The sequence below is a fragment of the Jatrophihabitans sp. sgz311053 genome, from assembly GCF_056135305.1.
Window position 1 is genome coordinate 1,811,503 of record NZ_JBWAXP010000002.1, and the last position, 56,879, is coordinate 1,868,381.

Annotated in this window: 49 protein-coding genes and 2 pseudogenes (2 of these 51 only partly in view); 26 read left to right on the forward strand and 25 right to left on the reverse strand. The window is 70.9% G+C overall.

Annotated features, from left to right (window positions below; translation table 11 throughout):
- The 5 genes from AC0NZQ_RS17485 to AC0NZQ_RS17505 form a co-directional block, all read left to right on the forward strand.
- Positions 1 to 1,143, forward strand: the 3' portion of a protein-coding gene (locus tag AC0NZQ_RS17485; protein ID WP_474531274.1) for a citrate synthase. It extends 150 nt beyond the left edge of the window; the window shows 1,143 of its 1,293 coding nt (coding positions 151–1,293); the start codon falls outside the window, past its left edge; it ends in the stop codon at positions 1,141 to 1,143.
- 52 nt (positions 1,144 to 1,195) lie between these two features.
- Positions 1,196 to 2,389, forward strand: a complete 1,194-nt coding sequence (locus AC0NZQ_RS17490) for a homogentisate 1,2-dioxygenase domain-containing protein (protein ID WP_474531275.1) — start codon at positions 1,196 to 1,198, stop codon at positions 2,387 to 2,389.
- A gap of 4 nt (positions 2,390 to 2,393) precedes the next feature.
- Entirely contained in the window at positions 2,394 to 2,960 is a 567-nt protein-coding gene (locus tag AC0NZQ_RS17495; RefSeq protein WP_474531276.1) for an RNA polymerase sigma factor, read from the forward strand.
- Positions 2,961 to 2,962: 2 nt separating this feature from the next.
- Positions 2,963 to 3,718 carry a hypothetical protein gene (locus AC0NZQ_RS17500; RefSeq protein ID WP_474531277.1) on the forward strand — a complete coding sequence of 252 codons (756 nt, stop codon included), beginning with the start codon at positions 2,963 to 2,965 and terminating at the stop codon, positions 3,716 to 3,718.
- A gap of 90 nt (positions 3,719 to 3,808) precedes the next feature.
- Positions 3,809 to 4,546, forward strand: coding sequence for a M50 family metallopeptidase (locus AC0NZQ_RS17505; protein WP_474531278.1), 738 nt, complete (start codon positions 3,809 to 3,811; stop codon positions 4,544 to 4,546).
- 2 nt (positions 4,547 to 4,548) lie between these two features.
- Here AC0NZQ_RS17505 and AC0NZQ_RS17510 read toward each other — a convergent pair whose 3' ends face one another.
- The 4 genes and pseudogenes from AC0NZQ_RS17510 to AC0NZQ_RS17525 form a co-directional block, all read right to left on the reverse strand.
- Entirely contained in the window at positions 4,549 to 5,361 is an 813-nt protein-coding gene (locus AC0NZQ_RS17510; protein ID WP_474531279.1) for a DUF1295 domain-containing protein, read from the reverse strand.
- On the reverse strand, positions 5,358 to 6,680 hold the full coding sequence (locus AC0NZQ_RS17515) for a class I SAM-dependent methyltransferase (protein ID WP_474531441.1): 1,323 nt from the start codon (positions 6,678 to 6,680) through the stop codon (positions 5,358 to 5,360). Before AC0NZQ_RS17515 ends, AC0NZQ_RS17510 begins: the two co-directional genes overlap by 4 nt.
- Before the next feature lie 48 nt (positions 6,681 to 6,728).
- Positions 6,729 to 7,442 (reverse strand): annotated as a pseudogene (locus tag AC0NZQ_RS17520) (DUF1365 domain-containing protein); the annotation flags it as partial.
- Positions 7,439 to 8,698, reverse strand: a complete 1,260-nt coding sequence (locus AC0NZQ_RS17525; RefSeq protein WP_474531280.1) for an NAD(P)/FAD-dependent oxidoreductase — start codon at positions 8,696 to 8,698, stop codon at positions 7,439 to 7,441. The pseudogene AC0NZQ_RS17520 and the gene AC0NZQ_RS17525, both read right to left, overlap by 4 nt.
- A 200-nt stretch (positions 8,699 to 8,898) precedes the next feature.
- On the opposite strand from AC0NZQ_RS17525, the gene AC0NZQ_RS17530 reads away from it, so the two are divergent.
- From AC0NZQ_RS17530 to AC0NZQ_RS17540, 3 genes are read left to right on the forward strand one after another with little or no spacing between them, the layout of a single operon-like run.
- The gene (locus AC0NZQ_RS17530) at positions 8,899 to 9,708 is read left to right on the forward strand and encodes a thioesterase family protein (RefSeq protein WP_474531281.1); all 810 of its coding nucleotides are present in this window, start codon (positions 8,899 to 8,901) and stop codon (positions 9,706 to 9,708) included.
- Between the two features lie 13 nt (positions 9,709 to 9,721).
- Positions 9,722 to 10,237, forward strand: a complete 516-nt coding sequence (locus AC0NZQ_RS17535; protein WP_474531282.1) for a DUF4395 domain-containing protein — start codon at positions 9,722 to 9,724, stop codon at positions 10,235 to 10,237.
- Between the two features lie 30 nt (positions 10,238 to 10,267).
- Complete coding sequence (locus AC0NZQ_RS17540) at positions 10,268 to 11,053, forward strand: CPBP family intramembrane glutamic endopeptidase (protein WP_474531284.1); 786 nt, start codon at positions 10,268 to 10,270, stop codon at positions 11,051 to 11,053.
- Positions 11,054 to 11,123: 70 nt separating this feature from the next.
- On the opposite strand, the gene AC0NZQ_RS17545 is transcribed toward AC0NZQ_RS17540, so the two are convergent.
- A complete protein-coding gene (locus tag AC0NZQ_RS17545) occupies positions 11,124 to 12,521 on the reverse strand; it encodes a cation:dicarboxylate symporter family transporter (RefSeq protein WP_474531285.1) in 1,398 nt (465 codons plus the stop codon).
- Between the two features lie 248 nt (positions 12,522 to 12,769).
- On the opposite strand from AC0NZQ_RS17545, the gene AC0NZQ_RS17550 reads away from it, so the two are divergent.
- From AC0NZQ_RS17550 to AC0NZQ_RS17575, 6 genes are all read left to right on the forward strand, one after another.
- Positions 12,770 to 14,893, forward strand: a complete 2,124-nt coding sequence (locus AC0NZQ_RS17550) for a glycosyltransferase (RefSeq protein WP_474531286.1) — start codon at positions 12,770 to 12,772, stop codon at positions 14,891 to 14,893.
- The gene (locus tag AC0NZQ_RS17555) at positions 14,835 to 16,004 is read left to right on the forward strand and encodes a hypothetical protein (RefSeq protein ID WP_474531287.1); all 1,170 of its coding nucleotides are present in this window, start codon (positions 14,835 to 14,837) and stop codon (positions 16,002 to 16,004) included. The genes AC0NZQ_RS17550 and AC0NZQ_RS17555 overlap by 59 nt, the downstream gene beginning before the upstream one ends.
- Before the next feature lie 52 nt (positions 16,005 to 16,056).
- Positions 16,057 to 17,670 carry a sensor histidine kinase gene (locus AC0NZQ_RS17560; protein WP_474531288.1) on the forward strand — a complete coding sequence of 538 codons (1,614 nt, stop codon included), beginning with the start codon at positions 16,057 to 16,059 and terminating at the stop codon, positions 17,668 to 17,670.
- Positions 17,667 to 18,377 (forward strand): response regulator, encoded by a 711-nt coding sequence (locus AC0NZQ_RS17565; RefSeq protein WP_474531289.1) that lies wholly within the window; start codon positions 17,667 to 17,669, stop codon positions 18,375 to 18,377. Before AC0NZQ_RS17560 ends, AC0NZQ_RS17565 begins: the two co-directional genes overlap by 4 nt.
- A 65-nt stretch (positions 18,378 to 18,442) precedes the next feature.
- On the forward strand, positions 18,443 to 19,627 hold the full coding sequence (locus tag AC0NZQ_RS17570) for a C40 family peptidase (RefSeq protein WP_474531290.1): 1,185 nt from the start codon (positions 18,443 to 18,445) through the stop codon (positions 19,625 to 19,627).
- Positions 19,628 to 19,659: 32 nt separating this feature from the next.
- A complete protein-coding gene (locus AC0NZQ_RS17575) occupies positions 19,660 to 20,922 on the forward strand; it encodes a GNAT family N-acetyltransferase (RefSeq protein WP_474531291.1) in 1,263 nt (420 codons plus the stop codon).
- Positions 20,923 to 21,116: 194 nt separating this feature from the next.
- On the opposite strand, the gene AC0NZQ_RS17580 is transcribed toward AC0NZQ_RS17575, so the two are convergent.
- Genes AC0NZQ_RS17580 through AC0NZQ_RS17590 form a run of 3 tightly spaced genes read right to left on the reverse strand, consistent with a single transcriptional unit; the run spans position 21,117 to position 23,740 of the window.
- Positions 21,117 to 22,406 carry an SPFH domain-containing protein gene (locus AC0NZQ_RS17580; protein ID WP_474531292.1) on the reverse strand — a complete coding sequence of 430 codons (1,290 nt, stop codon included), beginning with the start codon at positions 22,404 to 22,406 and terminating at the stop codon, positions 21,117 to 21,119.
- Between the two features lies 1 nt (position 22,407).
- Positions 22,408 to 22,878, reverse strand: coding sequence for an NfeD family protein (locus AC0NZQ_RS17585; protein ID WP_474531293.1), 471 nt, complete (start codon positions 22,876 to 22,878; stop codon positions 22,408 to 22,410).
- 22 nt (positions 22,879 to 22,900) lie between these two features.
- Entirely contained in the window at positions 22,901 to 23,740 is an 840-nt protein-coding gene (locus AC0NZQ_RS17590) for a DUF3097 domain-containing protein (RefSeq protein ID WP_474531294.1), read from the reverse strand.
- A gap of 64 nt (positions 23,741 to 23,804) precedes the next feature.
- On the opposite strand from AC0NZQ_RS17590, the gene AC0NZQ_RS17595 reads away from it, so the two are divergent.
- Entirely contained in the window at positions 23,805 to 24,569 is a 765-nt protein-coding gene (locus AC0NZQ_RS17595; RefSeq protein ID WP_474531295.1) for a hypothetical protein, read from the forward strand.
- A gap of 95 nt (positions 24,570 to 24,664) precedes the next feature.
- Positions 24,665 to 25,687, forward strand: a complete 1,023-nt coding sequence (locus AC0NZQ_RS17600; protein WP_474531296.1) for an alpha/beta fold hydrolase — start codon at positions 24,665 to 24,667, stop codon at positions 25,685 to 25,687.
- Here AC0NZQ_RS17600 and AC0NZQ_RS17605 read toward each other — a convergent pair.
- Genes AC0NZQ_RS17605 through fabG form a run of 4 tightly spaced genes read right to left on the reverse strand, consistent with a single transcriptional unit; the run spans position 25,665 to position 29,095 of the window.
- Positions 25,665 to 26,504 carry a phosphotransferase gene (locus AC0NZQ_RS17605; protein ID WP_474531297.1) on the reverse strand — a complete coding sequence of 280 codons (840 nt, stop codon included), beginning with the start codon at positions 26,502 to 26,504 and terminating at the stop codon, positions 25,665 to 25,667. The two genes, AC0NZQ_RS17600 and AC0NZQ_RS17605, sit on opposite strands and share 23 nt — an antisense overlap.
- Positions 26,505 to 26,509: 5 nt before the next feature.
- Entirely contained in the window at positions 26,510 to 27,541 is a 1,032-nt protein-coding gene (locus AC0NZQ_RS17610) for a ferrochelatase (protein WP_474531442.1), read from the reverse strand.
- Between the two features lie 55 nt (positions 27,542 to 27,596).
- Complete coding sequence (gene fabI, locus AC0NZQ_RS17615; RefSeq protein WP_474531298.1) at positions 27,597 to 28,364, reverse strand: enoyl-ACP reductase FabI; 768 nt, start codon at positions 28,362 to 28,364, stop codon at positions 27,597 to 27,599.
- 23 nt (positions 28,365 to 28,387) lie between these two features.
- On the reverse strand, positions 28,388 to 29,095 hold the full coding sequence (gene fabG / locus AC0NZQ_RS17620; RefSeq protein WP_474531299.1) for a 3-oxoacyl-ACP reductase FabG: 708 nt from the start codon (positions 29,093 to 29,095) through the stop codon (positions 28,388 to 28,390).
- Between the two features lie 57 nt (positions 29,096 to 29,152).
- On the opposite strand from fabG, the gene AC0NZQ_RS17625 reads away from it, so the two are divergent.
- Positions 29,153 to 30,109, forward strand: a complete 957-nt coding sequence (locus AC0NZQ_RS17625) for a quinone oxidoreductase family protein (RefSeq protein ID WP_474531300.1) — start codon at positions 29,153 to 29,155, stop codon at positions 30,107 to 30,109.
- Between the two features lie 4 nt (positions 30,110 to 30,113).
- Here the strand turns inward: AC0NZQ_RS17625 and AC0NZQ_RS17630 are convergent, their stop codons facing one another.
- The 3 genes from AC0NZQ_RS17630 to AC0NZQ_RS17640 are packed head-to-tail and all read right to left on the reverse strand — an operon-like array spanning position 30,114 to position 33,156.
- Positions 30,114 to 31,067 (reverse strand): VWA domain-containing protein, encoded by a 954-nt coding sequence (locus tag AC0NZQ_RS17630; protein WP_474531301.1) that lies wholly within the window; start codon positions 31,065 to 31,067, stop codon positions 30,114 to 30,116.
- Entirely contained in the window at positions 31,067 to 32,092 is a 1,026-nt protein-coding gene (locus AC0NZQ_RS17635) for a DUF58 domain-containing protein (RefSeq protein ID WP_474531302.1), read from the reverse strand. The genes AC0NZQ_RS17630 and AC0NZQ_RS17635 overlap by 1 nt, the downstream gene beginning before the upstream one ends.
- The gene (locus AC0NZQ_RS17640) at positions 32,089 to 33,156 is read right to left on the reverse strand and encodes an AAA family ATPase (protein WP_474531443.1); all 1,068 of its coding nucleotides are present in this window, start codon (positions 33,154 to 33,156) and stop codon (positions 32,089 to 32,091) included. The genes AC0NZQ_RS17635 and AC0NZQ_RS17640 overlap by 4 nt, the downstream gene beginning before the upstream one ends.
- A 240-nt stretch (positions 33,157 to 33,396) precedes the next feature.
- Between AC0NZQ_RS17640 and AC0NZQ_RS17645 the strand changes: the two genes are divergently transcribed.
- Positions 33,397 to 33,621 (forward strand): hypothetical protein, encoded by a 225-nt coding sequence (locus AC0NZQ_RS17645; protein ID WP_474531303.1) that lies wholly within the window; start codon positions 33,397 to 33,399, stop codon positions 33,619 to 33,621.
- Between the two features lie 73 nt (positions 33,622 to 33,694).
- On the opposite strand, the gene AC0NZQ_RS17650 is transcribed toward AC0NZQ_RS17645, so the two are convergent.
- The 4 genes from AC0NZQ_RS17650 to AC0NZQ_RS17665 all read right to left on the reverse strand — a co-directional run bounded on the left by AC0NZQ_RS17650 (position 33,695) and on the right by AC0NZQ_RS17665 (position 39,207).
- A complete protein-coding gene (locus AC0NZQ_RS17650) occupies positions 33,695 to 35,122 on the reverse strand; it encodes a hypothetical protein (RefSeq protein ID WP_474531304.1) in 1,428 nt (475 codons plus the stop codon).
- A 139-nt stretch (positions 35,123 to 35,261) separates the two neighbouring features.
- Positions 35,262 to 36,299 carry a GTP 3',8-cyclase MoaA gene (gene moaA / locus AC0NZQ_RS17655; protein ID WP_474531305.1) on the reverse strand — a complete coding sequence of 346 codons (1,038 nt, stop codon included), beginning with the start codon at positions 36,297 to 36,299 and terminating at the stop codon, positions 35,262 to 35,264.
- 100 nt (positions 36,300 to 36,399) lie between these two features.
- Entirely contained in the window at positions 36,400 to 37,884 is a 1,485-nt protein-coding gene (locus AC0NZQ_RS17660; RefSeq protein ID WP_474531306.1) for a C40 family peptidase, read from the reverse strand.
- Between the two features lie 276 nt (positions 37,885 to 38,160).
- Positions 38,161 to 39,207: a phosphatase PAP2 family protein gene (locus tag AC0NZQ_RS17665; protein WP_474531307.1), complete on the reverse strand. Its 1,047-nt coding sequence runs from the start codon at positions 39,205 to 39,207 to the stop codon at positions 38,161 to 38,163.
- A 121-nt stretch (positions 39,208 to 39,328) separates the two neighbouring features.
- Between AC0NZQ_RS17665 and AC0NZQ_RS17670 the strand changes: the two genes are divergently transcribed.
- The 5 genes from AC0NZQ_RS17670 to AC0NZQ_RS17690 all read left to right on the forward strand — a co-directional run bounded on the left by AC0NZQ_RS17670 (position 39,329) and on the right by AC0NZQ_RS17690 (position 47,109).
- On the forward strand, positions 39,329 to 42,100 hold the full coding sequence (locus tag AC0NZQ_RS17670; protein ID WP_474531308.1) for an aconitate hydratase: 2,772 nt from the start codon (positions 39,329 to 39,331) through the stop codon (positions 42,098 to 42,100).
- A gap of 331 nt (positions 42,101 to 42,431) precedes the next feature.
- Positions 42,432 to 43,601: a sugar ABC transporter substrate-binding protein gene (locus tag AC0NZQ_RS17675; protein ID WP_474531309.1), complete on the forward strand. Its 1,170-nt coding sequence runs from the start codon at positions 42,432 to 42,434 to the stop codon at positions 43,599 to 43,601.
- Between the two features lie 99 nt (positions 43,602 to 43,700).
- Positions 43,701 to 44,483 (forward strand): ATP-binding cassette domain-containing protein, encoded by a 783-nt coding sequence (locus AC0NZQ_RS17680; protein WP_474531310.1) that lies wholly within the window; start codon positions 43,701 to 43,703, stop codon positions 44,481 to 44,483.
- On the forward strand, positions 44,480 to 45,859 hold the full coding sequence (locus AC0NZQ_RS17685) for a sugar ABC transporter permease (protein ID WP_474531311.1): 1,380 nt from the start codon (positions 44,480 to 44,482) through the stop codon (positions 45,857 to 45,859). Before AC0NZQ_RS17680 ends, AC0NZQ_RS17685 begins: the two co-directional genes overlap by 4 nt.
- 32 nt (positions 45,860 to 45,891) lie before the next feature.
- Positions 45,892 to 47,109: an ROK family protein gene (locus tag AC0NZQ_RS17690; RefSeq protein ID WP_474531312.1), complete on the forward strand. Its 1,218-nt coding sequence runs from the start codon at positions 45,892 to 45,894 to the stop codon at positions 47,107 to 47,109.
- A gap of 42 nt (positions 47,110 to 47,151) precedes the next feature.
- On the opposite strand, the gene AC0NZQ_RS17695 is transcribed toward AC0NZQ_RS17690, so the two are convergent.
- The 4 genes and pseudogenes from AC0NZQ_RS17695 to AC0NZQ_RS17710 all read right to left on the reverse strand — a co-directional run bounded on the left by AC0NZQ_RS17695 (position 47,152) and on the right by AC0NZQ_RS17710 (position 52,164).
- The gene (locus AC0NZQ_RS17695) at positions 47,152 to 49,014 is read right to left on the reverse strand and encodes an ABC transporter ATP-binding protein (protein ID WP_474531444.1); all 1,863 of its coding nucleotides are present in this window, start codon (positions 49,012 to 49,014) and stop codon (positions 47,152 to 47,154) included.
- A 42-nt stretch (positions 49,015 to 49,056) separates the two neighbouring features.
- On the reverse strand, positions 49,057 to 49,833 hold the full coding sequence (locus AC0NZQ_RS17700) for an enoyl-CoA hydratase/isomerase family protein (RefSeq protein WP_474531313.1): 777 nt from the start codon (positions 49,831 to 49,833) through the stop codon (positions 49,057 to 49,059).
- 245 nt (positions 49,834 to 50,078) lie between these two features.
- Positions 50,079 to 50,294: pseudogene (locus AC0NZQ_RS17705) on the reverse strand (helix-turn-helix domain-containing protein); the annotation flags it as partial.
- A 250-nt stretch (positions 50,295 to 50,544) separates the two neighbouring features.
- Positions 50,545 to 52,164: an ABC-F family ATP-binding cassette domain-containing protein gene (locus tag AC0NZQ_RS17710; protein WP_474531314.1), complete on the reverse strand. Its 1,620-nt coding sequence runs from the start codon at positions 52,162 to 52,164 to the stop codon at positions 50,545 to 50,547.
- A 125-nt stretch (positions 52,165 to 52,289) separates the two neighbouring features.
- Between AC0NZQ_RS17710 and ypfJ the strand changes: the two genes are divergently transcribed.
- On the forward strand, positions 52,290 to 53,276 hold the full coding sequence (ypfJ, locus tag AC0NZQ_RS17715; protein WP_474531315.1) for a KPN_02809 family neutral zinc metallopeptidase: 987 nt from the start codon (positions 52,290 to 52,292) through the stop codon (positions 53,274 to 53,276).
- Between the two features lie 64 nt (positions 53,277 to 53,340).
- Here ypfJ and AC0NZQ_RS17720 read toward each other — a convergent pair whose 3' ends face one another.
- A complete protein-coding gene (locus AC0NZQ_RS17720; RefSeq protein ID WP_474531316.1) occupies positions 53,341 to 54,300 on the reverse strand; it encodes a GlxA family transcriptional regulator in 960 nt (319 codons plus the stop codon).
- A 120-nt stretch (positions 54,301 to 54,420) separates the two neighbouring features.
- Between AC0NZQ_RS17720 and AC0NZQ_RS17725 the strand changes: the two genes are divergently transcribed.
- On the forward strand, positions 54,421 to 55,662 hold the full coding sequence (locus AC0NZQ_RS17725; protein ID WP_474531445.1) for an MFS transporter: 1,242 nt from the start codon (positions 54,421 to 54,423) through the stop codon (positions 55,660 to 55,662).
- A 39-nt stretch (positions 55,663 to 55,701) separates the two neighbouring features.
- The gene (locus tag AC0NZQ_RS17730) at positions 55,702 to 56,577 is read left to right on the forward strand and encodes a class I SAM-dependent methyltransferase (protein ID WP_474531317.1); all 876 of its coding nucleotides are present in this window, start codon (positions 55,702 to 55,704) and stop codon (positions 56,575 to 56,577) included.
- A gap of 3 nt (positions 56,578 to 56,580) precedes the next feature.
- Here the strand turns inward: AC0NZQ_RS17730 and AC0NZQ_RS17735 are convergent, their stop codons facing one another.
- A protein-coding gene (locus AC0NZQ_RS17735) for a DUF3817 domain-containing protein (protein ID WP_474531318.1) crosses the window boundary here: on the reverse strand, positions 56,581 to 56,879 show its 3' portion. The gene runs 10 nt beyond the window's last position; the window shows 299 of its 309 coding nt (coding positions 11–309); its start codon lies off the right edge, out of view; its stop codon occupies positions 56,581 to 56,583.

A 56,879-nucleotide genomic window follows, 5' to 3' on the forward strand; every position in this document is an offset into this window, starting at 1 on the left:
ACGGCATCCTGTGCCTCCGAGATCACCTACATCGACGGCGACGCCGGCATCCTGCGCTATCGCGGCTACCCCATCGACCAGCTCGCCGAGCAGTCGACCTTCCTCGAGACGAGCTACCTGCTCATCCACGGCGAGCTGCCGACGACCGAGCAGCTCGCCGAGTTCGAGAACAACATCCGGCGGCACACGCTGCTGCACGAGGACCTGAAGAACTTCTTCGACGGCTTCCCCAGCGACGCGCACCCGATGCCGGTGCTCTCCTCGGCCGTCTCGGCGCTGTCGACCTTCTACCAGGACTCGCTGGATCCCTTCGACAAGGGCGATGTCGAGCTCTCCACCTACCGGCTGCTGGCCAAGCTGCCGACGATCGCCGCCTACGCCTACAAGAAGAGCGTCGGGCAGCCGTTCCTCTACCCCGACAACTCGCTGGGGCTGGTGGAGAATTTCCTGCGCATGACCTTCGGCTTCCCGGCCGAGCCCTACGAGGTCGACCCGGTGCTGGCCAAGGCGCTGGACCGGCTCTTCATCCTGCACGCCGACCACGAGCAGAACTGCTCCACCTCGACGGTGCGGCTCGTCGGCTCCTCGCAGGCCAACCTCTTCGCTTCGGTGTCGGCCGGTATCAACGCGCTCTTCGGCCCGCTGCACGGTGGCGCGAACCAGTCCGTGCTGGAGATGCTGGAGAAGATCAAGGCCGACGGGGGTGACGTCGCCGAGTTCGTCCGCAAGGTCAAGAACAAGGAGGACGGCGTCAAGCTGATGGGCTTCGGCCACCGGGTCTACAAGAACTACGACCCGCGCGCCGCCATCGTGAAGAAGTCCGCCGACGAGGTGCTCTCCGCGCTGGGCAAGCGTGACGACCTGCTCGACATCGCCATGGAGCTCGAGGGCCACGCGCTGGCCGACGACTACTTCGTGGAGCGCAAGCTCTACCCGAACGTGGACTTCTACACCGGCCTCATCTACCGGGCCATGGGTTTCCCGACGCGCATGTTCACCGTGCTCTTCGCCATCGGCCGGCTGCCGGGGTGGATCGCGCAGTGGCAGGAGATGATCAACGACTCCACCACCCGCATCGGCCGGCCGCGCCAGCTCTACACCGGCGCCGCCGAGCGCGAGTACGTCCCTGCCGAGAAGCGCTGACCACTCGTGTCAAGCTGAGGGCGGCACCGTCGCCAACCCTCCGGGAGCAGTCATGGCCTACTACCAGCAGCGCGGCTCGATTCCGCCGAAGCGGCACACCCAGCACCGGGACGCCGACGGCCGGCTGCTGTACGAGGAGCTGATGGGCGAGGAGGGTTTCTCGTCGGACTCCTCGCTGCTTTACCACCAGTACATCCCGTCGGCCATCACCGAGGCGCGGGTGTGGTCCCTGCCGGACCTGACGACCACCCCGAACGCGCCGCTGGTGCCGCGGCACCTGCGGTTGCACGAGCTCTTCGACGCGCCGGGCGACCTGGTCCTCGACCGGCGTCTCGTCCTGGGCAACGACGACGTCCGCATCTCCTACGTCCTGGGTCAGGGCGCGACGCCGTTCTACCGCAACGCCGTCGGCGACGAGTGCCTCTACATCGAGGCCGGGCAGGGGCTGTGCCAGACCGTCTTCGGCCCGGTCCCGTTCCGGGCCGGCGACTACATCGTCATGCCACGGGGAACGACGCACCGCTTCGTCCCGGACGGGCCCGTCCGCGCGTACGTGGTCGAGGCCAACTCGCACATCACCCCCGCACGCCGCTACCTGTCCCGCTTCGGTCAGCTGCTCGAGCACGCGCCGTTCTGCGAACGCGATCTGCACGGCCCCGGCGAGATCGGCACCCATCCCGCCGAGCCGACGGAGGTCTACGTCAAGCATCGCGGTGACGGGCCCTCGGGGTTGGCGGGCTCGATCCACGTGCTGCCGCACCACCCCTTCGACGTCGTCGGCTGGGACGGCTGCCTGTACCCGTACACCTTCAACGTCGAGGACTTCATGCCGATCACCGGCAAGGTGCACCAGCCGCCGCCGGTGCACCAGGTCTTCGAGGGCGCCAACTTCGTCATCTGCAACTTCGTGCCGCGCAAAGTGGACTACCACCCGCTGGCCATCCCGGTGCCCTACTACCACGCCAACGTCGACAGCGACGAGGTCATGTTCTACTGCGGCGGCGACTACGAGGCGCGGAAGGGCTCGGGCATAGGGCAGGGCTCCATCAGCCTCCACCCCGGCGGCCACTCCCACGGCCCGCAACCGGGCGCCTACGAGCGCTCCATCGGCGTCCAGCAGGTCGACGAGCTCGCGGTCATGGTCGACACCTTCCGTCCGCTGCGCCTCGGTGAGGGCGGCCGGGCCGCCGACGACGGCCGCTATGCCTGGTCCTGGAGCCACGGGGCATCCGGCGCCGGGGAGTGAAACCATGAGTGGCCCGGGGCGCGAACAGTCCGGTATGGAAGCAGCGCTGGCCGATATCGGTGAGCGGCTCAACCGTGGCGAACCGCAGGCCCTCGAGGACGCGTATCGCACCCTCGGGCCGCTGGTCATGTCCTACCTGGGGCGTTACGTGCCCCAGCCGGACATCGAGGACGTCATGCAGCGCGTCTTCTACGAGCTGTGGCGGGTGCACGACCGCTTCGACCCGGACCAGTCGCTGCGGGCCTGGACGCTGGCCATCGCGCGGAAGCGGGCGATCGACCACCTCCGCAAGCGGCGCGACGTCGTGGTCGACATGGCCTCCATGCGGGAGGTCACCGGCGACGACGGCCGCGAGACCGCCGAACGGCTGGTCTGGGCCGACGAGGTCCGCTCCGCACTGGACCTGCTGCCCGAGCTGCAGCGCGAGGTCATCGAGCTCGCCTACTTCGAGGGTTACACCCAATCAGAGATCTCGACCGCCCTGGACATCCCCCTCGGTACCGTGAAGACGCGGACCGCGCGGGGACTGCAGCGGCTGGCCGGACTACTCGAGAACACCCGGGGGCGGTGACCATGTCACGACACATCTCCGACGAGCTGCCCCTGCTGCTGACCGGCGACGCGACCCGTGACGTCGTGATGGAGGCGGCGTCACACCTTCGCGTCTGCGAGGACTGCCAGCAGGAGCTGGTCTCCGCGGTCATCGCGCACGCCTCGCTGACCTCCGCCCATCGCTTCGCCCCGGAGATCGTGGCCGTCGACCACGACGAGGCCGAGCCCGAACCCGTCGAGCCGAGGGCGCTGCCGGACCTGAGTCACCTCTTCGCCGAGGCCCGGGCCGAGTCCGCGCCGGCGGTTCCGGGCGTCCCGTCCGGAGCGCCTTCCACCGAGGCGACGGCCGACGACGAGCTCGGCCGGCGACGGATGCGGCGCCGGCTCGTGGCGGTCGCAGCGGCGGCCGCCGTGGTCGTCGGCGGTGGCGTCTCCTACGCCGTCCTCGGCGATGACGGCGGCGGTGGCGTGCCGACCCGGACCGTGGCCCTCGACGGCATCAGCGACGACACCGACGGTCACGTCAAGCTCGTCGGCGACAACCGGATGATCGTGGACGCCACCGCGCTGCCGAAGCTCAGTCCTGATCACCAGTACGAGGTGTGGCTCACCGACGAGAACCACCGCCAGCCGGTGGGGTACCTCCGTGACGGTGTCGCCGAGATCTCGGTGCCCAGCACGGTCATGGACAAGTACAAGGGCATCGCGGTCAGCGTCCAGCGCAACGGCCAGACCGCGTTCAGCGGCCAGGTCGTCCTCAACGGCACCTACGGCTGACGCGGCTGAGCCGGCCGGCGGCTGGCGCTACCGGTCACAGCCGGTGAAGGCCCGTCCGCGGACCACAGCCGCGCTGATCAGACTGGGTCCGTGGCCTTCGACAGCGACATCTCCCGCGTCTGGGACAGCATCACGGCGGTGCAGCCCGCACCCTCGGGTCGGGTCGTCGTCGCCACCGCGGTCGTCGCCGCACTACTGGTGGGCTGGCGCCCGCTCTGGCGGCGCTCCCGACATCTGGTGACCATCACCCACGAAGCTGCCCATGGGCTGGCGGCGCTGCTGTCGGGACGGCGGCTACAGGGCATCCGGCTCCACTCCGACACCTCCGGGCTGACGGTGAGCCGGGGCCGGCGGACCGGACCCGGCATGATCGCGACGGCCGCTGCGGGTTACCCGGGGCCGGCCCTGCTGGGCCTGGTGGCGGCCTGGCTGCTCCACCTCGGTCACGCAGTGGCGCTGCTCTGGCTCGTCCTGCTGCTGCTGGCGCTGCTGCTCGTCCAGATCCGCAACTGGTTCGGACTCTGGTCCGTACTCGTCGCCACCGCCGCGGTCTTCGCGGTGTCGTGGTGGGCCTCGCCGGCGCTGCAGTCGGCCTTCGCCTACACCGGCACGTGGTTCCTCCTCTTCGCCGCGCCGCGACCGGTGATCGAGCTGCAGGCACAGCGGCGCCGTCGCGGCGGCAGCAGTTCCGACGCCGACATGCTGGGCCGCCTGACCAGGACGCCCGGCGGGCTGTGGGTCGCCTTCTTCCTGCTCGTCACGGTGGGGGTCCTGATCGCCGGGGCACTGCTCATCACCGGCTACCGGTTGCCCACCAGCGGCGGCTGAAGTCAGCTGGTGACGGCCCGCTTCACCTTCGGCGGCAGCGGGAAGAACATCGAGGTCTTGGCCGCGTACTCGTCCCAGCCGTCGCGCTTGCTCATGCTCTTCTCCAGGATGCGCGCACCGGAGCCGACGGTCAGCAGCAGCGTCATGATGATGGGCGCGTAGATCGTGACGACACCGGGCAGGGTGTCGGCCGCGACGAGGAAGATGCCCCACCAGACGCAGGCGTCGCCGAAGTAGTTGGGGTGGCGGGTGTAGCGCCAGAGCCCGACGTCGATCAGCTTGCCCTTGTTCTCGGGGTTGGCCTTGAAACGCTCCATCTGCATGTCGCCGACCGACTCGAAGAAGAGCCCGACGGTCCAGACGACGACGCCGACCCAGGCCAGCCAGCCGACGCTTCCGCCGGAGAAGCCGCCGACCATGATCGGCGAGGCGATGACCAGCGCCAGCACGCCCTGCAGCAGGTAGATGCTGCGGATGGCGTAGAGGTCGCCGTTGCCGGGTTTCTTGTCCAGCAGCTCCTTGTAGCGCGGGTCCTCGGGCTTGCCCACCGACCGGCGGCCGATGTGGATCGCGAGCCGCAGCCCCCAGACCACCGGCAGGACGAGCAGCAGCCAGCGGCGCACCGGATCGGCGGCGCCGCCATCGAGGGCGAAGACGACGATCGCCACGGTGACGAAGAGCAGTCCCCAGGTGGTGTCGATGACGCTGTGCTTGCCGGCGATCTTGGAGGCGACGAAGGTGGCGATCAGCACCAGCAGCACGGCCAGCGCCGACCACCCGACGGTGCCCCAGAAGGCGCCGGTGGAGAAGGTCATGCCCAGGTGCTACCCACGCCATGGTGCTCGATAGCCCACGGACGCATGAGCGGCATGCCGCTCACACCGTCCGCCGAGGTCTTGACGGCGAGGAACTGGTCCACACCCATCCGCCCCTCGTCGAAGGCGAGCATGCCGCCCACGAGGTAGAGCCGCCAGACGCGCGCGACCTCCTCGTTCTGCAGCGCGACGAACTGGTCGTAGTGGGCGTCGAAGGTGTCGATCCAGTGCTGGACGGTGGTGACGTAGTGCTCGCGCATCGCTTCCACGTCGCGGACCTCGAAACCGCCCTTGACCAGGTGCCGGGTGGTCTGCCAGATCTCGCGCATGTGCATGTCCGGGGCGATGTAGCTCTCGATGAAGGCACCGCCGCCGGGGGCAGTACCCTCCTGCCGCGACATCTGCTGCAGCACGACCCGGCCGCCCGGCTTGAGGGCGCGATGCATGATGCCGACGTACTCGGCGTAGTTGCCCTCGCCGACGTGCTCGCCCATCTCGATCGAGCTGACGGCGTCGAAGGCCGCGACATCGCCCGGCTGCTCGCCGAACTCGCGGTAGTCCTGCAGCCGCACCTCGACCCGGTCGGCCAGACCGCGCTCGGCGATGCGCTTGGTGATGAAGTCGCGCTGCTGCGCCGAGAGGGTGATGCCGACGCAGGAGACGTCGTAGTGCTCGGCGGCGTGCAGGATCATCGAACCCCAGCCGCAGCCGATGTCGAGCAGCCGCTTGCCGGGGGCGAGGTCGAGCTTGCGGCAGACGAGGTCCAACTTGGCCGTCTGCGCGTCGTGCAGCGACTGACCCTCGTGGGTGAAGTACGCCGACGAGTAGGCCATGTGCTCGTCGAGCAGCAGCTCGTAGAAGTCGTTGGAGAGGTCGTAGTGGTGCGAGATCGCGGCCCGGTCGCGCAGCCGACTGTGCAGCCGACCGCGCAGGCGCGCCTCTGACAGCGGGGGCTTCGGCGGCAGGCCGAGGGCGCCGAGCTTGGCCACGGAACCCGCGGCGGTGAGCTTGCCACCGAGTGAGAGTTCGACCCCGGTGGTGGGACGGGAGCGGGCCAGTGTCCAGGCGCGCCGGAAGCCGTCGGCCAGGGCCCGGGTGTCGCCCTCGACGTCGATGTCGCCGGTCACGTAGGCGCGAGCCAGCCCCAGCTCCCCCGGCGCCCAGAGCAGCCGACGCAGCGCGCGGCGGGACCGGATGACGAGCACCGGTCCGTCCGCGGGGCCGGCCTCGCTGCCGTCCCAGGCGCGGATGCGGACGGGCAGGTCGAGCCCGACGGTCTCCTTGAGCAGGCTCTCGAGCTTGGTGGCGACGGTCGACATGGGTGCCTCACGGTTCGGGGTCGGGTCGGACGGGTGCGACGGGCGCGGTTGGATGGGCAGGCCCTTGCGCCACAGCCGGATGCCGTGGGCAGTGATGAGGGCGCGGACGAGCCAGGTCTCGAAGGGGCGGCGCAGTGCGGTGGCGAGCACGGCGCGGCGGGTGGCCGGCCGCCGCACGCCGCGCACCGAGGCGGTGAACGGACGCCCGTCCGGCCGGTGCAGGGTGATCGTCAGCGAGAGGCTGTCGCCGGGCTCCGGCAGGCTCATCCGGTAGCTGCCGTCGACCGGGTAGAAGGGTGAGACGTAGAACTGCTTCTCGGTGTCGACCCGTCCGGCGTCGTCGGTGCGCAGCAGGTAGCGATGGCGCTGCGCGTAGGTGTTGTGGACCTCTGCGACGACGGCGACCAGCTCGTCGGCGGCGTCATGGCACCAGTACAGCGTCAGCGGATTGAAGACGTAACCGAGGCTGCGGGCGTTGGTGAGCATGGTGATCCGGCCGCCGCCGAGCCGGATGTCGTGCTCGGCGAGGAATTCGTCGAGATTCGCGCGAATGCTCGTCTCCGGGTCACCGACATGGTCTCGGGACCGGAAGCTCGCCAGCGGACCGTGCGACGGCAGCTCGTCGACGTCGACGTACCAGAGGTAGGAGGAGTGACGCACGTCGTGGCGGACCGGCTCACTGCGGACGTGGACGATGTCGACGTCGTAGATCGCCGGCGTATCGCGCTCGGACCGGGCGCTCGCCGCGCTCGAGCCCCTCACCAAGTGACACCCAGGGACTCGGCGGCGTGGACGCCGGAGCGGCAGCCGTCCTCGTGGAAACCCCAGCCGTGGTACGCCCCGGCGAAGGCCAGGGTGCCGTCGTTCAGCTCAGGGAGCCGGTGTCGCGCGGCGACGCTGGTGTTGGTGTAGACGGGGTGCTCGTAGTCCATCCGCGCCACCACCGCGGACGGGTCGACGAGATGCTCGGCGTTGAGCGACACCACGTAGGTCTGCGGCGCCTCGAAGCGCTGCAACCGGTTCATGTTGTAGCTGACCTGCACCTGCGTCGGCGTGGTGCCGCAGGAAGGCATGGCGTAGTTCCACGACGCCTCGGCACGTCGTGCCGTCGGCAGCACCGACGTGTCGGTATGCAGCAGCGTCGGGTTCGAGGTGTAACCGATCGCCCCCAGCAGCTCCCGCTCCGCCGCGGTGGGTTCGGCCAGCATGGCCAGCGCCTGGTGCGGGTGGCTCGCGATCACCGCGGCGTCGAACGACTCGGCCGTGTCGCCGTCGTCGCGGACGGTGACGCCGCTGCCCGTCCGACTGATCGCCCGGATGGGCGTGGCCGTCTGCACCGCGGTCAGGCTCTTCGCGGCCCGCTCGACGTAGCGGGCCGAGCCGCCGGTCACCGTGTACCACGTCGGGCTGCCCTTCACCGAGAGCATTCCGTGGTTGTCCAGAAAGGAGAAGAGGTACTTGGCCGGGTAGTCACCGGCCTGCGTCGGCGCGGTGGACCAGACCGCCGCGATGAGCGGGGTCATGAAGTGCGCGTCGAAGTACTCCGAGAACCCGCCGGCGGCGAGGAACTCGCGGACGGTCAGCTGCTCGTCGGTACCGGCGAGGACGCCCTGCGCCAGCCGGTGGAACCGCTTCACCTCGCCGAGCATCCGCAGGTACCTCGGTCGCGCCACGGTGCGGACACCGGGCAGCAGGCCGGAGAGGCCGCGTCCGCCCGCGTACTCCAGCCCGCAGCCGGCGCAGGAGATCGACATGCTCATGTCGGACTCCTGCGTCTGGACACCGAGCTCGGCGAAGAGCCGCAGCAGGTGCGGGTACGTCCGGTGGTTGTGGACGATGAAGCCGGTGTCCACGCTGCGCAGCACGCCGTCGGCACCCACCACGTCGTGCGTGTCGGCGTGGCCGCCCAGGCGGCTGTCGGCCTCGTAGAGCGTGACGTCGTGCTCACGTTGCAGGACGTACGCGGCGGTCAGTCCCGCGACTCCGCTACCGACGACGGCGATTTTGCGTCGTGTCACGCGTGTGCCTCCCGAGGCCTCGGCGATCGGAGGGTAGTTCACCACTCCATCAACCGTTCGTCGTCCCGAGCCCCGGCGGTTCCCTCAGCCCGGGGCGGGCATGACGAAGGGGCGGCGGCACGGGAGGGATGTGCCGCTCGCCCCTTCTTCGACCACTGTAGGGCATGAAAGTCCCCCGCGCTGCAACTAGGTTCTTCGGCGTGTCCGATTCCTACTTCGAACTCACCTCGCAGACCCCCGACGCGCTCGTCGTCCGACCCACCGAGCACACCGTCGGACCCTGGTCGGCCGACCTGCAGCACGGCGGGCCGCCCTCCTCACTCGCGGTCGCCGTCGCCGATCGCGCGGTACGAAATGTCACCGGTCGCACCGATCTGGTGCCTCGCAGAGTGGCCGTGGACTTCGTCGGGGCGGTGCCGGTGGCACCCCTGCAGGTGCGGGCGCGGCTGCTGCGCACCGCTCGCTCGGCGGCGCTGGCCGAGGTCACCGTGGCCGCCGACGATCGGGAATGCCTCTCGACCCGGGTCTGGTTCGTCCGTGACACGGACACAACGGGTCTGGTCACGCCGACACCAGAACCACCGGAGGTCCCCAGCGCCGACGCCGACGGGGGTGGTGAGCTCGGTCTCGACTTCGGCTACGGCCGCAGCATCGACTGGCGTTACCTGTCGGGCTCGATCACCACCGCCGGACCGGCAGCGGTGTGGGCCCGCGCGCGGTTGCCGCTGCTTCCGGAGTGGGAGCAGACCGACCTGGGACGGGTCGCCCTGATCGCGGACTCGGCGAGCGGGGTGTCGGCCGAGCTGGACTGGAACGCGTGGTCGTTCGTCAACGTGGACCTCGATATCCACCTCTCCGGCCCGCTGCGCGGCGAGTGGATCCTGCTGGACGCGGTGACCCTGGTCGGGCCGCAGGGCTCAGCGCTGGCCCGATCGACCATCTCCGACGACGTGGGCATCGTCGGCGCCGGACTGCAGACACTCGTCGTCGCCCGATTGCCTACCCGTTGAGTAGGGTTGACCCGTGAGCATCCTCGGCTTCCCCAACCCCGTCAACGAGAAGGCGGCCCGCACCGTCGCCGGGGTCGTGGCAATCACCGCGCTCGCGACCGTGGTCCTGGGGACGGCCCTAGACCAGCGGTGGCTGTGGCTCAGCGTGGTGATCGCCTACGGCTTCCTCGCGCGGGTCCTGACGGGGCCGACCTTGAGCCCACTCGGCCGCGTCGCGATGACGGTGATCGCACCCCGGCTCGGCGAGCCCAAGCTGGTGCCGGGGCCGCCCAAGCGCTTCGCCCAGGGCATGGGTGCCACCATGACCGTCGCGGCCGTGGTCGCCCTGGCCGTCGGGGCCCCGACGGTCACCGTGGTGCTGCTGCTCGCCGTTGTCGTGGCCGCCACGCTCGAGAGCGTCTTCGCGCTCTGCCTGGGCTGCGTGGTCTTCGGCGCGCTGATGCGGGTCGGGCTGATCCCGGCCGAGACCTGCGAGGCCTGCGCCGACATCTGGGCCCGCCCCGGCGCCGGCTCGCGGGCCGCCGCCTGACCCACAGCCGGGCGTCGGCAGACTGACGCGGTGGAGCTGAGCAAGCAGCAGGCGCGCGCCGAGGCGCCGCGCTATGGCCTGGAACTGATCGCCGTGCTGGCGGTCTCCTTCGGCGGCAGCGGGCTGTCGGCCCTGCTGAGCTTCATCCGGGCACAGGTCGTCATCCAGCGCGGGTTCGGCTTCAGCAAGGTCGCCACGGGGCCGATTCAGAAGGGCACCGACACCGTCGGGTACCAGTGGCTCGACATCGCTGACCAGGTCGTCAACCTGGTCACCGGGCTCGCGCCCGTTCTGCTGGTGCTCGTGCTGCTGGCCCGCTCCCCCGGCGGCCGCGGCTTCGGCATCGGGCTGGACCGCTTCCGGCTGCGCGAGCTGGCACAGGGGCTCGGCTTCGCGGCGCTCATCGGCATCCCCGGCCTGGGACTGGTCTACGTAGCGCGGGAACTGGGCCTGAATGCGCAGATCGTCGTCACCAGCTTCCCCGACGTCTGGTACCGGATCCCGACTCTGCTGCTGCAGGCGGCGCAGCAGGGCATCAGCGAGGAGATCGTGGTCTGCGCCTACGTGCTGACCCGGCTCCGTCAGCTGGGCTGGTCGGACAGCCGGGCGCTCGCCGTCGGTGCGGTGCTGCGCGGCTCGTACCACCTGTACCAGGGATTCGGCGGCTTCGTCGGCAACCTCGTCATGGGCGCGATCTTCGGCTGGTGGTTCCAGCGGAGACGGCGGGTGTGGCCCCTGGTCGTCGCACACGGTGTCATCGACGCCGTCAGCTTCGTCGGCTACGTCTATCTCAAGGATCACGTCAGCTGGATCTGATCGGCCCGCAACCAGACGATGGCGGCCCGACTCAGGTCGAGTCGGGCCGCCGCCGGTGAGGTCGGATCGGTCAGGCGGGTGTCAGCGTCTTCCGCTCGGCCGGAGCCGGCTCCGGTGTCGCCGTCGGCTGCGATGCCGCGCCGTGCGGGTCCTCGACCAGGGCCTCGTCGAAGGGCAGTTCACCGGCGAGCACCCGGCGCATCCGGTCCCGGTCGACCTGGTCGGTCCACGAGCCGATGAGGACGGTGGCGACCGCGTTGCCGGCGAAGTTGGTCACCGCGCGGGCCTCGGACATGAAGCGGTCGATGCCGACGATGAGGCCGACGCCGTCCACCAGGTCGGGTCGGTGGGCCTGCAGTCCGCCGGCCAGCGTCGCCAGCCCGGCGCCGGTGACGCCGGCAGCACCCTTGGAGGCGATGATCATGAAGAGCAGCAGCGAGATCTGCTCGCCGATGGCCAGCGGGGAGCCGACAGCCTGCGCCACAAAGAGCGAGGACATCGTGAGGTAGATGGCCGTACCGTCGAGGTTGAAGGAGTAGCCGGTGGGGACGACGATGCCGACGACCGGCTTCTCGACGCCCAGGTGCTCCATCTTGGCGATGAGGCGCGGCAGGGCGGTCTCGGAGGAGGAGGTCGAGACGATGAGCAGGAACTCCCGGGCGAGGTAGCGCAGCAGGCCGAGGATGCTCACCCCGGTCGCGAACCGCAGCAGTGCGCCGAGAACACCGAAGACGAAGACGAAGCAGGTGGCGTAGAAGGCGAACATGATGAGCGCGAGGCTGGTCAGCGCGTCCACGCCGGTCGCCCCGATGACCGCGGCGATGGCGCCGAAGGCACCGACAGGCGCAGCCCACATGATCATCGCCAGCACCTTGAAGACCACCCGCTGGATCGAGGCGACCCCGCGCAGCACCGGCTCCCCCGCGTCCCCGAGGGACTGCAGCGCGAAGCCGACGAGCAGCGCCACCACCAGCGTCTGCAGCACCTGACCCGAGGTGAGCGACGAGATCAGCGTGTCCGGGATCATCTCGTGCAGGAAGTCGACGAGGCCGCCGGTGCTCCCCTTCTTGGCCGCCTCGCCGGCCGCCTTCGCCCCCGCCGCGGTGAGGGTCAGGCCGCTGCCCGGGTTGACCAGGTTGCCGACGACCAGGCCGATGGCGAGCGCGACGGTGGACATGCCGATGAAGTAGCCCAGCGCCAGGCCACCGACCTTGCCGACCTGGGCCGCCTTGCGGACCGAGCCGATGCCCAAGACGATCGTGCAGAAGATGACCGGGCTGATCATCATCTTCACCAGCGAGACGAAGCCCTCGCCGAGCGGCTTGAGCTCGACGGCGAAGGTGGGAGCCGCGAAGCCGACCACGATGCCGGCGACCACCGCGGCGATGACCGCCAGGTAGAGCCAGTGCGTGCGGTCCCGGCGCGCGGGCCGGACGGCCCTGCCCCGGTCACGGTTGATGATCGACATCTCTGCTCCTCGTCGTCGAGATGTGGCCTGCGCCACGTCGTGATGAGCAGACGATGCGCCGCGCCGTGAGCTGCGTCACGGTTGTGTTCATAGAGTTCGTACCGCGACGGCACATTGCGTGACGCGTGGGCCGGTTCTGGCGGTCATCGCGCGTCGTCGGGCTCAGGTTCGGGACGAACTGGACGATGTCGAGGTAGTCGGGACCGCGCCGCAGTCAGTGGCGCGCCGACCAGCTCGGGGGCCTGCCGATGACCGCCGCACCACCTCGCGTCTCGATCGACGCCGTGACCGATCCCGCCGACGCGCCGCTCACCGAGCCGGTTGTCGTCGAGCCGGTCGTCGAGCCGGTCGTCGAGTCGGCTTTGACCGAGCCAGCTGTCGAGCCGGCTCTCGTCGAGGCCGCTCTCACCGAGACCGCTCTCACCGAGACCGCGCTCACCGAGGCGCCCTCGGCGCAGATCGCACCGGACCCCGCTCCCACCGAGCCCGCCGGTGTCCGCCCCGCCACGGAGCTGCTGCTCGGCAACCTGCTCGTCGACATGGGTCTGGTGACCGCGACCCAGCGCGACGAGGCCCTGGAGGTCCAGACCCGGACCGGCTCCCAGCTCGGCGCCATCCTCGTCGCCTCCGGTGTGCTGCGCCCGCGCGATCTCTTCGGCGTCCTCGCCCTGACCTGGCAGACCGGCCTGGCCGGCACCCCCACGATGCCGCTGCTGCCCGACGAGTTCGGGCACCTGGACGTCGACCGGCTCGTCAGCGAGGGCTGGGTCCCCGGCGGTCGGGACGCGCGGGGCAAGCTGGTCATCCACACCTCCCGACGCCCCGACGAGGCCCTCGCCGCCCGGGTCGCTGCCGTGGTGGACGAGCCGTTCCGCTTCGCCATCGACAGTGACCGCTACGTCTCCCGCTCGACGCTGCAGACCTTCAGCAGCCAGATCGTCTCCCGGGCCACGCTGGGCCTCTGGCAGCGTGACCCGTCGGCCTCGGCGCGGACGGTGCTGGACCGTCGGCAGCGGCTCCTCGGCGCGGTGCTCCTCGTCGGCCTCGTGGTCGCCGCCGTCCTCTTCCCGCACCAGACCCTGGCGACGCTCTCGCTGCTGCTCGCGACCGGCTTCCTCGCCGGCATCGCCTGCAAGTTCGTGCTCTGCATGATGGGGGCCCGGCGCGAGCACGACCGGCCCATCACCCGCGAGGACATCGACGCGCTGCGTGATCAGGATCTGCCGCGCTACACCGTCCTCGTCCCGTGCTACCGGGAGCAGAACATCGTCCACCAGCTCGTCGACAACCTCGGCGAGCTGAACTATCCCCCGGAGAAGCTCGAGATCCTGCTGCTGCTGGAGGCCGACGACCAGGAGACGATCGACGCCGCATACGCCAGCAACCCGCCGGCCAACATCACCATCGTGGTGGCCCCCGACGGGCAGCCGAAGACCAAGCCGCGGGCCTGCAACGTCGGCCTGACACTGGCCACCGGCGAGTTCCTGGTGATCTACGACGCCGAGGACCGCCCCGAGCCAGACCAGCTCAAGCAGGCCGTCATCGCTTTTGCCCGCGCCCGCCGCGGCACGGTCTGCATCCAGGCAGCGCTGAACTACTTCAACCCGGACGAGAACCTGCTGACCCGCATGTTCACGCTCGAGTACTCGTTCTGGTTCGACTACATGCTGCCCGGCCTGGACGCCGGCCGGCTGCCCATCCCGCTCGGCGGCACCTCCAACCATTTCCGGGTCTCGACGCTCCGCGAGCTCGGTGGCTGGGATCCCTTCAACGTCACCGAGGACGCCGACCTGGGGATCCGGGCCAGCGCCCGGGGCTACCGCGTCGGGGTGATCGACTCGACGACCTTCGAAGAGGCGAACAACGCCTACGGCAACTGGCTGCGGCAGCGCTCGCGCTGGATCAAGGGCTACATGCAGACCACTCTGGTGCACCTGCGGCACCCGTGGCAGCTGGTGCAGACGGCCGGTCTGGTGCAGACCCTCACCTTCCTGCTGCTGATCGGCGGCACCGCGCTCTCGTTCCTGGCCGTGCTGCCGCTGTACACGCTCTTCCTGGTGACGCTCTTCGTCTCGCCCGCCGCGATGTCGGAGTACCTGCCCGGCTGGGTGCTCTGGTTCAGCCTGGTCAACCTGCTGCTGGGCAACGGGCTGATGATCTGGGTGTCGATGATGGGCGCCTTCCGCAGGGAACGGCACTGGCTCGTGCCGTGGAGCCTGCTCAACCCGGCCTACTGGGTCATGCACTCACTCGCCGCCTACAAGGCGCTCTGGCAACTGATGTTCAAGCCCCACTACTGGGAGAAGACCGACCATGGCCTCAGCACTGTCGACAGCCACGCCGACCCTGCCGAGGTCGGCCAGCGACGCTGACCCCGCGCCGGCCACCGTCGCGGGCCGCCGTGATCGACTCCCCGTCCACTGGGACCGCTGGGCCACCCGGCTCGGCTACGCCCTGCCGCTGGTCGTCCTCAATGTGATGATCGCCGGTCGCGGCTTCGTCGGCCCCGCCGACGCCGAACTGCTGCGCCGGGCGCGGAACATCCACTGGGGATCACCGAACCTCTCCTTCGTGGCCGAGGTCTACCCGCCCCTGCCGTCCGCGCTGGCCCGGCTCTTCCCGTCCATCACCGCGCTCGCGATCTTCGGCGCGCTGGCCGGCGGCGCCGTGCTGGAGGCGGTGCACCGCCGGGTCCGGGCCGCCGGCGTCGGCCGGGCGCCGACGCTGCTGCTCGTGGCGCTGCTCGCGGGAACCCCGTGGTTCGCCTTCACTGCCGCCGCCGACCTCGCCGCCATGCTGACGGTGATGTTCCTGGCCATCGCGCTGGACGGCTTCGCACGCTTCGTCCTGCGGGCCGAGACCGAGGGCGGTTTCCGGGCGGGTCTGGCCCTCGGCCTCGCCGCCCTCTGCCACCCGGCCGCGATCATCGCCGCGGTCGCCTTCGCGCTGGCGGCGCCGATGATCGCCCGACGCCGCTTCCGTGGCCGCCGCGGCGCGGTACGGGCCACTGCCGCCGTGCTGCTCTTCCCGACGGTGGCCGGGCTGCTGGGGTGGACCTTCCTGTGCTGGCGCTTCGCCGGCTCGCCGCTGGCCTGGCTGCACACCGGCGCGCCACGCTTCTTCCATCCGGGCTCGCTCGCCGACATGGCCGAGCGGGTTCGCACCGGAGTTCTCGTGCCGCTGGCGGTGACACCCCTCTTCGCCGTCACCGTGTTCCTCGCGGCGCGACGCCACCCGCTCGGCGGCGCGGGGCGCCTGCTCCCCGTCGTCGCGCTCGCCGCCGCCGCGGCACTCGGCGTCGGCCTGCCCGACGGTGCCGCGGCCGTCATGCTCGGTGTCTGCGCCCTCGGCAGCCTCATCCGCCCCATCCGGCGGCCCGCGCTGGTCCTGCTGCTCGGTGTCGGCCTGCTCGGCCTGGTGCTGCGCTGGACCCTGTCGGGGTCCTCGACGTTCCTGCTCTGGGAGCAGGCGCTCTCCCGCTGAGACGCGCTGCGCGGACAGTGCCGCACGGCCGGCCGGCTGCCAGACTGGCGCGATGCGGATGGGTCGGCTGCGGCGAGGGAGCATCGCCCGGCAGCTCTTCGCGCTGCAGGCCCTGCTGCTGACCGTTGTCTTGGTGGCGGTCGCCGTCGCCGCTGTCGTGGTCGGCAACCGGCGAGCTACCGACGACGCCCGGAGCAGGGTGCTGGGCATCGCCGACACGGTGGCGGCGAACCCCGTGGTGCCCCGGGCCGTCGCCGCCGGCGACCCGACCGCCGTGCTGCAGCCCTACGCCGAAGGCGTCCGCCGCGCGACCGGCGTGGACTTCGTCGTCGTGATGTCGCCGCAGGGGATCCGCTTCACCCACCCCGACACCGCGCTGATCGGTCGTCGTTTCGTCGGCACCATCGCACCGGCCGCAGCCGGACGCGAGTTCACCGAGACCTCCACCGGCAGCCTCGGACCGTCTGTCCGGGCCGTGACGCCGGTTCGGTCGCGGGGCCGGATCGTCGCCCTGGTAGCCGTCGGCATCACCACCGACTCCATCCGGGAACGAGCGCTGCGCCAGCTGCCGTACGTCCTCGGCGCGCTCTGCGTACTGCTCGCCGTCGCCCTCGCCGGCGCGGCCCTGGTGGGACGCCGGCTGCGCCGGCTCACCGGTGGGGTGGACGCCGACACCATGGCCGGCATGCTGGCCACCCACAGCGCCGTGCTGGAGTCGCTGCACGAGGGGTTGCTGGTCACCGACGGACGCGGCCGGATCACCGTCGTCAACGACGAGGCCGGCCGGCTGCTCGGGCTGGCGGACCCGGCCGGTTTGCGTGGGCGGCCGGTGAGCGAGCTGCCGGTGCCCGAGCCGCTGCGCGAGGTCCTCGCCGATCCCCGCCCGGTCCGTGGCGAGCTGTACCTCACCGGTGAACGCGTGCTGGTGCTGGACCGTGGTCCGGCTCGCTGGCGTGAGCAGCATTTCGGCACCGTCGTGACGCTGCGTGACCGTACCGAGCTCGAAGCCCTCACCGGCGAGCTCGACGCCAACCGCTCGCTGGCCGAGTCGCTGCACGCGCAGACCCACGAGGCGGCCAACCGCCTGCACACCATGATCGTGCTGATGGAGACCGGCCGGACCGAGGACGCGGTCCGGTTCGGAACCGAGCAGCTGGCCCTGTCGCAGCGCCTCACCGACCGGACCATGGCCGCCGTCGACGAGCCGGTGCTCGCCGCACTGCTGCTGGGCAAGGTGGCCGCGGGCGCCGAACGCGGCGTCGACGTGGAGGTCGAGATCGACGGCACCCCGCCGTGGGAGGCCTTCGGCGCCACGGACCTCACCACCGTGGTGGGCAACCTGCTCGACAACGCGATCGACGCGAGCGTCGAGGCCCGCGGCAGCGCAGCCCGTCGCGGCCGGGTCCTGCTCCGCGCAGGGATGGCCGAACCGGAGCCGGTGCTCGTCGTCGAGGTCAGCGATGACGGTCCCGGCCTGCCGCCGCAGACCGTGGACCGCGCCTTCACCCGGGGCTGGTCGACCAAGCTCGCGGCCACCGACGCCGGCCGCGGCCTCGGCCTGGCGCTGGTGAACCAGGTCGTCCGCCGGCTCGGCGGCGAGGTCGTCGTCGAGACCTCCGAGTTCGGCGGCGCCCGGCTCGTCGTCCGGCTCCCGGTGCCGTCGTGAGCGCGCCGCTGCGCGTCCTCGTCGTGGACGACGAGCGCCTTATCGCCGAGGCCCACGCCGAGTTCGTGAGCCGTGTCGCCGGCTTCGAGGTGGTCGGCGTCGCGCATGACGGCGCGGACGCGCTGCGACGGCTGCGGCGGGCCCACGAGCAGGGCGCCGGGGTGGACCTGGTGCTGCTCGACTTCAACCTCCCCGACATCCACGGCCTGGACGTCTGCCGCTCGCTGCGTGCCGCTGGCACGCCCGTGGACGTCATCGCCGTCACCTCGACGCGCGACCTCGCGGCGGTCCGCTCGGCGGTGTCGCTGGGCATGGTGAGCTACCTGCTCAAGCCGTTCACCTTCGCCGCACTGCGCGACAAGCTGGAGCGCTACGCCGACTACCGGGGCCGGCTCGGCATCGAGACCGACGATGCCGGCGCCGCCGCGCAGAGCGAGATCGACGGTGCCTTCGCCGCCCTGCGCAGCTTCGACCGCACCGCGCTCCCGGCGGGGCTCACCACCGCGACCCTGGACCGGGTCGTCGCGGTGGTCCGTGCCGCCGGACCCCACTCGGCCGGTGAGGTCGCCACTGCGCTCGGCATCTCCCGCGTCACGGCGAGGCGCTATCTGGAGCACCTGGCCGACACCAACGTCCTGGGACGCGGCCAGCGGCACCGCGGCGCCGGCCGTCCCGAGATCGACTATCGCTGGATCGCGTCGACCTGATCGTTTAGTCTCTGTGAAGTCATTGGCGCAGAACGTAGCCGGTGCCCCACGAGAGTTGGCCAGCCATGCGACCGTCCCTCCCCTCGCGCCTCACCGCGTCGAGCCTCGCCCTCGCGCTCGCGGTGCCCGTGGCGGCGGTCCTGGCCACGGCCACCGTCGCCACGGTTGCCGCCGCCCCTGCCGGCGCCGCCACCGTCGGGCGTGACCCGATCGGTGCGGCGACGGCCGCGGTGAGCGGCGACACCGTCACCTGGAGCGGGTGGGCGCTGGATCTCGACTCCCCCCGCAGCCGCACCTCGGTGATCGCCCTGGTCGACGGGGACGAGAAGGCCGCGACACCGACGACCCTCCCCGACGCCGCAGTGACGAAGCGGTATCGCGCCCACGCCACGCCGGGCTACCGGCTGTCGGTCACCGTGCCGGCCGACGGCCTGCGCCACACGACCTGTCTCGCCGCCCGCAACCTCGGCCGGGGTCTGCCCACGGTGCTCCGCTGCCGCGACGTCGGTGCCGGACTCCCCGCGATCGCCTCGCACGACCCGTTCGGGGAGGCGCGTGCGGTCCGCAGCGGCGCAACCGTGACCTTCACCGGGCGGGCCACCGACCCCGACTACCGCGCCCGCCGGCTGCAGGTGGCGCTGTGGCTCGACGGCCGCCGTGTCGCCACCGCGCTCACCCGCAAGCAGGGCGCGGTGAGCACCGGGGTGGGCCCCAGCTCGTACTACCGCGTCGCGGCACGAGCGGCGACGGGCCGGGCGCACACCGCCTGCCTGCGCGTCACCGACGTCGGCTACGGCAGCACCGTCACCCTCGGCTGCAAGCGGTTCGAGCTCAAGAGCCACCGCCGCGATGCGCTGACCGCGACCGAGACCCGCCGCATGCAGGCCGTGGTGGCACTGGCGCGCAAGCAGTTCGGCAAGCCCTACGTCTGGGCGGCCGAGGGCCCGAAGTCCTTCGACTGCTCGGGGCTGGTGATGTGGACCTACCGCAAGAACCGGATGAGCACGCCCCGGGTCGCGCAGGACCAGTTCGCCGCCGCTCACCTCATCCCGGCCTCGCGTGTGCGGCCCGGCGACCTCGTCTTCTACTACGACGCGAAGGGCTACGTCCACCACGTCGGCATCTACGTCTCGCCCGGCATGACGATCGCCGCCATGTCGCCGCGGTTGGGCATCGGTTGGCAGCCGGTGTCGCAGACGCCGGGCTGGGACGGCTCCGGCGTCAGCTACGGCTCGTTCACCCACACCTGATCGCGGTTGCGGGGACTGGCAGGCTCACGGGCGTGCCCGGACCCGAGATCGTCAACCCGGTACCTGTCGACGCGCTGCCCGGCTGGATGGCCTCGCTGCGCACCGCCCTGCTCGGCAACCCGGCCTCGGCCGAGGCCGACGCTCGGGTGCACAACCGGCGCCGAACCTGGCGGCCGGAGCGCGTCTGGGGCGTTCGTGATCGCGGCGCCTGGGTGGGATCGCTGGCCACCGAGGCGCGGAGTCTCACCGTCCCGGCTGCCCACGGCGGCACCGAGGTCGTCGCCGTCGATGCGCTCACCGGGGTGAGCGTCGCCGCCACCCACCGGCGGCGGGGGTTGCTCCGGTCCATGCTGGACGACTCGCTGCGCGCCGCCCGCGACCGCGGTGACGCGCTGTCAGTGCTCATCGCCGCCGAGTGGCCGATCTACGGCCGCTTCGGCTACGCACCGGCGACCGTCGGGGCGCGCTACCGCTATCACCCGCGCCGTCCGGGGGCGGCACCGGCCGGCGGTCCGGCCCGAGGCGTACGGCCGCTGTCGGCCGCGGAGGCGCCGGCTGTCGCCGCGGACGTCTTCGACCGGGCCCGTCGTCGCCACGCCGGCCAGATGGACCGCAACGACCCGTGGTGGCCCCGGCAGTTCGGCGCGGACGGCTTCCGGGTGCCGACCGAGCAGCCCTCGGGGTGGTACGTCCACGAGGACGACGCGGGGGTCGCCGACGGCCTCGTCGGCTGGCACGCCACCCGCAGCCTCGATCTCGACGGCACCGAAGGGGCGGTGACCGTGGAGCTGTTGGCGGCCGCGAGCGACGAGGCCTACCGCGAGCTCTGGGCGTACCTGGCCGGGATCGATCTCGCCGGCGAGATCACCCTCGACCAGCGACCGGTCGACGAGCCGGCCCGCTGGCTGCTCGGCGACGGGCGGGCGCTGCAGCAGTACGCGGCCGTCGACGAGCTCTGGGTGCGGCTGCTGGACGTCCCCGCTGCGCTCTCGGCACGCGGCTACTCCGGCGACGGCGACCTCGTCCTGGAGGTCGTCGACAGCGACGGCGCCGGCTACGGCGCAGGACGGGTGCGGCTCCGGGTCGAGGGCGGGGTGGCGTCCTGCACGGCGACGAGCGACAGCGCCGATCTGCGCGTCTCGCAGCGCGCCCTCGCCTCGGCCTACCTCGGCGGGCACCGGCTGCGGACGCTGGCCGTCGCCGGTGGCGTCGTGGAACTCTCGGCCGACGCACTGACCCGCGCCGACCTGCTCTTCGCCACGCCCACGGCACCCTGGAACTCGACGCACTTCTGAGTCCCCGCCGCGCCCCGGTTGGCCCCACTCTGGCGCGGCTGCGCCCCGGTTGGCCCCACTCTCGCGCGGTTGGCCCCACCCTGGCGCGGTGGACCGGCACCGATCACCGCGCCCGCATGGGGCCAACCACCACCTCAGCGCGGCGCCCGCGTGGGATCAGCCACCTCAGACGCGCCCGCATGGGGCCAACCACCTCAGCCGGGTGGCTGCGCCGGGTACTGCGTCGGGGGCGGGAAGCCGTCGTCGTCCACGGGCGGCGCGAGCGGCGACGGTGTCTGCGGCGGTTCCGACGACGGTGCGGGCTGCGGCGGCATCGGGACGGCGCCGGCGAGGGCGTCGTCAGAACCCTCGTAGCTGACGGGCTCCGGGGCGAGACCTGCCCGCGCGGCAAGCGAGGCCGGGTCGGTGTCGGAGGCGCGCAGATTCTTCGCCTCGGGCTGCTCGGCGGCCGGCGGCAGGTTCGAATCGAACCAGTCCGACGTGTCGAGCTCCTCCCCCGTCGCGGCACCCTCGGTGCCGGTCTGCGCAAGCCAGGACGGCGTACCGTCGCCGTCACCGCCGGTCATCTTGGCCAGCCCGTCGAGTGCCTTGCTGAACTCGCTCGGGACGATCCACATCTTGTTCGCGTCGCCGTTGGCGATCTGCGGCAGCGTCTGCAGGTACTGGTAGGCCAACAGCGCCGGGTCAGGCTTGGCCCGGTGGATCGCGTTGAAGGTCGTCTCCACCGCCTTCGCCTCACCCTGAGCGGCCAGGTACAGCGCGGCCCGCTCACCTTCGGCTTTGAGGATCCGGGACTGTCGATCGGCCTCGGCGGCGAGGATTGCGGCCTGCTTGCGACCCTCAGCGTCGAGGATGGCCGCCGCCTTCTGGCCCTCGGCGGTCTTGATCGCGGACTCCCGCTGGCCCTCGGCGGTGAGGATGAGTGCCCGCTTGTTGCGATCGGCACGCATCTGCTGCTCCATGGCGTCCTGGATGGACGGCGGCGGGTCGATCGCCTTGATCTCGACCCGGGCGACCCGGATGCCCCACGGCCCGGTGGCCTCGTCCAGCACGCCACGCAGCTGTCCGTTGATCGAGTCGCGGCTGGTCAGCGCCTGCTCCAGGTTCAGCGAGCCGATGACGTTGCGCAGCGTGGTGACGGTCAGCTGCTCGACCGCTTGGATGTAGTTGGCGATCTCGTACGTCGCCGCCCGCGGGTCGGTCACCTGGTAGTAGATGACGGTGTCCACGCCGACGGTGAGGTTGTCCGACGTGATCACCGGCTGCGGCGGGAAGCTGACCGTCTGCTCGCGCATGTCGATCAACGGCCGCATCCGGTCGACGAAGGGCACCAGCAGGGTGAGGCCGGCGTCCTGCGTGCGGGTGTAGCGACCCAGCCGCTCGATCACCCCAGCTCGGGCCTGCGGCACGATGCGCACCGAGCGCGCCGCGACGAGCAACATGATCGCCAGGACGACGATCAGTGCGATGACTCCACCTGGCATGTCAGTTCCCTCCACTCGGGTTGGTTCCCGTGATCTCGGCCGGGTCCTGCTCGGCCACGACATAGGCGGTGGCGCCGCTGATGCGGACCACCCGGACGTCCACCCCGGCGGCGATGGGGACGTCGTCGAAGGCACGCGCCGTCCACTCGGTGCCGTTGAGCCGGACGAGTCCGGTCCGGGCGTCGACCGTCTGCAGCGCGACCGCACGCTGACCGATGAGGGCGCTCGTCCCGGTCGCCGTCTCCCCCGGCGGCGTCAGATGACGTCGCGCCACCGGGCGGAGTCCACCCAGTAACACCGCGGTGACCGCGATGGCGAAGACGAACTGCAGCCACACCGCGCCGCCCAGTGCGGCGGTGATCGCGCCGGCCCCAGCACCGCCGGCGAACATCACCAGCACAAAAGCGAGCGAGGTCGTCTCGGCGACGGCGAGGACACCGGCGGCGATCAGCCAGAGCAACCAGGCGGGCATGACCCCATCCTGGCACCGTCCCCTAATCGCCCGCTGTCACGAAGTCGATCAACTCTTCCACAGCTCTCAGCAGCGGAACCTCGACATCGGCGAAGCTGTCGACACTGGCCAGCACCCGACGCCACATCTCACGGGGATCGGAGACTCCCAGCGCCGTGCAGATGCCGGTTTTCCAATCAGTGCCGCGCGGCACCACCGGCCACTCCCGGATACCGAGGGCAGTCGGCTTCACGGCCTGCCAGACGTCAACGTACGGGTGCCCCGTGACCAACACGTTCGGATCGCGGACGGCGGTCACGATGCGCGTCTCCTTGCTGCCTGCCACAAGGTGGTCGACGAGCACCCCCACCCGCCGCGTCGGCGAGGGACCGAAGTCGCGCAGATGGGCGGCGAGGTCGTCGATGCCGCCGAGCGGTTCGACAACGATGCCTTCGATGCGCAGGTCGTCACCCCAGATCCGCTCGACCAGGGCGGCGTCGTGGACGCCCTCGACCCAGATCCGGCTGGCGCGGGCCGTCCGGGCGGTGGCGCCCTCGACGGCGTACGAGCCCGAAGCCGTCTTGCGGCGGACCGGCGCCGTCGCGCGAACGCTCGGGCGGACGAGGGTGACCGGCCGGCCGTCGAGCAGGAAGGCGGCCGGCAGCATCGCGAAGGTCCGCCGGGCGCCGTGCCGGTCCTCCAGCGTCACGACGTCGCGCTTCTCCCCGGCGTCGACTGCTCGCCCCACCCCGACGACGGCACCGCAGAAGCGGCCGTCGGCGGTCTCGACGACGAGGTCGGTCTCGGCCTCGACCTGCGGGACGGAGCGGCGTCGGCTGCTCGCGGCACCACCCGCCAGGACGTCTGCGTAGCGATCGGACACGGCTTCGGACCCTACGTCGGCCACCACCGGCGCCGGTGGAAGCGCGGCCGTAAGCTGGGGACCCGTGTCCGATCTGCGATCCGGCCGGCTGGCCGTGTGGGGCCGCGCGTTCCTCTCCGGTGACGCCGCCCCGGACGACGTCCTCGATGCCGTGGCCGGCGACGACGCGCCCCACACCGTCACGGCTGCGCCCGACGGTGGTCCCGATCTCGACGCCGTCGTCGGGTTCGGGGCGCTGCTCGACCTGCTCGCCGCTTTCCGCCGCGAGTCCGCGCCACCCCGGCTGGTGCTGCCGGCGGCCGGTGACGTCCGCGGGCTGCCCGGCCCGGCCCCGTTCCGTGCGGCGGCGTTGGACGCCGGCGAGGCGGTGGTCTGCGGCAGACTCGGGGTCGTCCCCGAGGTCGTCTCCTACGCTCCCTCCAGCGCTCCGACCGACGTGACCTGGTGGATCTACCGGGTGGAGCCGGCGGCACCGGACCAGCAGCAGCTCAGCGAGGCGCAGTACGACCTGGCGACGGCGATCCGCGAGTCGGCCAGCGCGCTGGCCGCCGCCGAGGTCGGCCGCTGGCGCGACGAGCTCTCCACCTCGCTGTCGGACGCCCGGCGCGCCGGCGAGCGGCTCGTCCTCCCCGCGGGGTACCCGTCCCGCGCGGTGGCCCTGCTGGCGCAGGCCGAACGGCTCCAGGCCGTCCTGGACCTCGCCGCCGAGGACCCCGTCGGTGGCGCCGTGGACCAGCACGGCGTCGGGGTCCGGACGGCAGCCCTCCGGCCCCTGGCCCTGGCCGTCCGGAGGGCACGGCTGAGCGCCTACAACGCCACCGCGGACTGAGCCGGCCCGACACGGCGCAACCCGGCGGGACATCCGACACCGGACGACCCGGGCGTGAAACACCGACGAAGCACGACGGGGTCACCATGCTGCGCATGGCGAGGCTGCGGCAGGTGAACGGCTACGAGCAGGCGACCCCGGTCGTGCGGATCGAGTCCCGTGTCATCCACGGTTACCGGCGGGTGTTCCGCGTCGCCGGCGAACCCGGCAACGGACCGCCGCTGCTGCTCATCCACGGCATCGGCGACAGCTCCGCGACCTGGCGCACCGTCATCGCCGACCTGGCCCGCCAGCACCTCGTGATCGCCCCTGATCTGCTCGGCCACGGACAGTCGGCCAAGCCCCGGGCGGACTACTCCGTGGCGGCCTACGCCAACGGCATGCGTGACCTGCTCGGCGTCCTCGGCATCGACGAGGTGACGTTGGTCGGGCACTCGCTGGGCGGGGGCGTCGCGATGCAGTTCGCCTACCAGTTCCCCGAGAAGACCCAGCGCATGGTGCTGGTCGCCAGCGGTGGCGCAGGGACGGGCGTCTCCCCGCTGCTGCGAGGTGCGACCCTGCCCGGTGCGCAGGCCGCGCTGTCGGCGCTGCGACTGCCCGGCTCCCGGATGGCCGTCAACGCCGCCGTCGCACTGCTGGGGCGGCTCGACTCCGGGCTCGGGCTGGACGCCGTCGACCTGCGGCGCGTCATCTACTCGCTGCCGGACGCCACCGCGCGGGCGGCCTTCATCCGCACGCTTCGCGCCGTCGTCGACTGGCGCGGACAGGTCGTCACCATGCTCGATCGCTGCTACCTGGCCAAGGCCGTGCCGACGCTGCTCATCTGGGGCGCCCGCGACAGCGTGCTGCCGATCGGTCACGCCTACCAGGCGCACGCGGCGATGCCCGGCAGCCGGCTCGAGGTCTTCGACGACGCCGGGCACTTCCCGTTCCGCACCGACCCGCGCCGCTTCGTGGCGGTCGTCGAGGACTTCCTGGCCGCCACCAAACCCTCACCGTGGGGCGTCGAGGACTGGCGCGAGCTGTTGCGCGAGGGACGGCCGGGTGCCGTCGACCGCACCGAGGCGCCGGGCTATCGCGAGCAGCTCAAGGAGGTCAGCGAGCGGTCGGCGACGTGACCTCGAGGAACGCCCCGAGGTCCTCGCGGATGCGCTCGAACCAGGCGAGTCGGCGGGTGATGACGTCGCCGATCCCCTCGTCCCACATTCGCCGCCAACCGCCGCCGAGCGTGTCGGCATTCCACTTCATGATCGCGTAGGAGCCCCCGAAGCGGCAGGCGCACGCTTCGAGCAGGGTGGCGACGTCGACGCGATCGCGGCCGTAGGCGTCGTACATCGCGCGGAAGCGCGCAAAGGTCTCCGTCCCGTCGTACACCGGTGCGCGGTCGATCGGATCGCTCAGCGGCACCCAGTGCATCGCAGTGTTGACCAGGTCGACCGAGCGGGTGGTCCACGACGAGAGATCGAAGTCGACCAGGCCCCACGCCCGGCCGTCGCGGAAGACGGTGTTCTGCGGCGTGACGTCCCGCTGGCTGACCAGTCGCGGCTCACCGGCCGGGAAACGCGGCTGGGGCCGGCCGTCCGTCACCGGCTCGGCGGGCAGGACGAAACCTTCACTGGCGTCGTGCAGGCGCCGGAGCAGCCTCGCCACGCCGGGGAGCACCTCGTCGGCCGCCGCCCAGGGCTCGACGGGGTCGCCGGGGACCGTCCCCTCCAGGAATGTCAGGACATCCCGGCCACGGCTGTCGCGGCCCAGCCAGCGGGGCACGCCCGCCAGTCCCTTGGCCTCCAGGTGCGCGAGGTAGGCCGCGACCGTCTCGCTCGTCGGCTGCCGCGGCCGGCGGACGGTCTCACCGATCCGGACGACACCCTCGGTGACGTCGCCCCGCGGCAGCTCGACCTCGGGGCCGTCGGGAAAGCTGCCGGCCGCCGCCACGGGTGTCAGCCGCGTCGTCGCGGAGCGGGACAGCAGCCGATGGGGCAGTCCACGCCGCAGACGCCGAGGTCACCGAGGAACTTCGGCTGGGTACCGCGGAGCCGCTCCTCGACGAGGTCGACGACGCACGACACGAACTCGGGATGCACGCCGGCCGTCCTGGCCCGGCGGAACTCCATGCCGAGCTCGGCGGCGGTCTCGGCCGCCTCGGTGTCGAGGTCCCAGCGCACCTCGACGTGATCGGAGACGAAGCCGGTGGGGGCGACGACGACGGCTTTGGTGCCCGCGTCGGCGAGCGCCCGCAGGTGGTCGTTGACGTCCGGTTCGAGCCACGGCACCTGAGGCGGACCCGAGCGCGACTGCCACACCAGATCGAACTCCGCGCCCGGACCGCGCAGCTGCTCGGCGACCAGTCGTGCCGTCTCGCGCTGCTCGTTCTCGTACAGCCCATCGGCCTGCGGGCCGGAGGCGTCGTTCATCGACATCGGGATCGAGTGGGCGGTGAAGACGAGTCGCGCGGTGTCCCGGTGCTCTGCCGGAAGGTCGTCCAGTGCGGCCCGCACCCCGTCGGCGTTGGCCGCCACGAAGCCGGGATGGTCGAAGAAGTGCCGCAGCTTTACCAGCACCGGTGCCCCCTCGCCGCTGACCCGCCGGGCCTGGTCCAGGTCGTCGCGGTACTGCCGGCACCCCGAGTAGGACGAGGTCGCGCTGGTCGCGAAGACGACGGCGCGCCGGACGCCGTCGTCCCGCATCTGGCGGACCGCGTCGGCGACGTAGGGCTTCCAGTTCCGGTTGCCCCAGTAGATCGGCAGCTCGATCCCCCGCTCGGCGAGGGCGGGGCCGAGGGCGTCGATCAGGGCGCGGTTCTGCTCGTTGATGGGCGAGACGCCGTGGAAGTGCTGGTAGTGCTCGGCGACCTCGGCCAGCCGCTCGTCCGGGATGCCGCGGCCGCGCGTGACATTGCGCAGGAACGGCATGACGTCGTCCGGACCCTCCGGCCCGCCGAAGGAGAGCAGCAGCAGCGCGTCGTACTGCAGACCCGACGCGATGTCGTTGTCGGTATCGCCGCCGGTGTCGACGCTCGCGGTCACCTCAGACGCCCATCGCATGGAAGCCGCCGTCGACGTGGACGATCTCCCCCGTCGTCGCGGGGAACCAGTCCGAGAGCATGGCCGCCGCGGTCCGCGCCACCGGCTCGCTGTCGGTGTTGTTCCACCCCAGCGGGGCCCGGCCGTCCCAAGCGTCCTCGAATGCCGAAAAACCGGGGATGCTCTTGGCCGCCATGGTCCGCAACGGCCCGGCGGAGATCAGGTTGACCCGGATGTTCTTCGGGCCGAGCTCGCGGGCGAGGTAGCGCGAGGCCGACTCCAGGCCGGCCTTGGCGATGCCCATCCAGTTGTAGGCCGGCCAGGCGACGGTGGCGTCGAAGGTCAGGCCGAGCACCGAGCCACCCTGCTCACCGAAGAGCGGCAGGCAGGCCACGGTGAGCGACTTCAGCGAGAAGGCCGAGACCTGCACGGCCGTCGCGACATCGGCCCACGGCGTGCCGAGGAAGTCGTCGCCCAGGGCGGACGGCGGCGCGAACCCGATCGAGTGGACGACGCCGTCGAGCCCGTCCACGTGCTCACGGAGCCGGTCGGCCAACGAGTCGAGCTGGGCGTCGTCGGAGACATCGAGCTCCACTACCGGGGGCGGCTCGGGCAGCCGCTGGGCCACCCGCTCCACCAGCGACATCCGGCCGTAGCCGGTGAGCACGACCTGCGCACCCTCCTGCTGCGCGAGCCGGGCGATCGCGAAGGCGATGGACGAGTCGGTGATGACACCGGTGATGAGCAGGCGCTTGCCGTCGAGCAGTCCCATGCTTTTCTCCTAACCGAAGGTCACTACAGGCCCATGCCGACGCCGCCGTCGACGGGCAGGACGGCGCCCGTGACGTAACCGGCGGCGTCCGAGGCGAGATAGAGCGCGGCGGCGGCGATGTCGTCGACCGACCCGTAGCGGGCGAGGGGGACGCCGGCCAGCACTTCGGCGCGACGCTGCTCGGTCATGGCCGCGGTCATGTCGGTGTCGATGAAACCGGGGGCGATGACGTTGCTGGTGACCGAACGGCTGCCGAGCTCGCGCGCGATGGAGCGTGCCAGCCCGACGATGCCGGCCTTGCTGGCGGCGTAGTTGGCCTGGCCCGGCGAGCCGACGAAGGCCACGACGGAGGAGACGAAGATCAGCCGTCCCTTGCGGGCGCGGATCATCTTGCTCGCGGCGCGCTTGGCGACGCGGTAGGCGCCGGCGAGGTTGGCGTCGACGACCTTGTCGAACGACTCGTCGCTCATCCGCAGCAACAGCGTGTCGTCGGTGATGCCTGCGTTGGAGACCAGCACCTCGACGGGGCCGAGCTCGGCCTCGACGGCGCTGAAGGCGGCGTCCACCTGCTCGGTGGAGGTCACGTCGCATTCGACACCGAAGAGTCCCTCCGGCGCGCCGCTGCCGCGGTGCGTCACCGCCACCCGGTCGCCGTTGGCGGCGAAGGCCCGGGCGATGCCCAGACCGATACCCCGATTGCCTCCGGTGACCAGCACCGTCCGTTCGCTCACGCCGACCGACGCTAGCGGATCGCGGCGACTCTCCGGTGCGGGACTACCGTCGCGGGTATGCGAGCTGTGCAGATCACCGAATTCGGCGGACCCGAGACCCTGGTCGTCCGCGACCTCCCCGAGCCCGTGCCGGGCGACGGCCAGCAGGTGCTGGACGTCCTCGCCGCGGGTGTCAATTACGCCGACACGCACCAGACCGAGGACAGCTACCTGGCCAAGCAGGAGCTGCCGCTGATCCCCGGCTCCGAGGTCGTCGTCCGCGACGAGACCGGACGACGGCTCGTCGGACTCGTCGGCAGCGGCGGTTACGCCGAGCGGATCGCGGTCGACCCACGGCAGCTGTTCGGCATCCCCGAGGGCGTCACCGACGCGCAGGCGCTGACGACACTGGTGCAGGGCGCGACCGCCTGGCACCTGCTGCGGACGAGCACGCACCTGCAGGCCGGCGAGACCGTGGTCGTCCACGCCGGTGCCGGTGGTGTCGGCACGCTGGCCATCCAGTTGGCGAAGCGGTGGGGAGCCGGCCGGGTCATCGCGACGGCCTCCAGCGAGGAGAAGCGGCAGCTGACCCTGGAGCTGGGTGCCGATGTCGCGGTCGACTCGCGCAGCGCGGACCTGAAGACCGCCCTCCGCGAGGCCAACGACGGACGTGGCGTCGACGTCGTGCTGGAGATGACCGGTGGCTCGGTCTTCGATCAGAGCCTCGCCGCGCTGGCTCCGCTCGGCCGGCTCGCGGTCTTCGGTATGGCCGGACGCACCCCGCCGCGGCCGGTCGACCCGGCCCGGCTCATGACCCGCAGCACGGCGGTGGTCGGTTTCTGGCTCGTGCACATCGCCCAGAACCCGGCCCGGCTGGCCGAGGCCGTCCTCGACCTGCTCGACGCCATCGCCACCGGCGAGCTGCGCCCGGTGACCGGCACCAGCTACACGTTGGAGCAGGCGGCCGATGCGCACCGAGCCCTGCTCGACCGCTCCTCCACCGGCAAGCTGGTGCTGACTCCGCAGGAGCGGTGACGCGTCAGGCCAGCCGACCGGACCAGAGCATCGCGGTACCGCCGGCGGCGAAGAGGAACATCACGCCGACGACCATGAAGCTCCAGCTGATGTCCCGCTTCTCGGTGGTGTAGCCGATCTGCGAGCCGATGTCGGAGTAGACGTCGCGCAGCTCCTGCTCCGAGGCCGCGGTGTGGAACGAACCGCCGGTGTCGCGGGCGATGCGTGACAGCGTCGCGTCGTCCGCGGGCACCAGGACGGTGCGGCCCTGGTCGGTGACGGTGCCGGTCGGCGTGCCGAAGGCGATGGTCGAGACCTGGACCTTCTGCTTCTTCGCGGCCGCGATCGCGTCGCTGACGCTGCGGCCGACCGTGCTGGTGCCGTCGGAGAGCAGCACGATCCGGCGCGGCGGCGGCTTCGAGCCCTTGGCCGTGGTGGTCTTGGTGTAGACGTCGATGGCCTGCAGTGATCCGAAGATGGCCTCGCCGATGGCGGTGTAGTTCTGCAGCTCAAGGGAGTCGATACCGCGCTTGACCTGCTCGCGGTTGACGGTGGGGGCGACGAGGACGTTCGCCGAGCGGGCGAAGCTCACCAGCCCCAGGTTGATCTTGGGTGGCAGCAGGTCGGCGAACTGCTTGCCCGCGGTCTTGGCCACTTGGAATCGCGACGGCAGCACGTCGGTGGCCTTCATCGACAGTGAGACGTCGATGGCGAGCATGACGGTCGCGTTCTCGCGCGGCACCTTGACCGCGCGGGATGGTTTGGCGATGCCGACAGAGAGCACGGTCAGCGAGATGAGCAGCAGCGCGAAGGTGAGGTGCCGCCGCCAGCCGGGTCGGCGCGGCGCGACGCTGCCGAGCAGCTCGACGTTGCTGAAACGGGCGACGAACTGCTTGCGCCGTAGCTGGGTGACCACGTACGCAGCGGCCAACACCGCCACCACGATGAGCAGCAACAGCCAGATCGGTGAGAGGAACATCAGCGGACTCCAGCCCCGACGGCGCCCGAGACGAACTGGCGCTGGGCGATGACGAAGCGCACGACATCGGAGATCCAGTCCCGGTCCGTGCGCAGCTGCAGATGGGCGGCACCGCCGTGCCGTATCGAGGTGGCGATGCGGGCGCGCTGCGCGGCAGCCGCCTGCGCGTACGCGTCTCGGACCTTGCGGTCCGAGGTCTGGACCTCCAGCTCCCGGCCGGTCTCGGTGTCGACGAAGGTCACCAGGCCCGCCGCCGGCAGGCTCAGCTCGCGGGGGTCCACCACCTCGACAGCCAGCAGCTGGTGACGGTCAGCCAGCGCCCGCAGCGCGCGTTCCCAGCCCGGTGGTCCGGCCGGTGCCGGCTGAACCGGGCCGGGTGGGAAGGGACCGGGCGCTGCCGGTGCCGCGGCGGCGCTGTCGACGAAGTCGGAGACGACCGCCACCAGCCCGCGACGGCGCTGTGGTCGCCGCAGCGACTCCAGCAGCGCGGTCAAGTCGTTGCCGGCAGCTGAGGTGGCGCGTGGAGTGGTGGCGATGCGACGCATCAGATGGCGGGCATGGGCGCGGCCGCTGAGGGCGGGGATGACGTCGATCCGTTCACCGTTGCCGACGACGGCACCGACTCGGTTTCCGCCGCGCACGGTCAGGTGCGTGACCGCCGTCAGCGCGGCGAGGACGAGTTCCCGCTTCTCCGCGCGGGCTGTGCCGAAGTCCATGCTCGGCGACAGATCGACGACCAGCCAGCTCTCCAGTTCGCGGTCGACCACGGTCTGCCGGATGTGCGGCTCGGTCGTCCGCGCCGTCACCGGCCAGTCCATGCGCCGCACGTCGTCGCCGACGACGTAGGGGCGTGACTCCCCCGCCTCGGTGCCGGGGCCTGGCACCAGCCCCTGGTAGTTGCCCTGCAGCAGGCCGTCGAGCTTGTTCCGCACGGCGAGCTCGAGGCGACGCAGCAGCGCGTCGGCCCCGTGCAGGTCGAGCGACGGACCATGGTCCGTCGGCTGCGGCAGGCTGGGGTGGCTCACGCCGACTGCTCACCCCAGCGGCCGGGTGCGCCGCCCTGCTGACCGTGTGGGTTCTGAGGTGCCTGCGACCCGTAGACGAGGGGGCGGGCCGGGGCACCGGGCGGGGCCATGGTGGGCTGGTCGCTGCGCTGCCGTGAGGCGACCTGCGGCAGCGGCACCGCCTGCAGCACGCGCCGAATCGCATGGGCGGCCGGAACGCCATCGGCGATCGCGTCATAGCTGAGGACCATGCGATGCGCCAGGACGTCCACGGCGATGTCCAGCACGTCCTGCGGGAGCACGTAGTCCCGGCCCCGGGTCAGGGCGATCGCCCGGCCCGCGGCGACGAGGCCGAGACTGGCACGGGGACTGGCACCGTAGGAGATCCACTGCTTCACGTCGTCCAGCCCGAACTGCTGCGGGTTGCGGGTGGCGAGCACGAGGCGCACCACGTAATCGACGATGGCGTGGTGGACGAAGACCCGGCTGGTCGTCGCCTGCAGCCGCTGGAGGTCGTCGGTACTGATGACCGGGTTCGCCGACGGCGGCTGCGCCCCCATCCGATAGATGATCTCGCGCTCCTCGGCCGCGCTGGGGTAGTCCACGACGACCTTCATGAGGAACCGGTCGCGCTGCGCCTCGGGGAGCGGGTACACGCCCTCGGACTCGATCGGGTTCTGCGTGGCCAACACCAGGAACGGGGCCGGCACGTCGAAGCGCTTGCCGCCGATCGTCACGTGCCGCTCGGCCATGACTTCCAGCAACGCCGACTGAACCTTCGCCGGCGCCCGGTTGATCTCGTCGGCGAGGACGAAGTTGGCCATGATGGGGCCGAGTTCGGTGTCGAAGGACTCCGCGCCGGGCCGGTAAATGCGTGTGCCGACGATGTCCGAGGGGACGAGATCGGGGGTGAACTGAAGCCGGGAGAAGGTGCCGGTCACCGTCTTGGCCAGGGTCTCCACGGCCAACGTCTTCGCGACACCGGGGACGCCCTCGAGCAGGCAGTGTCCCCGCGCCAGCAGGCTCACCACGAGTCGCTCGACGAGTCGCTCCTGCCCGACGATCACCCGCTTGACCTCGAACATGACCCGCTCGATGGCCGCAGCATCGGCCGCCGGTGTGCTCGTGGACTGCGGCGTGCTCTGGGACTCGGTCAACACTTACTCCCTGTGCGCTCTCCCTGGCCGCACGCGACCGGTGCCGTGCCGCCGGATCCGGCGGGTCAGCGACACCGGTCACGCCGGTTCGACTGCGATCAACCGTACGGGACCAGCGCTGTACGGTGCCTAGGTGATGCTGGGCGCCGAGCAAGAGTCGGCCTCGCTGTGATCGCGCCGGGATCGGGCGCCGACGACGCTGACGGCGCACCGCGCTGTTCCGCGAAGGGGTGCCGGCTTCCTGCCACCGTCGATCTGCGCTGGCGCAACCCGCGGCTGCACGACGCCGCCCGGGTCAAGCACTGGCTCGCCTGCCCCGATCACGCAGATCATCTCGCCGACTTCCTGGCCCGTCGAGGGTTCTTGCTGGGGCGCGACGCCTTCACCGGTTGATCCCTCGGCGCGCCCGGCTGACCACGCATCAGCTCGGCTCCCCAGAGTTGGCCCCGCCCGTGCCACAGCCGGGTCACGGCGTGGTCACCGCGGCGACAGGGCCGTAATTCCACCTGCCGGAGGCTCGCTGGACGCCGCCACGCGCGGTGAGGGTCAGGTGGTCGCCGCACCGTGCCGTCGTGGACCACCGCGCCGAGACCCCGGCAGCGGCCGGCACCACGGCGCGCCGCGCCCCTGCGATGACCAGCACGGTCGGGTGTCGCGACGCAGCGCCGGTGACAGTCACCTGCGCGCGTTCGCAGTCCGTGGTCATGCTGATTGCGACCACGGGAACCGGCGGGCAGTCGACGACCAGGCTTCCCGGAGCAGCGACGGGTGCGCTCCAGCCGCGGGTCGTCAGGTAGCGCCACGAGGCGGTGATGCGCCCGCCATCAGGCACCCTCGTCACCACCGCGCCGCAGTGCCGTCGCGGTGAGGGTCGGAAGTCACGGGACAGGTTCCGTACCCGGCCGCCGGTAACGATCCGGTAGGTGATGCGCTGGGTCACTCGCGACCCGGGCGCGCACGCCGAGAGCGTCAGCAGCGGCATTCCGCGGCATTCGCTGTCGCAGGCGTAACCGTGCGAGAACCCGGAGGCCCTGCCGCGGAACGCGGCCGCGCCGGCCGCCGTCGTACTCGCGCGCCATGTCGCGAGCCGCTGCTCACCCCGTCTCGGGGTGCTGACTCGCAGCTGGGTGCTCGGTAGCGACGCGGCCGCGGAGACACGGGCCTCGCCGATTCCGACCGTGGCGTAGCGCAGCGTCGCCGCGCCGTGACGACCGGTGGTGAGCTTGGCCGGAACGTGCACGTTCGCCGTCGAACGCAGGGTCACTCGCACGCCAGGCACGCCCCGTCCGGTGGCCGACCGGACGGTGACCGAACCGACCGCAGCGCCGCCGGGTAGAGGGGCGACCGGCAGCGTCACCGTGACGCGGTACGGCCCGCGGAGGGTGCGGGCCTCGGCCACGCGCTGCGCTGTGAGGCGTCGCAGGGAGGCCGGGAGGTGACGGGCTCGGCGGCCGACATCGGCGCGGTTGCCGGCGAGGGTGTTGAGAACCTGGCTCGTCACCGCCGCCTGGTCACGGCTGCGGGCGTCACCCCACATTCTCAGCGCATAGGCGAGGGCCGCGCTGCTGGCGGCGCTGAGGCCGGGCATCCGCGAGGTCGTGCGCAGCGACAGCGAACGCGGTGTGGCCCGTCGCGGACTCAGGCAGTAGGCCTTCGTTCCGTCGCGGGCGATGTAGAAGCCGACGAAGTCGTGGCCCGCGCTGCGGCCGAGACCGCTGCGCAGCGAGTTCGGGCGTGCGTCGGCGGTCGAACTCGAGCCGAGCAGCGCCACGCCGGCCAAGGCGAGCACCAGCGCGAGCGCCAGGGACAGGGGTCGCAGAGCCGGGCGGCCGCTGCGCAGGGTGGGACGACGCGGGATTCGGGCGAATCGGCGCCGCCATCGTGGAGAGGTCATGGCGGCGACTGTGGGGCCCGCGGGCCGGTTCGCACCTCGCGTCAGAGCGTCCTGTGGACGACACGCCGAGTTGTGGATAACCGGCCGCGGGGCGTCAGGCGTCCGGGGCAGGCTCTCCGCGCATGACCACCTTGCCTGATCAGCCGCCGATGGCCGACATCGTCCGTTCCGGCTGCACGAAGTCGACGGCACCGATGCCGTGCCCGGCCTGCTTGCCGGCGACCGCCGCTCGGATCAGCTCGGCGAGCTCATCGTCCGTGGCGCCGTTGCGCATGGGTGCCCGCAGGTCGGTCTCGTGCTGCGCGAAGAGGCAGGTACGCAGCTGTCCATCGGCCGTGAGTCGCAGTCTGTCGCAGTCGCGGCAGAATGGCCGGGTCACCGAGGCGATGATCCCGAGTGAGCCATTCGGACTCGCCCAGTCGCCGCGGCCCGGTCCGTCGATGACATCGAACTCCTCCGCCGGCGCGTTGCCCCGGGTCGGGCGGGGACGGATCTCGAAGCCGGCCTCCCGCAGCAAGCCGAGAATCTCCTCGGCCGTGACCATGTGGCCGCGCGACCAGATCCTGTCGGCGTCGAGCGGCATGTGCTCGATGAAGCGAAGGCGATGGCCATGGCGCAACGCCCAGCCGAGCAGAGCCGGCGCCTCGGTGAGGTTGCTCTCTCGCATGAGGACCGAGTTGATCTTCACCGGGCGCAGTCCCGCCTCGGTGGCGGCCCGGATGCCGGCCAACACGTCCTCGAGCCGGTCACGCCGGGTGAGCTCGGCGAAGCGAGAGCGGTCCAGCGTGTCGAGCGAGATGTTGATTCGCTCCAGCCCGGCCTCTGCCAGCGACGCTGCATGGCGGTCGAGCGCGATGCCGTTCGTCGTCAGCGACAGCTCCGGACGGGGAGCCAGATCGGCGAGCCGCCGTATGACGCTGCCGAGCGTCGGATGGACCATCGGCTCGCCACCGGTCAGCCGGATGCTCGTGACCCCGAACTCCACGAAGAGTCCGGCGAGGCGGACGAACTCGTCGTCGCTGAGCCGCTGTGCCTTGGTCAGCCAGTCCAGCCCCTCAGCCGGCATGCAGTACGTGCACCGCAACGAGCAGAGATCGGTGAGCGAGATCCGCAGATCTGTGGCGACTCGACCGAAGGAATCGCGCAGCTCGCCACGCGCCGGGTTCGAGGTCGTCATCGGCTCCACGTTACCCGGGACACACTCGATCGGCAGGCAGAGCAGCAGACGCGGCAAACTCGGCCTCGACGCACCGCAGACGCGGTGCGACGAGACCAGATCAGGTCAGCGGACGTGTCGCCCCGTAGTAGTCGGAGTAGGCCATCAGGTTGTTGTACTGGACGTAACCGCCCGAGTACGGCGCCTCGATGATGCGCCCCTTGCCGACGTACATGGCGACGTGGTGCAGGTCCGAACCGCCGCCGCGGTAGCCGTAGAAGACGAGATCGCCGGGCTTCAGCTGACTGATCCGGGGGTGGAACGAACCCGCCTGGCTGTACTGGGTGTCGGCATAGTGGTCCCAGTTCTGGCCCCAGGCGTACATCACCAGTCCGGAGCAGTCGTAGCCCTTGATGTAGCAGTCGTTAGGAGCGCCCGCGCTCGGCACGCAGGCACCGTAGCTCGGACCGCCGGGGCCGCCACCCGCCCACGCATAAGGGGTGCCGAGCGTCGACTTGGCTCGTGCGACCGCACGCTTCGCCTTCGCCATCGTCCAGCCACCGCTCGACGGCGGTGGCGGCGCGCTGCTGGATCCGCCGTTGCCGCCGTTGTTACCGCCGCCGTTGCCCCCACCGTTGCCGCCGCCGTTGCCGCGGTGACGCTTGCGTTCCTTGGCCGCGCGTTCCTTGGCTCTCTCGGCAGCGGCTCGTTCCCGTGCGCGCTGGGCGCGCACCGCGGAGTCGTAGTTCCGCTTTTGGTTCACGTAGGTGACGTAGTTGTTGTACGCCGCGAGCTCCTGCCGGTACTGCGTGTACGTCGCCCGCTGGTTGTACAGCTGCACCTGTTGCGCCTTGGCAGTGATGAGCTCGTTCTGCTTCGAGGTCATCGTCGCCTGCAGACCGGCCTGCTCGTTCTGCTGATCCTCGACGGCGACGGCGGCGGCGCGCTGTGCCTGCGCGGCAGCCTGCTTCGCCTTCGCCGCCTTCTCACGAGCGACCTGCGCGCGGGCCTTCACGTTCGAGGAGCGCACCGTGATCACCTGCATCTGGCCGATGACCCCGGCCTGGTGCGAGGCCTCGTACTGCAGATAACTGGTCTGGTCGAGCATGGCGTTCGGATCGTCCGCGGTCAGCAAGACGCCCGTCATCCCCGGCGGCCGGCCGTCGGAGTAGCTGGCTTGCATGAACCGTGCGAAGCGCACCTGCAGCGCCTGCTTCTGCTTGTTGACCTGATCCAGGGCTTGTGCGGCGCGGGAGGCGGCCGCCTCGGCCTCGCGGTACTGCTGGAAGGTGTACGCGACCCGCTGCTCGGCGAGTTCCTCCGCGCGTTGCAGCTCGAGCAGCCGCGACTGTGCAGCAGCGATCTGGCCGCTGAGCGTGCCGATCTGTTGGTCGATGACGGCCCGCCGGGCGTTCGCCGCCGTCAACTGCTGGTTCGACGGGTTGTCGGGCGCGTTCGTGCCGGGGTTGCTCGCCGGCGGAATCGGCACCGGCGACGGCGGCAGGGCCGCGGCGCCGGGCGAACCGGTGAACAACCCGGCGCCCAAGGCGGCCGTGACGGCGAGCGTGATCGCCGCCCGGTGGACGTGTTTACGGCACAGCTGCACAGCACGCTCTCTTCGTCGTTCGCGGCCCCCGCTAGGACTCAGCTGCCTCAGATTGCCATTTACGCCTCACTGACGCCAGTGGCAACACCAGAATCGGCAGTAACACTGACCTCAACAGTCACACTGAGGCACAAATCGGGCACGGCGCGGCGACGGGACGACGCTCACCTGCCGCGCCGCCAGCACGGGGCGGGGTGGCCACGGCTCCGCCCGCACCCCTGCCTGCCACGAGGCATGCCACGACAGGTCGACCCGCCGCGGACTGCGTCGCTTCGGTCAGCGCGCGGAGTCGCCCACCGTCGCCTGGTCCGGGGTCGTCCCGACCGATCCGAGACCCTCGCGGTGGGCGCGGGCTCGCCCGAGACGGCGGTGGCGCTCCCACCGGGTCACGGCGAGATGGACACCCAGCGCGTAGACGGTGCCGGCGATCAGATCGAGCACGTAGTGCTCGCCGGTGTAGACGAGGGTGAATCCCATCGCCAGCGGATACAGGATCGCGAGCCACCGCCACGGCGACCGCAACAGGACGATCGCCGTGATCGCGACGAGAACGGCGAAGGCGGTGTGCAGCGACGGCATCGCCGCCACCGGATTGGCCCCGGCACGCTGCGCGGATTCCACGGTCGACCCCACGTCCCCGAGATGCAGCGGGATGAAGCCCCGAGCCGAGAGCCGCTGGATCGGATCGGAGAAGCCCTCTCGCGCTGCGTACCACGGCGGCGCCTGCGGGAAGAGGCAATAGGTGGCCAAGCCGGCGGCCGAGAGCGCGATGACCCGGGTGATGAACCAGAGCCACAGCTCTCGGCGTCGCAGCCACAGCACCGCGGCCAGCGCCGGAGTCACCAGGAAGTGCGACGAGTAGACCAGGGTGCAGGCGACGTCGTACCAGTGCACCGTTGCGGCGTCGTACAGGTGTCGCTGCAGCCAGAGCGTGGGCTCGGTGCCACCGAAGAGCCAGCGCTCGACGTGAAGCACGTCCTCGACGTGGATGGGCATGCCGAGCGCATCGGCGACGGCGCGGGTGCGGTCGTAGGCCATCAGCACCAGCGTGAACGGCAGCCAGTCCAGGACGACCCTGCCGAGGCTGCGCCAGCCGTGGCCGAGCCGGGTGAGCACCAGTCCGGAGACGATGAGCAGCGCGATCTCGAGCCTGTCCGTGGGTACGCCCTCGGCGATGAGAATCCAGACCCAGGCGGCCGCGTACAGGGCATACGCCGTCAGGCGCACCGACCGCCACCGCGCCGCCTCCGGCTCGCCGCTCGCTGCCGCAGCAGAGCGAGGAGGAAGGTCCACGGCCTGGTCGCGCTGCAGTTCGGCCGTCACGAACCTGGAGTTTACGGGGCGGTTGCCCCTGCACCTCGCGTTCGCAACCTGCGCGTCCTCAGCAAGCCAGATGGTATCTTGACGTCAAGAGATCTCAGTCGGCCCTCGAACAGGAGCAGTCGTGCCAGACAGCAAGAACAGCTTCGGATCCCGCGCCACGCTCGAGCTGGGTGACACCTCGCTCGACTACTTCCGCATCGACGCGGTCGACGGCTACGACAAGCTGCCGTTCAGCCTCAAGGTGCTGCTGGAGAACCTGCTCCGGACCGAGGACGGCAAGAACGTCACCGAGGAGCAGATCCGCGCCATCGGCGGTTGGCAGCCGTCGGCCGAGCCGGACACCGAGATCCAGTTCACGCCCGCTCGCGTGGTGATGCAGGACTTCACCGGCGTCCCGGCCGTCGTGGACCTCGCCACCATGCGCGAGGCGGTCGTCGAGCTCGGTGGTGACGCCACCAAGATCAATCCGCTGGCTCCGGCCGAGCTGGTCATCGATCACTCCGTCATCGCCGACCTCTTCGGCACGCCGGACGCTTTCGAGCGCAATGTCGAGCTGGAGTACGAGCGCAACATCGAGCGCTACCAGTTCCTGCGTTGGGGACAGGGTGCCTTCAACGAGTTCAAGGTCGTCCCGCCCGGCACCGGCATCGTCCACCAGGTGAACATCGAGTATCTGGCCCGCGTGGTCTTCGCCCGCAATGGCCTGGCCTACCCGGACACCCTCGTCGGCACCGACTCCCACACCACCATGGTCAACGGCCTCGGCGTGCTCGGGTGGGGTGTCGGTGGCATCGAAGCCGAGGCAGCGATGCTCGGCCAGCCGGTCAGCATGCTGATCCCCCGCGTCGTCGGTTTCAAGCTCACCGGTGAGTTGCCGGACGGCTCCACCGCCACCGACCTCGTCCTCACCATCACCGAGATGCTGCGCAAGCACGGCGTCGTCGGGAAGTTCGTCGAGTTCTACGGCTCCGGCGTCGGCGCGGTGCCGCTGGCCAACCGCGCGACCATCGGCAACATGAGCCCGGAGTACGGCTCGACCGCCGCGATGTTCCCCATCGACGACGAGACGCTGCGCTACCTGCGCTTCACCGGGCGCAAGGACGACCAGATCAACCTGGTCGAGAGGTACGCCAAGGAGAACAACCTCTGGCACGACCCGAGCGTCGAGCCGTCCTTCTCCGAGACCCTCGAACTGGACCTCTCCACGGTCGAGCCGTCGCTGGCGGGGCCGAAGCGCCCCCAGGACCGCGTACCGCTGGCGTCGGCCAAGCCGATGTTCCGCGAGGCCCTGAGCAACTACGTCGACGGCGACTCGGTCCAGGACTCGGTGGACGAGGCCAACGCCGAGTCCTTCCCCGCCTCCGACCCGGCCAGCCCCAGCGGCGACGAGGCCGCGCCGGCACGTACCTCCGCCGTGGGGAACGCCCACGGTCGCGTCTCCAAGCCCAGTCCGGTGACCCTCGCCGACGGCGAGGAGTGCGAGCTGGACCACGGCGCCGTGGCGATCGCCGCCATCACGTCGTGCACCAACACCTCCAACCCGTCGGTGATGATCGGTGCCGCACTGCTGGCGAAGAAGGCGGTCGAGAAGGGCCTGTCCCGCAAGCCCTGGGTCAAGACCACCCTGGCGCCCGGATCGAAGGTCGTCACCGACTACTACGAGCGCTCGGGCCTCACGCCCTACCTCGACAAGCTCGGCTTCAACCTCGTCGGCTACGGCTGCACCACCTGCATCGGCAACTCCGGCCCGCTGCCGGACGAGATCTCGGCAGCCGTCAACGACAACGACCTGGCCGTGGTCAGCGTGCTCTCGGGCAACCGCAACTTCGAGGGCCGCATCAACCCCGACGTGAAGATGAACTACCTGGCCTCCCCGCCGCTGGTGGTGGCCTATGCGCTGGCCGGCTCCATGGACATCGACATCACCACCGAGCCGCTGGGCCAGGACACCGACGGCAACGACGTCTTCCTCGCCGACATCTGGCCCTCGCCCGCCGAGGTGCAGAGCGTCATCGACGACGCCATCGCCTCGGAGATGTACACCCGCAGCTACGGCGAGGTCTTCGCCGGCGACGATCGGTGGCGCGAGCTGCCGACCCCCGGGGGCAACACCTTCGAGTGGGACAGCGAGTCGACCTACGTCCGCAAGCCTCCGTACTTCGAGGGCATGCCGACCGAGCCGGAGCCCGTGACGGACATCGAGGGAGCACGTGTCCTGCTCAAGCTGGGTGACTCGGTGACCACCGACCACATCAGCCCCGCTGGTGCCATCAAGCAGGACTCCCCCGCCGGCACGTACCTCGCCGAGCACGGCGTCGAGCGCCGGGACTTCAACTCCTACGGCTCTCGCCGCGGCAACCACGAGGTCATGATCCGGGGCACCTTCGCCAACATCCGGCTGCGCAACCAGCTCGCACCCGGCACCGAAGGTGGCTTCACCCGCGACTTCAGCGCCGGCGGCGACGTGACCACGGTCTACGACGCCTCGGTCAACTACGCGCAGGCGGGAACGCCCCTGGTGGTGCTGGCGGGCAAGGAGTACGGCTCGGGCTCGTCGCGCGACTGGGCGGCCAAGGGAACGGCGCTGCTCGGCGTCCGCGCCGTCATCGCTGAGTCCTACGAGCGCATCCACCGGTCCAACCTGATCGGCATGGGCGTGCTGCCACTGCAGTTCCCGGACGGCGAGTCGGCAGAGTCCCTGGGCCTCACCGGCGAGGAGACCTTCGAGATCACCGGGGTCACCGCCCTCAACGAGGGTTCGGTCCCCCGCACCGTGCACGTCAAGGCGGACGACGTCGAGTTCGACGCCCGGCTGCGGATCGACACCCCCGGCGAGGCGGACTACTACCGCCACGGCGGCATCATGCAGTACGTGCTGCGCTCGCTGCTCTGAGCACAGTCGCCGGCCGCACCCACCGAGCGCGGCCCCGCTCACTAAGACGACGCCCGGCGGTTCACGTGAACCGCCGGGCGTCGCCCGTTCTTGACGCCGAGGGAACGCCCGCGTCAAGCCCGCGTCAAGTCCTGACGGGACACTATGTCCGCTTTCCGGGGCAATGGACCGGGACCTTGTTACCGGCTTTACTTCGATTGGTAACAGCCTGGTCACTTCTCCTGGTGACGGGCCTCACCCTGAGATATGTTCGCGCGCACAACATTCACGTGGTCGAACAAATCCACCGCCGTCGGACGTGGCGGACGCGGGAGGCCCGACATTGAGAGGCGTGGACCAGCAGATGCGCAAGACCTCTGTGTCACTTGCGGTACTCGGCATCGCAGCCGCCACCGTCCTGAGCGCGTGCGGCTCGGACAGCGGCAGCGGCAGCGGTAGCAGCAACAGCAACCCCCCGGCCGGCAGCAGCGGCAGCAGCTCGCAGAGCGGCGGATCGTCGTCCAGCGGCAAGATCGACGGTCAGGGCAAGAAGGTCGGCATCATCCTGCCCGACACGACGTCCTCGCCGCGGTGGATCACCGCCGACCCGAACGCTCTCGAGGCCAACTGCAAGACCTACAACCTCGACTGCAACATCAAGAACGCCGACGGCTCGGCGTCGAAGATGAAGACCATCGCCCAGCAGATGATCGCCTCGGGCGTCAAGGTCCTGATGATCGTCAACCTGGACTCGGCCTCCGGTGCCGCGATCCAGAAGCAGGCCACCCAGGCCGGCGTCATCACCGTCGACTACGACCGCCTCACCCTCGGCGGCACCGCCTCGCTCTACATCTCCTTCGACAACGTCAAGGTCGGCGAGGCGCAGGGCACCGCGCTCACCCAGTGCCCGCAGGTCAAGGACCTCAAGACGGTCCAGTACGTCGACATCGACGGCGCCCCCACCGACAACAACGCCACGCTCTTCGCGCAGGGCTACGACAGCGTCCTGAGCAAGAAGTCGGGCTGGACCCGCGTCGCGAAGCAGACCGGCCAGTGGGACGCCCCCACGGCAAGCCGTGTCTTCAACTCGATGCTGAGCAAGAACCCGAACATCAAGGCCGTCATGGTCGCCAACGACACCATGGCCGGCGCCGTGATCACCAACCTCAAGCGGCAGAACCTCAACGGCAAGGTCGCGGTCAGTGGTCAGGACGCCAGCGCGGCGGGTCTGCAGCAGATCCTCGCGGGTAACCAGTGCTTCACGATCTACAAGCCGTCCACCAAGGAGGCCCAGCCGGCCATCGAGGCCATCGCGCAGCTGGCCAACGGCAAGACGCCCGACACCAAGGGCGTGACGATCGAGGACACGCAGTCGAAGAAGAAGGTCCCCGCCATCCTGGCGACCCCGACGGTCATCACCAAGTCGAACGTCGCGGACCCGATCAACGACCAGTACACGCCGAAGAGCACCGTGTGCACGGGTAGCTACGCCGCCCTCTGCACCAAGGCCGGCGTCAAGTAGTACCCGCCCGAACCAGGTGGCCGCCGTCTGCGCCGACCGTCACGGTCGGGTCGCGGCGGCGGCCACCGTCGGGTCCTCCCACTCGTGAAAGGGGCCAGCGTGGCCGACCAGCCCATCCTCGAACTTCGTGACGTCAACAAGAGCTTCGGCCCGGTCGACGTCCTGAAGAACGTTCAGTTCAGCGCGACTCCCGGCGAGGTGACAGCACTCGTCGGCGACAACGGCGCGGGCAAGTCGACGCTGGTCAAGTGCATCAGCGGCACCTACTCGATCGACTCGGGCAACTACCTGTTCGAGGGCAACGAGGTGACCGTCCACAACCCCCGCGACGCGAGCGCGCTGGGTATCGAGATCGTCTACCAGGACCTCGCCCTCTGCGACAACCTCGACATCGTCCAGAACATGTTCCTCGGCCGCGAACGCCACAAGGGCCTGGTGCTCAACGAGGCCAGCATGGAACTCGCCGCCGCCGAGACGCTGAAGTCGCTCTCGGTGCGCACGGTGAAGTCCGTGCGGCAGCGGGTCTCCAGCCTCTCCGGCGGTCAGCGCCAGACGGTCGCCATCGCCAAGGCCGTTCTCTGGAACTCCAAGGTCGTCATCCTCGACGAGCCCACCGCCGCTCTCGGCGTGGCGCAGACCGAGCAGGTCCTGCAGCTCGTCCGCCGGCTGGCCGACCGCGGCCTCGCCGTGGTCCTCATCTCCCACAACATGTCCGACGTGCTCCGCGTGGCCGATCGCATCGCCGTGCTGTACCTCGGTGAGACGGCCGCGATCGTGCGCCGGTCGGATGTCAACCAGCAGCAGCTCGTCGAGCTGATCACCACGGGGCGTCTGGAAGGCTCGGACGGCCCCACCCTGAGCAAGAGCGGAGCCTCGGCGTGACGAGCACGACCAACGACAACCACCCGGTCGAGGATCGACCGGCCTCCCCCACCGCCTCCGAGGCCGACCTGCTGGCCGCCGCGGCGAGCACCGCCCCGGTCGAGGGCGGACCGCGCGACTACCTGCGCGTCTACGTGCAGCGCGTCCGCGGCGGCGACATGGGTTCGCTCCCCGCGCTGACGGGCCTGATCGTGCTGGCGATCTTCTTCTCGCTCGTCCAGCCGAGCTTCCACACGCTCTTCAACTTCGGCAACATGTTCACCGAGGGCGCCGGCACGATCTTCGTCGCCATGGGCCTCGTCTTCGTGTTGCTGCTCGGCGAGATCGACCTCGCCGCCGGTTACACCGCCGGTGTCTGCGCCGCGATCATGGTCCGGCTCATGGTCGGCTACGACTACAGCTGGTACGTCACGATCCCGGCCGCGCTCGCGGCGGGTGCGATCGTGGGCCTGTTCATCGGCTGGCTGCGTGCCAAGGTGGGCATCCCGTCCTTCATCGTGACGCTGGCCTGCTTCCTCGGCTTCCAGGGCCTGATGCTGCTGGTCCTCAACACCGGCGCCGGCCAGCACGGTGACGTCGGCATCACCGACGACGTCGTCCTCGCCTTCGCCAACTCGCAGATGCCGATCTGGGCCGGCTGGGTGCTCGGCGTCATCATCGTCGCCGGTTACGCCGGGCTGAAGGCCCAGGCCATGGCCTCGCGTCGCAAGCAGGGCCTCACCGCAGAGCCGGTCGCGGTCTGGGTCGGCAAGATCGCTGTCCTCGCCATCCTGACCTTCGGCGTCATCTACCTGCTCGGGCTGAACCGCGCCGTCAACCAGGACCCGGTGCCCCGCAACATCGACGGCCGCATCGTCTTCGTCTCGCCGCCGGCCGTCGAGGGCGTGCCGTGGGTCATCCCGGTGCTGGTCGCGCTCTTCGTCGTCTTCACCTTCGTCCTCGGCCGCACCCGCTACGGCCGGCACCTGTACGCCGTCGGTGGCAACGAGGAGGCTGCGCGCCGCGCCGGCATCCCGGTCGATCGCATCCGCATCTCGGTCTTCGTCCTCGGCGGCTTCATGGCTGCCGTCGGCGGCATCATGATCGGCTCCAACGTCTCGTCGGTCAGCCAGCAGAACTACGGCGGCAACACGCTGCTGCTCGCCGTCGGCGCGGCCGTCATCGGCGGCACCAGCCTCTTCGGCGGCCGCGGTCGCATGATCGACGCGATCGTCGGCGGTGCCGTCGTCGAGGTCATCTACAACGGCACGGCCAACCTGATCAACACGCAGAACACCGCGGTCAGCAACTCGCTGCAGTTCGGCGCCACCGGGGCGGCACTGCTGCTCGCCGCCGCCGTCGACGCGCTGTCGCGGCGTCGGTCGGCATCGTCCTGACCGAGGCACCGGCGATCAGGAGGAACGGCACGATGGTCGGGTCCCCCGCGGCTCGTCCGGACGCGATCCGGCGGCACAACCTCGCGCTCGTGCTGGGGCACATTCACCGTGACGGTGCCCTGACCCGAGCCGAGCTGACCCAGCGACTCCGGGTGAGCAGGTCGACGATGGGCGCGCTCGTCGCCGACCTGCTCGACCTCGGCCTCGTCGGCGAGGTGGTACCCAACGGCGGGTCGAGCGTCGGCCGGCCCTCCCACGTGGTGGGGCCGCACGACGACGGGCCCTACGTCGCCGCGGTGGACGTCGACGTGACGCACATCGTGACCGCTGCCGTCGGGCTGGGGGGCGACGTCCTCGCCCGCCACGAGCTCCCCACCGGCGCGGAGGTGACGGCCGCCAACGACCCGGAGACGACGGCGCGGCTCGTCGTCGAGGCGGTGCAGAGCGTCGCCGCGGCGACCGGCCGCGCCCAGCCGCCGCTCGCGGTGGGCGTCAGCGTCCCCGGCACCGTCGTGCGATCCACCGGCCGGATCACGGTGGCGCCGAACCTCGACTGGCACGACGTCGAGTTCGGCGACCTGCTCTCCGCCCGACTGGCCGACCTGCTCCCGCCGACGGCCCGGGTGGTGCTCGGCAACGACGCGGACCTCGCCGTCGTCGCCGAGCACCTGCGCGGCGCCGCGCGCGGCTTCGACGACGTGGTGTACCTGCTGGGCCGCGTCGGTGTCGGCGCCGGCATCATCGTCAACGGTGCGCCCTTGCGGGGCTTCGACGGCCACGCCGGCGAGATCGGGCACAACGTCATCGACTCCTCGGGGGCACCGTGCCACTGCGGTAAGACCGGATGCACCGAGACGTTCATCGGCGAGGCCGCCCTGTTGAGCGGTGCCGGCCGGTCACTGCCGCCGACCGACGAGGCCGTCGCGCTGCTCTTCGCCGACGCCCGCGCCGGGGACGAGAGCGCGCAGCGTGCCATCGCTGCCGTCGCCGACCCGCTGGGACGGACCATCGCGACCCTGGTCAACACCCTCAACCCGCAGCGGGTGCTGCTGGGCGGATCGCTCTCCCAGGTGCTGGACCTCTGCCGGGACGGCATCGAGGCCGCCCTGCACCACTACGTGCTGGAGGCGCCGGGGCGCAGCGTCGAGCTCATCCAACCGGCCTTCGGCAGCGACTCACCGCTGCTCGGTGCCGCCGAGCTGGCCTTCGGCGAGCTGCTGGCCGACCCGCTGGTCGCCGCCGCCGGCTGAGGCGGACCCGCCTCCGGACCGACCGGCCGTCCGGCCGTGGCGTCAGTCCTCGCGAGCGGCCGGCGCGGCGAACTGCGTCCGGTACAGCTCGGCGTACAGACCACCGGCGGCGAGCAGGTCGTCGTGCCGTCCGGTCTCCACGACCCGCCCGGCCTCGAGGACCACCACCAGATCGGCCTGCCGGATCGTGGAGAGCCGGTGCGCGATCACCAACGACGTCCGGCCGACCAGAGCTCGGGACAGTGCCCGCTGCACCGCGACCTCGCTCTCACTGTCCAGGTGTGCGGTGGCCTCGTCGAGGATGACGATCTGCGGTGATTTGAGCAGGAGACGCGCAATCGCCAGGCGCGCCTTCTCGCCACCGGAGAGGCGATACCCCCGATCGCCGACCACCGTGGCCAGTCCATCGGGCAGGCTGCGCACGAGCGCACCGATCTGGGCGTCGTCCAGGGCCTGCCAGATCTCTTCCTCGCTGGCGCCCGGCCGCGCGTAACCGAGGTTGGCGGCGATGGTGTCGTGGAAGAGGTGCGCATCCTGGCTGACGACCCCGATCCGGTCGCGCAGCGACTGCTGGGTGACCTCGCGGACGTCGTGGCCGCCGACGAGCACCCGGCCGGCGGAGACGTCGTAGATCCGCGGCAGCAACTGGCTGATGGTGGTCTTGCCCGCTCCGGACGGCCCGACCAGTGCCACGAGCTGCCCCGGCTCGGCGCGGAAGCTGACGCCGTGCAGCACCTCGCTGCCACCGCTGCGGTCCAGGACGGCGACATCCTCCAGCGAGGCCAGCGACACCTGCGCTGCCGTCGGGTAGGTGAAGTGCACGTCGTCGAACTCGATGTCGCGCGACCCGGCCGGCAGCTCTCGGGCCGCCGCGGCATCGCTGATCATGGGCTCGAGGTCGAGGATCTCGAAGACACGGTCGAAGCTGACCAGCGCGCTCATCACGTCCACCCGGGCATTCGACAGCGCCGTCAACGGCCCGTACAGCCGGGTCAGCAGCAGTGCCAGGGTCACCACCGTGCCGGCCGACAGCGAGCCTTCGATGGCGAAGTAGCCGCCGAGGCCGTAGACGAGGGCCTGGGCCAGCGCGGCGACCAGCGTCAGCGAGACGAAGAAGGCCCGCCCGTACATCGCCGAGGTGACGCCGATGTCACGGACCCGTGCGGCGCGGGCCCGGAAGCTGGCGTCCTCGTCGCCGGGGCGGCCGAAGAGCTTCACCAGCAGCGCGCCGGCCACGTTGAAGCGCTCGGTCATCGTCGTGTTCATCGAGGCGTTGAGGTTGTAGGACTCGCGGGTGATGTCCTGCAGGCGGCTGCCGATGCGGCGGGCCGGCAGCACGAACAGCGGCAGCATGACCAGCGAGAGCGCCGTGATCTGCCACGACAGCGTGAACATCACCGCGGCCGTCAGCACCAGCCCGACCGCGTTGGAGACCAGTCCCGACAGCGTGCTGGTGAAGGCCTGCTGGGCGCCGAGCACGTCGTTGTTCAGCCGGCTGACCAGGGCGCCGGTCTGCGTCCTGGTGAAGAAGGCCAGCGGCATGCGCTGCACGTGATCGAAGACGGCGGTCCGCATGTCGTAGATCAGCCCCTCGCCGATGCGGGCCGAGTACCAGCGCTGGGTGAACGACAGCGCAGCGTCGAGCACGGCCAGGCCGGCGATGACGAGCGCGATGCGGATGACCGCGCCGCTGCCGGAGTTGGCGGTGATGTGGTTGATCACCCGACCTGCGAGCACCGGCGTGATCACCGCGATGAGGGCGCTGCCGGTGATCAGGGCGAGGAAGACGAGCAGCTGCCGCCGGTAGCCCGCGGCGAAGGCCAGCACCCGTCGCCAGGTGCCCCGGGGGACGGACCCGACATCGCGACGCTTGCGCGCCGAACTCATCAGTCGGTACGCGCTCATCTGGTCCATCGCCATGACGGCGATGGTGCCATCGCGGACGGATCAGCCGCCGGGCGTGTCCTCGGCATCGAGCCCGGCCAGGGTCCGGAGCCGCCGGTATTGCGCGTCCCGTTCGGCGGCCTGCTGCTCCTGCTGGTCGCGTCCGGGGGCATCCCGCAGCAGGGCCTTGGTCTCGTTGGCGGCGTCCCGATCGATGGCCAGGACGGCCTGCGCGGTCCGCAGCGCCGCCGCGTCGAGCTCGTCGCGCGCAACCGCGTGCGAGGCCAGACCCAGCCGCAGCGCCTCCTCCGCGCCCACCCGCCGCCCGGTGAGGCAGATCTCGGTGGCTCGCGAGACCCCGACCATGTCGACGAGCCGCTTCGTGCCGCCGAGGTCCGGGACGATACCGATCATCGGCTCGGCCATGCAGAACGCGACGTCGTCGGCGACGATCCGGATGTCGGCACCGAGCGCGAGCTGGAAACCACCGCCGATCGCATGCCCCTGGACCGCCGCGATGGTGACCAGATCCGCGCGCGAGGACCAGTCGAAGGCCCGCTGCCAGCCCGCGATCGCCTCGGTCGCCTGCTGCCGGGGCAGCTGCGGCAGGTGCAGGATCCCCTGCTCGTGCCCCGGCGACATCAGCGCCCGGTCCAGACCGGCGGAGAAGGCCCGGCCCTCGGCCCGGATGATCACCACGCGGACCGAGGCGGGCAGCTCCGCGCGGACGCGGGTGAGCTCGTCCCACATCGTCGGCGACTGGCAGTTGAGCCGGTCGGCGGCGTCGAGGGTCACGACGGCGAGCACCGGCGCCTCGCCGGGACGAAGCTCGACCCGCAACCCGGCGTCCGGATCGGTGGCGAAGATGGCCCCGGGACGCTGGGTCGCGGGCGTGGGGTCGGTGTCGTCTGCGGTGTCGATGAGCCGAGACTAGCGGGCTACTTCTTGGCCTTCTTGGCCGCCTTCTTGGCGGTCTTCGCTGCCGCCTTCGCGGCCGGAGCGGTCTTGACCGCCGCCTTCTTGGCCGGCGCGGACTTGGCCGCCGCCGCCTTCTTGGCCGGCGCGGACTTGGCCGCGGTCTTCTTCGCGGCACCGGCCGCGGGACCGCGGGTGGCCCCGCCCCGTCCGCGCAGGGTCACGCCGGACTCCGACAGCACGCGGTGCACGAACCCGTAGGAGCGGCCGTGCGTGTCGGCCAGCTCCCGGATGCTCTTGCCCTTGTCGTAAGCCTTCTTCAGGTCACCGGCGAGCTTGCTTCTCTCCGAACCGGTGATCCGTGCGCCCTTCTTCAGCGCGGTCATGTCGCCCTCCAAGCAGATTTCCAAGCAGATGCAGTACGTGGCCGCGGGTGCGCGTCCCGTGTCAACGAGTAGCAGCAGCGGATCTTGGCGGCAATAAACCTTGCCGCTCGCCGCGAGCGACGGAACGGGGCGACCGACCCAATGTCCGGATGGCCCTACTTGCCCAGAGACCACGCGGCTAATCCGTGCCAGCGCCACGGTGGTGCGGCTTGATCGACTTCGTCCGTTTTGATCAAGGGTGACGTCGCCGTCAGGCGAGCGTGATCAGGTCCGCGAGGTCAGCACTCCACTGGTCCTCGACGCCGTCGGGCAGCATGATCACCTTGTCCGGCTCCAACGCCTCGACGGCACCCTCGTCGTGGGTGACGAGCACGATCGCGCCGGCGAAGGTGTGCAGCGCATCCAGCACCTGCTCGCGGCTCACCGGGTCGAGGTTGTTGGTCGGCTCGTCCAGCAGCAGCACGTTCGCCGCGCTGGTGACGAGCATGGCCAGTGCGAGCCGCGTCTTCTCACCGCCGGAGAGCACGCCCGCCGGCTTGTCGACGTCGTCACCGGTGAAGAGGAAGGCGCCGAGGATCTTGCGCAGCTCGGTGTCGTTGAGGTCCGAGCGACCGACGCTGGAGGCGGCGGTCCGCATGTTCTCCAGGATCGTCCGATCGTGGTCCAGGGTTTCGTGCTCCTGGGCGTAGTAACCCAGCCGCAGGCCGTGGCCGGGGACGACCTCGCCGGTGTCGGGGCGCTCGGCCCCGGCGAGCAGCCGCAGCAGGGTCGTCTTGCCGGCGCCGTTGAGACCGAGGACGACCACCCGGGCGCCGCGGTCGATGGCGAGGTCCACGCCGGCGAAGACCTCGAGCGATCCGTAGGACTTCGACAACCCCTCGGCCGTGAGCGGCGTCTTGCCGCAGGGCGCCGGCGCCGGGAACCGGAGCCGGGCGACCCGGTCCTGCACGCGCACCTCGGCCAGGCCGGCCGAGAGCGCCGCGGCACGGCGGTCCATCTGGTGCGCGGCGCGCGCCTTGGTCGCCTTGGCCCGCATCTTGTCGGCCTGCTTGGTGAGGGTCTCGATCTTGCGCTCGGCATTGGCCCGCTCGCGGACCCGCCGCTTCTCGTCGGCCTCCCGCTGCTTGAGGTAGGTCTTCCAGTCGACGTTGTAGACGTCCACGGCCGAGCGGTTGGCGTCGAGGTACCAGACCTTGTTCACGACGGCGTCGAGCAGCTCGACGTCGTGGCTGATGAGGATCAGTCCCCCGGTGTGCTGCTTGAGGAAGTCACGCAGCCAGGTGATCGAGTCGGCGTCGAGGTGGTTGGTGGGCTCGTCCAGCAGCAGCGTCGTGGGTTCGGCACCGGAGTCGGCGAAGAGGATGCGCGCCAGCTCCACCCGGCGGCGCTGTCCGCCGGAGAGGGTCTGCAGCGGCTGCGCCAGCACCCGGTCCGGCAGGCCGAGGTTCGCGCAGATCCGCGCCGCCTCGCTCTCCGCAGCGTATCCGCCGAGAGCGGTGAAGCGTTCCTCCAGCGAGCCGTAGCGGCGCAGTAGTCGCTCGTCATCAGGACGCTCGGTGAGCTCGACCTGGGCCTTGGCGATGTCGGTGACGAGCGTGTCGAGCCCGCGGGCCGAGAGCACCCGGTCGCGCGCCAGCACCGACAGGTCACCGTCGCGTGGGTCCTGCGGCAGGTACCCGACCGGTCCGGTCACCTCGAGCCGCCCGGTGTGGGGCATGGTCTCGCCGGCGAGCACCCGCAGGCTGGTGGTCTTGCCCGCACCATTGCGCCCGACCAGACCGATGCGGTCGCCAGGTTGCACGCGCAGCGTGCTGGGCTCGAGCAGGATGCGCGCTCCGGCGCGCAACTCCAGGTCATGTGCGGTGATCATCGCGTCTTTCCGGGTAGAGAACGGGCGGGGCGGCAAGCCCCGGGTCAGCTGCGGAAACGGACGATCACGACCTCCAGGGTACCGGCCGCAGCGCGCTGCTCCGGCCACTGCGGAAGGATCGCGGGATGCGGTACAACGACGACGCCCAGCTCGACACCAGCGAGGTGACCGACGCCCGGGGGTCGAGTGGCGGCAGCGCCATGGGGGCGGGCGTCTTGCCGCTGCTGCTCGGCCTGCTCTTCCGCGGCCGGACCGGCAAGGCCGGGTGGGGACTCATCGTCGTCGCGGCTCTCGCCTACGTCGCCTTCAGCTACTTCGGCGGCGGTTCGGGCACCGGTTCGGGCGTGCTGGACTCCCTCGGTCGCGACGGCAACGCCAGCCAGGCCGACAACCGTGAGCTGGCCAAGGAATGCCGCACCGGTGCCGACGCCAACGACAAGCTCGAGTGCGCCATCGTCGCGGACATCAACTCCATCCAGGACTACTGGGCCGGCAGCGGGTACGAGACCGTCGCGCAGGGCGTGCGGGGCGCAGCACCGCGCTACACGAACGTCGACACCACCTTCTTCACGGGCCGGATCAACACGGCATGCGGCAGCGCGGACTCCAGCGCCGGTCCGTTCTACTGCCCCGGCGATGACCTCGTCTACATCGACCTCGGCTTCTACGACCAGCTGAAGTCGCAGTTCGGGGCAGCGGGTGGGCCGCTGGTGAACGCGTACGTACTGGCCCACGAGTACGGCCACCACGTCCAGGATCTGCTCGGCACCGAGGCGACGGTGCGGTCCCGCCAGGGCGCGTCGTCGGACTCGGTCCGGTTGGAGTTGCAGGCCGACTGCTACGCCGGGGTGTGGATGAACCACGCGACGCAGCCGCAGGGCGAGCAGCCCGCCCTCATCGTCGACATCTCACAGGGCGACCTGGACAGCGCCGTCGACGCCGCGCAACGCATCGGCGACGACTACATCCAGGGCAGGCTCGGCGGGGGCAGCGTCGACCCCGACTCGTTCACCCACGGCACCTCGGCTCAGCGCAAGAAGTGGCTCACCACCGGGTACCGCACCGGCGACCCCCGCCGCTGCGACACCTTCGCGACCGACAACCTCGGCTGATCCGTCCCCCCGACGCCGCGGTCCCGCATCCTAGACGTCTCCGCACCACCGCCAGGGAGGACGGTCATACCCCGCGGAAGGTCCGGCGGTAAGCAGCGGGTGAGAGCCCGACGGCGTCCCGGAGTCGCAGCCGCAGCGTGGCACCGGTGCCGAGACCGGAGCGACGAGCGACCTCATCCACGCCGAGGTCGGTGGACTCCAGCAGGTGCCGGGCGTGCTGCAGTCGCTGCGCCGCGACCCAGGCGCCCGGCGAGGCCCCGGTCTCCTCCCGGAAACGCCGGTTGAAGGTGCGCAGGCTCATCCGGGCAGCGCGGGCGAGCCGAGCCACGTCCAGCGGCTCGGCGAGGTGCCCCAGCGCCCACTCGCGCGCCCCGGCCGTGGAGTCCCGGGCCGGCTCGGGCACGGGACGCTCGATGAACTGTGCCTGCCCGCCGTCCCGCCAGGGCGGCACCACGCAGTGGCGTGCCACGCGATTGGCGACGGCGGTGCCGTGGTCCCGACGGATGACGTGCAGGCACAGGTCCACGCCCGCGGCCAGCCCGGCCGAGGTCAGGACGTCGCCCTCGTCCACGAAGAGCAGATCCTCGTCCAGCTCGACCTGCGGGTACAGCGCCCGGAACTCGTCGGCGTGCGCCCAGTGGGTCGTCGCGCGTCGCCCGTCGAGCAGACCAGCGGCGGCCAGGACGAAGGCGCCGGTGCAGATCGACATGATCCGCGCCTGCGGTCGGATGGTCGCCAGCGCGTCCCGGACCTCGTCGGGCAGCGTGCCGTGCCGGCGCGGTCCCCGGATGCGGGTACCGGGCACCACCACCGTGTCCGCCGTCGCCAACGTCGACAGCTCACCGCCGGGCACGATCGCGTACCCGTTGTCGGTGGGCACCGGGGCGCCGTCGAGCGAGACCATCGTCGTCTCGTAGAGCGGCTGTCCGGCATCGTCCAGCGCCTCCCCGAAGAGCTGCGGCGGGATGACACCGTCGTAGCCGATGACCGGTGCCAGCAGCAGGACGACGACGCGATGCACCATGGCAGGATCTTTTCACACAATGTCATTCCTGCCACTGGTCGAGGCCGGAGCGACTGACTCAGACTCGACGCCGTGAGACTCCACCGCGCCTGGCTCGTCGCCGGCGTCACGTTCGCCGCCATGCTCGGCGCCGCCGCCTTCCGCTCCGCTCCCGGCGTCATGCTGGAACCGCTGCACGACGAGTTCGGCTGGTCGCACGGCACCATCGGCACCGCGATGTCGATCAACATGGCGCTCTACGGCGTGATGGCGCCGTTCGCCGCAGCCATGATGGAGCGCTTCGGCATCCGGCCGGTGGCCGCGGGGGCTCTGGTCGTGATCGCCCTGGGCGCCGGCGCGACGGTGGTCATGGACTCGGTCTGGCAGCTCTGGCTCTTCTGGGGCCTGCTGGTGGGGGCCGGCACGGGGTCACTGTCGATGGCGCTGGTGCCGTTGGTCACCGGGCGCTGGTTCGTCGCCCGGCGCGGACTCGTCAGCGGCGTCCTCACCGCGGCGAGCGCCACCGGGCAGCTGATCTTCCTTCCCCTGGTCGCCGCGATCACCGACCACCACGGCTGGCGGCCGGCGTCGGTGGTCATCGCCCTCGCCGCGCTCGCGGTGGTCCCGCTCGTGCTGCTCCTGCTTCGCGATCATCCGCACGACATCGGCACGCTGGCCTACGGCGCCACCGACGCCTACCCCGGCCCGCCGCCCAGCGCGCGCGTCGGCAACAGCGGCCGGCATGCCCTGACGGTGCTGCGCGACGCGGCCCGGACGCCGGTCTTCTGGCTGCTGGCCGGCTCCTTCGCCATCTGCGGCGCCACCACCAACGGCCTCATCCAGACCCACTTCATCCCGGCCGCCCATGACCACGGCATGCCCGCGACCGTGGCCGCGTCGCTGCTCGCCCTCATCGGCGTCTTCGACGTCATGGGCACCGTCGCGTCCGGCTGGCTCACCGACCGGGTGGACCCGAGGCTGCTGCTGGTGACCTACTACGTCGGCCGCGGGCTCGCACTCCTCCTGCTGCCGTCACTGCTCTCGGCCGACACCACCCCCAGCACCTGGGTCTTCATCCTCTTCTACGGTCTGGACTGGGTGGCCACCGTGCCGCCGACCGTCGCGTTGTGCCGAGAGCACTTCGGCGAGCGCGCCGCCGTCGTCTTCGGCTGGGTCTTCGCTTCACACCAGCTGGGCGCCGCCGTCGCCGCCTCCGGTGCCGGCGTGATCCGGGACCTCCGCGGCAGCTACGACCTGGCCTTCTACGTCGCGGCCGCCCTCTGCGCCGCCGCGGCCCTGCTGTGCCTCAGCGTCGTGTCGAGCGCGCCACGCCCGGCCGTCGCCGAGCGCCCCGCCGTACCCAGCCCGGCGACGAAGGAGTAGACAGAAAGGGACATACCGGACGCGCGCGGGGAGGCCGCCATGAGCCGACACGAACAGTGGGACATCGTCACCGACGTCGGGCTCACCGCCCTCATCGTCGCCGCCGGACGGGCGGTGGAGACGAACGGCCCCCACCCGCTCATCCGGGATCCATGGGCCGAGCGCTTCGTCCTCGCGGCGCATCCGCCGGTGCCGCTGGCGACGCATCCGGTCCCACCGGCAGACGACAGCGAGGACGAGCTCTGGCAGATGATGTCGTCCTACATGGGGGTCCGCACCCGCTGGTTCGACGAGTACTTCACCGCCGCCACCAACCGCGGGGTCCGGCAGGCCGTCATCCTCGCCGCCGGTCTGGACAGCCGCGCGCTGCGGCTGCCGTGGCCGGAGGGGACGACCGTCTTCGAGATCGACCAGCCGGCGGTCCTGGCCTTCAAGGACGAGGTCATTGCCAGCCACGACGGCCGGCCGGCGTGCCGGCGCATCACCGTGCCGGTGGACCTACGCGACGACTGGCGCGCTGCGCTGTCGGCGGCCGGATTCGATCCGGCACAGCCGACTGCCTGGCTCGCCGAGGGGCTGCTCCCCTACCTGCCGGCCGAGGCCGAGACGGCGCTGCTGGCCACCGTCACCGAACTCTCCGCCGCCGGATCCGCCGTCGAGATCGAGAACTTCACCAACCTCGTCTCCCAGGTCCAGGACCCCACCTTCCGCCGTCTCGCCGGCAAGTTCGGCGTCGACATGCCGGCTCTGCTGCACGAGGACGACCGTGAGGATGCCGGCGACTGGCTGGCGCGGCACGGCTGGCACGTCGAGCAGGAACTCGCCGCCGACATCGCCGCGAGCTACGGCCGGGAACTCGACCCGCTCAGCTCCCGACTCAACGCCAAGAGCGTGTACCTGACGGCGACGCGGTAGTCCTCACCGGACGGCCGCGGGCTCACCCTTCAGGTCGGCGCGCCGCGCCGCGGCGAAACCGCCGAACGGCACGATCGACTCGGCCAGCACCACGAGCGTGGTGCGGGCATCCCACCGCAGTCGACGGCGCACCTCGAAGACGGCGAGGCCGACGTAGACGATGAAGAGCACGCCGTGGACGGGGCCCATCACCTTGACGCCGGCCTCCTGCATCGGGTCGGTCGTGTACTTGACGATGGTGGCGACGATCAGCAGCAGCCACGACACCGCCTCCACGACGGCGACGACGCGGAAGACCTTCA

Excerpts from the sequence above, each read along its gene's own strand:
- AC0NZQ_RS17490 (WP_474531275.1), top strand. The coding sequence starts at position 1,196 with ATGGCCTACTACCAGCAGCGCGGCTCGATTCCGCCGAAGCGGCACACC.
- AC0NZQ_RS17625 (WP_474531300.1), top strand. The coding sequence starts at position 29,153 with ATGCGAGCTGTGCAGATCACCGAATTCGGCGGACCCGAGACCCTGGTC.
- AC0NZQ_RS17560 (WP_474531288.1), top strand. The coding sequence starts at position 16,057 with ATGCGGATGGGTCGGCTGCGGCGAGGGAGCATCGCCCGGCAGCTCTTC.
- AC0NZQ_RS17495 (WP_474531276.1), top strand. The coding sequence starts at position 2,394 with ATGAGTGGCCCGGGGCGCGAACAGTCCGGTATGGAAGCAGCGCTGGCC.
- AC0NZQ_RS17690 (WP_474531312.1), top strand. The coding sequence starts at position 45,892 with ATGGTCGGGTCCCCCGCGGCTCGTCCGGACGCGATCCGGCGGCACAAC.
- AC0NZQ_RS17710 (WP_474531314.1), bottom strand. The coding sequence starts at position 52,164 with ATGATCACCGCACATGACCTGGAGTTGCGCGCCGGAGCGCGCATCCTG.
- AC0NZQ_RS17720 (WP_474531316.1), bottom strand. The coding sequence starts at position 54,300 with ATGGTGCATCGCGTCGTCGTCCTGCTGCTGGCACCGGTCATCGGCTAC.
- fabI (WP_474531298.1), bottom strand. The coding sequence starts at position 28,364 with ATGGGACTGCTCGACGGCAAGCGCCTGCTCATCACCGGTGTCATCACC.
- AC0NZQ_RS17630 (WP_474531301.1), bottom strand. The coding sequence starts at position 31,067 with ATGTTCCTCTCACCGATCTGGCTGTTGCTGCTCATCGTGGTGGCGGTG.
- AC0NZQ_RS17510 (WP_474531279.1), bottom strand. The coding sequence starts at position 5,361 with ATGACCTTCTCCACCGGCGCCTTCTGGGGCACCGTCGGGTGGTCGGCG.
- AC0NZQ_RS17600 (WP_474531296.1), top strand. The coding sequence starts at position 24,665 with ATGGCGAGGCTGCGGCAGGTGAACGGCTACGAGCAGGCGACCCCGGTC.
- AC0NZQ_RS17555 (WP_474531287.1), top strand. The coding sequence starts at position 14,835 with ATGGCCTCAGCACTGTCGACAGCCACGCCGACCCTGCCGAGGTCGGCC.
- AC0NZQ_RS17545 (WP_474531285.1), bottom strand. The coding sequence starts at position 12,521 with ATGTCGATCATCAACCGTGACCGGGGCAGGGCCGTCCGGCCCGCGCGC.
- AC0NZQ_RS17550 (WP_474531286.1), top strand. The coding sequence starts at position 12,770 with ATGACCGCCGCACCACCTCGCGTCTCGATCGACGCCGTGACCGATCCC.
- AC0NZQ_RS17500 (WP_474531277.1), top strand. The coding sequence starts at position 2,963 with ATGTCACGACACATCTCCGACGAGCTGCCCCTGCTGCTGACCGGCGAC.
- moaA (WP_474531305.1), bottom strand. The coding sequence starts at position 36,299 with ATGACGACCTCGAACCCGGCGCGTGGCGAGCTGCGCGATTCCTTCGGT.
- AC0NZQ_RS17640 (WP_474531443.1), bottom strand. The coding sequence starts at position 33,156 with ATGTTCGAGGTCAAGCGGGTGATCGTCGGGCAGGAGCGACTCGTCGAG.
- ypfJ (WP_474531315.1), top strand. The coding sequence starts at position 52,290 with ATGCGGTACAACGACGACGCCCAGCTCGACACCAGCGAGGTGACCGAC.
- AC0NZQ_RS17580 (WP_474531292.1), bottom strand. The coding sequence starts at position 22,406 with ATGCCAGGTGGAGTCATCGCACTGATCGTCGTCCTGGCGATCATGTTG.
- AC0NZQ_RS17730 (WP_474531317.1), top strand. The coding sequence starts at position 55,702 with ATGAGCCGACACGAACAGTGGGACATCGTCACCGACGTCGGGCTCACC.
- AC0NZQ_RS17585 (WP_474531293.1), bottom strand. The coding sequence starts at position 22,878 with ATGCCCGCCTGGTTGCTCTGGCTGATCGCCGCCGGTGTCCTCGCCGTC.
- AC0NZQ_RS17570 (WP_474531290.1), top strand. The coding sequence starts at position 18,443 with ATGCGACCGTCCCTCCCCTCGCGCCTCACCGCGTCGAGCCTCGCCCTC.
- AC0NZQ_RS17515 (WP_474531441.1), bottom strand. The coding sequence starts at position 6,680 with ATGTCGACCGTCGCCACCAAGCTCGAGAGCCTGCTCAAGGAGACCGTC.
- AC0NZQ_RS17650 (WP_474531304.1), bottom strand. The coding sequence starts at position 35,122 with ATGACCTCTCCACGATGGCGGCGCCGATTCGCCCGAATCCCGCGTCGT.
- AC0NZQ_RS17725 (WP_474531445.1), top strand. The coding sequence starts at position 54,421 with ATGCTCGGCGCCGCCGCCTTCCGCTCCGCTCCCGGCGTCATGCTGGAA.
- AC0NZQ_RS17695 (WP_474531444.1), bottom strand. The coding sequence starts at position 49,014 with ATGAGCGCGTACCGACTGATGAGTTCGGCGCGCAAGCGTCGCGATGTC.